This window comes from Morganella psychrotolerans (genome assembly GCF_001676055.1).
GTDB classification, from domain to species: Bacteria; Pseudomonadota; Gammaproteobacteria; order Enterobacterales; family Enterobacteriaceae; genus Morganella; species Morganella psychrotolerans_B.
Genome location: NZ_LZEX01000006.1, coordinates 1 through 57,671, shown reverse-complemented (window position 1 = coordinate 57,671; position 57,671 = coordinate 1). Strand labels below are relative to the sequence as shown.

The following is a 57,671-nucleotide window of genomic DNA, read 5'->3' as shown; positions in this document are numbered from 1 at the left end:
AGTCCGCAAAAAACGCACTTATGTCAACAGCGATACCGTAGAACAGGCGAAAGCCGCGGAAGAGCAGGCGCAGCGTGAAGCGGAAGAGCAGGCAAGACGCGAAGCTGAAGAACAGGCCCGTCGTGAAGCTGAAGAAAAAGCCAAACAGGACGCGAAAGCGAAACGTGACGCTGAAGAAAAGGCAAAACGCGAAGTGGCAGCAGCGCAGGCAACTGATAAAGCAGCAGATACGGCTAAGCGTGAAGTAGCGGAAAAGAATAACGTGAAAGAAAATAAAACGAAATCAGCACCGGCTGATACACGGGAACACAGCGAGAAAGTACGTCGCGAAGCTGAGGCCGCTGAGTTAAAGCGTAAAGCCGAAGAAGAAATGCAACGTAAACTGGAAGCTGAAGTAAAACGTACAGCAGAAGAAACCCGTCTTCTGGCAGAACAAAACGCAGAGAAATGGTCTGCAACTCCTGGTGACGAAACCGAGAGCGCTGACTATCACACCACCACTTCCGCTCACGCCCGTGAAGCTGAAGATGAAAGTGATGCGAAAGTTGAAGGTGAAAACCGCGCCCGTACCCGTCCGGCTAAAAATGTCCGCCAGAAGAAAAATAACCGTCATTCCGAGAAAGCCGATCGCGAAGAAGCCCGTGCGCAACAGCCACGCGGTAAGAAACAGCGTAAAGGCAGCTCACTGCAGCAGAGCTTTACCAAGCCGGTTGCAGCTGTTACCCGTGATGTGGTTATCGGCGAAACCATTTCTGTCGGCGAATTAGCCAACAAAATGGCAGTAAAAGGTTCCCAGGTTATTAAAACCATGATGAAGATGGGCGCCATGGCGACTATCAATCAGGTAATTGACCAGGAAACTGCACAGCTGGTTGCTGAGGAAATGGGTCACAAAGTTATCCTGCGTCGTGAAAACGAACTGGAAGAGGCGATTCTGAGCGACCGTGATATGGGCGGCGCATCTGCTGAGTCCCGTGCACCGGTTGTGACTATCATGGGTCACGTTGACCATGGTAAAACCTCATTACTGGACTATATCCGTTCAACGAAAGTAGCGTCCGGCGAAGCGGGTGGTATCACCCAGCATATCGGTGCTTATCACGTTAAAACGGATAAAGGCGCGATTACATTCCTGGATACTCCGGGACACGCCGCGTTTACCTCAATGCGTGCACGTGGTGCACAGGCAACGGATATCGTTGTTCTGGTTGTTGCGGCAGACGATGGCGTAATGCCGCAAACCGTCGAAGCTATCCAGCATGCGAAAGCCGCTGGTGTGCCGGTTGTGGTTGCCGTGAACAAAATTGATAAACCTGATTCAGACCCTGAACGCGTAAGAAGTGAGCTGTCTCAGTACGGCATCCTTTCTGAAGAATGGGGTGGTGAAAACCAGTTCATCAGTGTTTCTGCGAAGCAGGGACTGGGTATTGATGACCTGCTCGATGCGATTCTGCTCCAGGCTGAAGTTCTGGAACTGAAAGCGGTTCGTACAGGTATGGCCAGCGGTGTGGTTATCGAATCTTACCTCGACAAAGGTCGTGGTCCGGTTGCGACCATTCTGGTTCAGAGCGGCACCCTGAATAAGGGCGATATCGTACTGTGTGGCTTTGAATATGGCCGTATTCGTGCGATGCGCAACGAACTGGGTCAGGATGTGACTGAAGCAGGTCCTTCTATGCCGGTCGAGATTCTGGGTCTGTCCAGCGTACCGTCAGCCGGTGATGAAGCAACGGTTGTCCGTGATGAGAAGAAAGCCCGTGAAGTGGCGCTCTATCGTCAGGGTAAATTCCGTGACGTGAAACTGGCTCGCCAGCAGAAATCTAAACTGGAAAACATGTTTGCGAACATGGAAAGCGGTAAAGTTTCTGAACTGAACATCGTACTGAAAACTGACGTTCAGGGTACATGTGAAGCGATTACTGACTCACTGATGAAATTGTCTACTGACGAAGTCAAAGTGAAAATTATCGGTTCCGGCGTAGGTGGTATCACCGAAACTGACGCAACACTTGCTGCGGCATCTAACGCAATTATCCTTGGCTTCAACGTCCGTGCTGATGCATCTGCACGCCGCGTAATTGAAAGCGAAAGTGTTGATCTGCGTTATTACTCTGTAATCTATAGCCTGATTGATGAAATCAAACAGGCGATGAGCGGGATGCTGGAACCTGAGTACAGACAAGAAATTATGGGTCTGGCAGAAGTCCGTGATGTCTTCCGTTCACCTAAATTCGGCGCAATCGCCGGTTGTATGGTGACAGAGGGTAACATCAAGCGTAATAACCCAATCCGTGTTCTGCGTGACAACGTGGTTATCTATGAAGGCGAGCTGGAATCTCTGCGCCGCTTCAAAGATGACGTTGCCGAAGTCCGTAACGGGATGGAATGTGGTATCGGTGTGAAGAACTACAATGATGTTCGCCCGGGCGACATGATTGAAGTCTTCCAGGTGATTGAAGTCAAACGGACTATCTAATCGCCTGACGGTATTACAATACATGATATATCAGGGGGCTTATTGCCCCCTTACTTTTCAGGAGATGAAACTATGGCAAGAGAATTCAGCCGGTCTCAGCGCGTTTCACAGGAAATTCAGAAAGAAATTGCGATTATCCTGCAACGCGAAATTAAAGATCCCCGTGTGGGCATGGCAACAGTATCCGGTGTTGATTTATCCCGTGATATGGCTTATGCCACTGTATTTGTTACTTTTCTGAATTTTATAGGTGAAGATCATAATTCAGAACAGGTCAAATTGGGTATCAGAGTCTTAAATGATATTTCCGGTTATATCCGCTCTTTGCTCGGGAAAGAGATGCGTTTACGCATTATCCCGGAGCTTAAATTTGAATATGACAGTTCCCTTGTCGAAGGGATGCGTATGTCCAATCTCGTTTCTGATGTGATTAAACATGACGAAGACCGACGCAAATCTGCGGACGACAAAGAGGATAACTGATGGCGCGCCGTCGTCGTGGCCGTGAAATCAACGGCATCTTCCTGCTGGATAAACCGCAGGATATTTCATCAAATGATGCGCTGCAAAAAGTCCGCCGCCTTTTTAATGCCAGCAAAGCCGGGCATACCGGGGCGCTGGATCCGCTGGCGACCGGGATGTTACCGATCTGTCTGGGCGAAGCGACTAAATTTTCTCAGTTTCTGCTCGATTCGGATAAGCGTTACCGTGTGATCGCCCGTTTAGGGCAGCGTACAGACACCTCAGATGCGCATGGTGAAGTGATAAGCGAACGCCCGCTGACTTTCACACAGGAACAGCTTGATGTTGCTCTGGATACATTCAGAGGCGATACCTTACAGGTGCCGTCCATGTATTCGGCGCTCAAACATCAGGGACGCCCGCTGTATGAGTATGCCCGTAAGGGGATAACCATTGAGCGCGAAGCCCGCCCGATCACGGTATATGAATTGTTGTTCATCCGCCGGGAAGAGAATGAACTGGAGCTGGAAATCCATTGTTCGAAAGGCACATATATCCGCACGATCATTGATGATCTCGGTGAAATGCTCGGCTGTGGTGCGCATGTTATTTTCCTGCGCCGTTTACAGGTGGCAACGTATCCGGCAGAACGGATGGTTACCCTGGAGCAGTTACAGGCACTGCGCAGCAATGCTGATGAAACAGAAACCCCGCTTGAAATGGCGTTAGATCCGCTTTTGCTGCCGATGGATACCGCAGTGTCACATTTTCCGCAGGTTAATCTGACGGATGTGACGGCGGCTTATTTTAAGCAGGGACAGCCGGTACGGGCTCAGCATGAGCTTGCGGCACAGACATTAACGCGCGTAACGCAAGGTGATGATGCCTGCTTTATCGGTCTTGCTGTCATCAGTGATGAAGGATTGGTTGCACCGCGCCGTCTGGTGGTTGAACACACGCCGGAACAGGCAGAATAAGCACCGGACGCATCTTGCGTTCGGGTGCGTTGCGGCGTAGAATAGTGCGGCAATTTCCTTGAGATGCTGAATTAGAGATCGGCACTCATTTTGTTTATCAATCAATGTATATTGGAGTTTTTTATGTCTCTAAGCACTGAAGCAACAGCGAAAATTATCGCTGATTTTGGTCGTACTGAAAACGACACCGGTTCAAGCGAAGTTCAGATCGCGCTGCTGACTGCACAGATTAACCATCTGCAAGGTCACTTCACAGAGCACAAAAAAGATCACCACAGCCGTCGTGGTCTGCTGCGTATGGTTGCTCAGCGTCGTAAACTGCTGACCTACCTGAAGCGTAAAGATTTAGCCAGCTACACCTCGATTCTTCAGCGTCTTGGTCTGCGTCGCTAATTCGACAAGTTTCAGTGGAAAGGGGCCGAAGTTGGCCCCTTTTCTTCTGAAAGCGGTATATCCCGCTGTTATCCGCTTACAACGACTCTTTAAATACAGCGATTCGCGCGACTAATGACAGCGCTTTCCGGCAAACGGAAAAGGCTGTCATTAGTCGCGAGGATGTATCTGAAGAGACCATTTCATCGCTTGCCCCTGCCGGGGTGAGAGACCCAGAAGGATATTATTTTGTTAAATCCGACAATTCGTAAATTCCAGTATGGTCAGCACTCTGTCACTATCGAAACCGGTATGATGGCTCGCCAGGCGACAGCTGCTGTTATGGTTAACATGGACGACACCGCGGTATTTGTTACCGTTGTCGGCCAGAAAAAAATGAAACCGGGCCAGGACTTTTTCCCGCTGACGGTTAACTATCAGGAGCGTACTTACGCAGCCGGCCGTATTCCGGGAAGTTTCTTCCGTCGTGAAGGCCGTCCGGGCGAAGGCGAAACACTGATCGCACGTCTGATTGACCGTCCGTTACGTCCTCTGTTCCCGGAAGGTTTCCTGAACGAAGTTCAGATCATCGCAACCGTTGTTTCTGTTAACCCGCAGGTTAACCCTGATGTGGTGGCAATGATCGGTGCATCTGCGGTGCTGGCACTGTCCGGTATTCCGTTCAATGGCCCGATTGGTGCTGCGCGCGTTGGTTTTATCAATGACCAGTATGTGCTGAACCCGACAACTGATGAGCTGGCTGTAAGCCGCCTGAACTTAATGGTTGCCGGTACCAAAGGTGCTGTGCTGATGGTTGAGTCAGAAGCTGAGCTGCTGACTGAAGAACAAATGTTAGGCGCAGTTGTATTTGGTCATGAACAACAACAAGTTGTTATCGACAACATCAATGCATTAGCAGCTGAAGTCGGTAAAGACAAATGGGACTGGCAGGCAGAGCCTGTTAATCAGGCACTGCACGACCGTGTGGCTGAGCTGTCTGAAAAAGCCCTGGGTGATGCTTACCGTATCACTGAAAAACAAGAGCGTTATGCTCAGGTTGATATCATTAAAGATACAACCATCAGCGCACTGGAGCAGGATTATGCTGCGCGCGGCGAAGAGCTGACCAGCGAACTGAAACATGAAGTGTCTGATATCCTGGCAGCGGTTGAGAAATCAGTTGTCCGTACCCGTGTTCTGAACGGCGAACCACGTATCGATGGTCGTGAAAAAGACATGGTACGTGCACTGGATGTCCGTACCGGTCTGCTGCCGCGTACCCACGGTTCCGCACTGTTCACCCGTGGTGAAACACAGGCGCTGGTTACCGCAACACTGGGTACTGCGCGTGATGCACAGACTCTCGACCAGGTTATGGGCGAGTACACTGATACCTTCTTATTCCATTACAATTTCCCTCCGTACTGCGTAGGTGAAACGGGTATGGTCGGTTCGCCTAAGCGTCGTGAAATTGGTCACGGTCGTCTGGCAAAACGCGGCGTGCTGGCAGTTATGCCATCAGCCGAAGAATTCCCGTACACCATCCGTGTGGTATCTGAAATTACAGAATCCAACGGTTCTTCTTCTATGGCATCAGTCTGTGGTGCGTCTCTTGCACTGATGGACGCCGGTGTTCCGATTAAATCAGCTGTTGCGGGTATCGCAATGGGTCTGGTTAAAGAAGATGATAAATACGTTGTTCTGTCTGACATCCTCGGTGATGAAGATCACCTCGGCGACATGGATTTCAAAGTGGCAGGTAGCCGCGATGGGATCAGTGCTCTGCAGATGGATATCAAAATCGAAGGTATCACCAGCGAAATCATGCAGGCCGCTCTGAACCAGGCTAAAGGTGCACGTCTGCACATCCTGGGTGTCATGGAACAGGCTATCAATTCACCACGTGCTGATATTTCTCAGTTCGCTCCACGTATTCACACCATCAAGATCAGTCCGGACAAAATCAAGGATGTGATCGGTAAAGGTGGTTCTGTTATCCGTGCGCTGACTGAAGAAACCGGTACAACTATCGAAATCGAAGATGACGGTACGGTGAAAATTGCTGCAACTGACGGCGACAAAGCGAAAATGGCTATCCGCCGCATTGAAGAAATTACCGCAGAAGTTGAAGTCGGTCGTATCTACAGTGGTAAAGTTGTACGTATCGTTGATTTCGGTGCGTTCGTTGCTATCGGCGGCGGCAAAGAAGGTCTGGTGCATATCTCTCAGATCGCAGACAAGCGCGTTGAAAAAGTGTCAGATTATTTACAGATGGGCCAGGAAGTTCCGGTTAAAGTACTGGAAATCGACCGTCAGGGTCGTATTCGCCTGAGCATGAAAGAAGCGGTCAGCGAAGATGCTGCACCTGCCTCTGATGCAACCCCTGATATGAATAACGCTGAATAAAATTTGACGTAAGGCATGGCGTCCTGTAAAAAGGGCGCCATTCGGCAAAAAAGCAAAAATGCACTCGGTTATTGTCAGTCAGAGGATTTTCCTTTAAAAGGATCTGACTTCGGGAGTAGGAAATGAATTTTTTTCTGCGTTGGTGGAGCATTGCGGCTATACTTTTTATCGCAGGATGTAGCGGCGGTAAAAATTGGCACCTCAGGGAGCCTCTTGCAGTACCCTTGCAACCATCTTTGCAGCAGGAAGTGATCCTCGCCCGTATGGAGCAAATCCTGGCAAGCCGGTCATTGACTGAGGACGAATACGCCCAGCTGCTTTATCAGCGTGGTGTATTGTATGACAGCCTCGGATTGCAGGCATTGGCGCGTAATGATTTTACCGTTGCGTTATCAATGCGTCCGGATATTCCGGAGATATTTAATTACCTGGGCATTTATTTTACGCAGGCGGGCAACTTTGATGCGGCCTATGAAGCGTATGATTCTGTATTAGAGCTTGATCCAACTTATAACTACGCGCGTATGAATCGCGGTATCGCTCTGTATTACGGGGGCCGGTATCCGGTAGCGCGGGATGATCTGCAGGCGTTTTATCAAGATGATCCAAACGATCCGTTTCGCTCGCTGTGGCTCTATCTGGTCGACAAAGAGATAGATCCGAAGAAAGCACTGGTTGATTTACGCCAGCGCTATGAACAGGCGAAAGGCGGACAATGGGGCTGGAATATTGCTGAATTCTATCTGGGTGACATCAGTGAAAAAACACTGTTGGCACGTGTAAGAGAATTCTCAACGGATAACACTTCGCTCGCTGAACATCTCAGTGAAACCTACTTCTATTTAGGTAAATATTACCTAAGTCTGGGGGATACGGATAGCGCTGAAACGCTATTCAAGCTGACGGTTGCCAACAACGCACACAGTTTTGTTGAGCACCGCTACGCATTGTTGGAATTAGCTCTGTTAGGTGATGAAGAACAGGACCTGACGGATTCAGATCCACAATAGCTACGAACAAACTTCAACCCATTTTTTTCACCATCGCTGATGTGATGGGGGGATTATTTGTTCGTTTAATAATCTTATTTGAGCCAGTTCACACTTTTAAATGAAAACAACCGACATGCGTTCCAAAGGGTTGTGTAGACTGGCCGCCATTTTGTATGAGGCACCTTTACATGACTACTGAGACTGAACTCTCTTTTGCTGACATTGGTTTATCAGCTGATCTTTTGACTGCACTGGATGATCTGGGTTACGAGAAACCGTCCCCAATCCAGCAACAATGTATTCCACACTTACTCGCCGGCCGTGATGTTCTGGGTATGGCTCAGACGGGGAGTGGTAAAACGGCGGCATTTGGCCTGCCATTACTGCACAATATTGATGCATCACTGAAAGCGCCACAGATCCTGGTGCTGGCTCCGACCCGCGAATTAGCGGTTCAGGTTGCAGAAGCATTTACTGATTTTTCAAAACACATGCGTAACGTTAATGTGGTTGCCCTGTATGGCGGCCAGCGTTATGACGTGCAGTTACGTGCCCTGCGTCAGGGACCACAGATTGTTGTCGGTACACCGGGCCGTCTGTTGGATCACTTAAAACGCGGCACATTAGATTTATCCAAACTGAAAGGTCTGGTTCTGGACGAAGCAGATGAAATGCTGCGCATGGGCTTCATCGAAGATGTTGAAACCATCATGAGTCAGATCCCTGCTGATCACCAGACTGCACTGTTCTCTGCAACAATGCCGGAAGCGATTCGTCGTATTACCCGTCGTTTCATGAAAGATCCGCAGGAAGTACGCATTCAGAGCAGCGTAACAACCCGTCCGGACATCAGCCAGAGCTACTGGACTGCATTCGGTGCGCGTAAAAGTGAAGCACTGGTACGTTTCCTGGAAGCAGAAGATTTTGATGCGGCAATTATCTTCGTCCGTACTAAAAATGCGACCCTGGAAGTAGCTGAAAGCTTAGAGCGTAATGGTTACAACAGTGCAGCACTGAACGGTGATATGAATCAGTCACTGCGTGAGCAGACTCTGGAGCGCCTGAAAGATGGTCGTCTGGATATCCTGATCGCAACGGATGTTGCTGCCCGTGGTCTGGACGTTGAGCGTATCAGCCTGGTTGTTAACTATGACATCCCTATGGATGCAGAGTCTTATGTTCACCGTATCGGCCGTACCGGTCGTGCGGGCCGTGCGGGTCGTGCACTGCTGTTCGTGGAAAACCGCGAACGTCGTCTGCTGCGCAACATTGAACGCACCATGAAGCTGACTATTCCTGAGGTTGAGTTACCAAATGCAGACCTGATTGGTCAGCGCCGTCAGGCTAAATTTGCTGAAACTATCCGTACACAGCTGGAAAGCAGTGATCTGGATCAGTACCGTGGCCTGCTGAAGAAACTGGTTTCATCTGAAGGTGATGAGACTGAAGTTGATATCGATATGGAAACACTGGCAGCAGCGCTGCTGAAAATGGCTGAAGGTGAGCGCAAGCTGATTCTGCCACCAGATGCACCACGTCGTCCGCGTCGTGAATTCAATGACCGTAATGATCGCAATGACCGTGGCGATGATCGTCGTCGTGGCGATCGTAATGATCGTGGCGACCGTGGTGGTGATCGTTTCAGCGACCGTTCTGCGGCTGATCGTGGCGCATCTTCTGCACCACGTCGTGAACGTCGTGACGTTGGCGATATGGAACTGTATCGTATTGAAGTGGGCCGTACAGATGGTGTTGAAGTTCGTCATATCGTGGGCGCGATTGCTAACGAAGGTGATATTAACAGCCGTTATATCGGTAACATCAAACTGTTTGATACGCACTCAACGATTGAACTGCCGAAAGGCATGCCAACTGATATGTTGCAGCATTTCACCCGTACCCGTGTTATGAACAAACCAATGAACATGACATTAGTCGGTGATGCAAAACCATTTACCCGTGAGCGTCGCCCTGGCGGCAGCACTGGTGGTAATGGCGGAAATGGTGGTCGTAGCTTCGGTGGCGGTAAAGGTGGTTCTGATCGTCCTGCGGGTGACCGTGGTAACGGCGAGCGCCGCAGCTTCCGTCGCGATGAAGGCGGCAGCGCCGCTCCGCGTCGTCGCAGCAGCAACAACAGCGGTAACAATGCATAATTGATTCTCTGAATCATAAAAAGCCCGGCAGGAAATTCTCCGCCGGGCTTTTTTTATGTATACCCTTATTCATTCAAACTGCAGGTTCGTTGGCGGTACTACGCCCGCCGGGTCACATACTTGTGTATGCTCCTCGTCTATCTTCCCTTGCCGCCTGCCTGCATCTTGAATGACGTTGGGTATATATCAGGACAAGTCAATACTAAACCAGCCCCAGTGCTTCTTTCAGCGGCTTGAGATAGCGGCGGCTGACCGGGATAGTTTCACCGTTACTCAAAATCAGCTCTGCCAGACTGTTATCGCCCAGCAGAATTTCCCGCAGCCGGGTCAGATTAACCAGATACTGCCGGTGGCAGCGCAGCAGCGGTGTACGGGTTTCAAGGGTGCGCAGCGTCAGTTCGGTAAAGCCTTCCTGGCCTTGTGAGCTCATCACAAACACACCACTGATACGCGAATTAACATACACCACATCTTCAACCGGCATCAGCCAGATACGGTTGTGCCCGCTGCACGGAATATAGCGCAGTTGCTCCATCTGCCCCGGTAATTCTGCCGGACGGATTTGTCCCTGGCGCAGCCGGTTCAGGGTTTTATCCAGACGCTCTTTTTCCACCGGTTTGAGCAGATAATCAAATGCATCTTCCTCAAACGCCTGTAATGCATACTCTTCAAAGGCGGTCAGGAAGACAATCGCCGGGCGGTGGCCGGGATCAAGCATGCCCACCATTTCCAGCCCGGTAACGCGCGGCATCTGAATATCCAGAAATACCACATCCGGTTTCAGACGATGGATTTTACCTATCGCATCAATGGCATTGGTACATTCACCCAAAATATGGATGTCAGGGTGCGCATCAAGCAATAAGCGCAGGTTTTCACGGGCCAGCGGTTCATCATCAACAATTAAAACATTCATTGTGTCATTATCATTTTTTTAGTTATCAGGCGGCACAGTGGTACCTGCCGATGAATCGAGAGGTAAGGTCAGCGTAATCGTTGTTTGTACTTCGGGCACACAGTGAACACTAAGACCGTATTGCTTACCATAGCGGACTTTGATGCGTTTATCGACCAGACCCATTCCCAGTCCGTCGCTTATTCCGTCCGGACAATACAGCCCGGCGTTGTCAGTGATACTGACGATAAGAAGATTATCTTCTGTGTGTGCTGCCAGGGTAATTTTTCCCTGCTCAAATATCTGTGACGTGCCGTGTTTTATTGCATTTTCGACGATAGGCTGCAAAGAAAAGACCGGCAGTCTGGTGTGTTTCAATGTATCGGGGATGGCTATCTCCACACATAACTGCTCGCGGAAGCGGGCTTTCTCTATTTGTAAGTAAGCATTCACATGCTCAATCTCGGCAGCCAGTGTCGCAATTTCTCCCGGACGTTTTAAATTTTTACGGAAGAATGTCGAGAGATTCTGAACCAGGTTTCCGGCTTGTCCGGCATCTCTGCGGATCACCGCCTGAAGCGTATTCAGGGCATTGAACAGGAAATGCGGATTCACCTGCGCGTGCAGCAGTTTTACCTCTGTTTCCAGTAGAGATTGCTTACTCCGTTCAAACTGCCCGGCCAGAATTTGTGCTGATAACAGGCTGGCTATCCCTTCTCCCAGCGTCCGGTTAATGGAGCTGAACAGACGGTTTTTAACTTCATACAGCTTAATGGTGCCGACCACCTGATTGTTCTCCCCTGTAAGCGGGATAACCAAGGTGGATCCGAGTTTACAATGCGGATTAATCGAGCAGCAATAAGGTGTTTCATTACCATCGGCATAAACAACTTCATTGTTGATAATAGCCCGGCGGGAGTAGGGAGAAGCAATAGGCGTGCCCGGCAGATGGTGATCATCACCGACACCAATGAATGTCAGCAGTTTTTCTCTGTCTGTGATTGCCACGGCGGCAACATTCAGTTCGTCATACAGAACCTGTGCCACCTGGCGGCTGTTGGTTTCATTAAACCCCTGGCGCAGCACGCCATCAGTGCTGATCGCCAGTTTCAGTGCCTGGGCGGAAAACGCACTGGTGTATTTTTCAAAGATAGCACGCCTGTCCAGGAGAATACGGATAAACATGGCGGCACCAATGGTATTGGCGATAATCATCGGCGCGGCGATATCTTTTACCAGGTTCAGTGCCTCATTAAACGGGCGGGCGAGTAACAGAATAATGGCCATCTGCGCCAGCTCGGCGACAAAGGTGACACCCGCGGCAGTCCAGGGATTAAATAATTTATTAATTTGCCCGCGCTTCATATAGTAGCGGTGAACCAGCCCGCCAATCAGCCCCTCCACAATGGTGGAAATCATACAGCTGAACGCGGTCATTCCGCCGAGAGAATAACGGTGCAGTCCACCGGTAAACCCGACTAACAGCCCGACTGACGGGCCACCCAGAAGCCCGCCGAGCACAGATCCGATGGCCCGGGTATTGGCGATTGAGTCATTGATATTCAGCCCGAAATAGGTGCCCATGACACAGAAAACGGAAAAAATCAGATAGCACATCAGTTTATGCGGCAGGCGGACGGTTACCTGCAATACAGGCAGCACCAGGGGCGTTTTACTGAGTACCCAGGCAATGACCAGATACACACACATCTGCTGGAGTAGCAGGAAAATCAGATTAGGATCATACATTTCGCTGTCAGATTGCTCGTCCGGGAAAGATTATTTGTAACTAACTGAGATTTTATATCAAAAGTAGTTGTACAGCTGAGGGCTAAGGTTAATATTATTGCTTATATGTTGTGATCCGGCGCACAAATATCTTAACGGTTTATCGAAAAGTCAGTAATACTGATGCGTTCCCCGTCTTATAGTTTCCAGCGTGATAATTAAGGTCGAAATTAATAATGAAAAAAAGAACCATTTTCCTGATCCTTCTGATGCTGGTACTGATTGCGATGGCTGCACTTTTCCGTGCGCATAACCAGTATCTTTTATTGCAGGGAGAAGTTGATGCACCTGAAGTGATTGTTGCCTCTAAAGCCAAAGGGCGTGTAATTGACCGGCTGATTGAACGTGGTGATGATGTGAAACAAGGGCAGACACTGATCCGGCTGGTCAGCCCGGAGCTTGATGCTCAAATTGCATCGCTGGTCGCAGCGCGTGATCAGGCACAGGCACAGTTAACCGAATCGCTGAACGGCACCCGTGAAGAAAGTGTCCGTAACTATGCTGCACAACTGGCACAGGCTCAGGCTGAGCTGGCAAATGCACAGCGGGATTTTCAGCGCATGAGCAGTATGTCCGGCAAGGGATATGTCTCAAAAACCGAGCTGGACCAATCACGCCGTGTGCGTGATGTGGCACAGCAGCGTGTGCTGGCAGCGAAAGCGCAGCTTGATCAGGCAAAAAATGGTGACCGGAGCGAGCAGCGCCAGCGCTATGAAGCTGCACTGCGTCAGGCAGAACAAAAGCTGACTGAACTGAAAGTACAGCAGGATGAATTAACCGTGACAGCCCCGGTGACCGGAGAAATTGGCCCGATACCGGCAGAAATTGGTGAATTATTTAACGCCGGCAGCCCGCTGGTGACGATTATCCGTCTTCCGGAAGCCTATTTTGTTTATAACCTGCGCGAAGATATCCTGGCAAATGTGAAGAAAGGCGACAAAATCACGCTGACGGTTCCTGCCCTGAATAATCAGGAAATTGAAGCTGAAATCCGCTATATCGCGCCGATGGGGGATTACGCCACTAAGCGCGCCACCCGTGCCACCGGGGATTTTGACCTGAAAACCTTTGAGGTACGCCTGTATCCGGCGGAGCCGGTTGACGGGTTAAGACCGGGAATGAGCGCATTATGGCGTTGGGATAAATAAGGTTGCTGTGATGAGATTCCCGTCAATCTGGCGCGGCTTTCGCAGCGCCTTTTCACAAGAAACACGCCAGGCTGTCCGCAGCCCCGTTTTTCACTGGCTGAGCTGGCTGTTTCCGCTGATTCTGTTTACGCTTATCAGTGCCAACTTTTCGGAAGGTACATTGCTGAACCTGCCGGTTTCGTCTGTTGATTACGATCACAGTCCGTTGTCCCGCACGCTGGTGCGTAATCTGAATGCGGGCTCTCATGCCAGTGTCACATCGCACGATGATCCGTCTGTCGCACTGGAGCGGATAGGCAGCGCGGAAGATTACGCCATGCTGATGATCCCTTCACGCTTTGAAAGTGATGTGTTATCAGGAAAACAACCGACAGTCAGGATGTATTACAACGCGCTGTTTTATGCCTCCGGCAGCTATGCTATCCAGGATTTCAGCGGGCTGATTGCAGAACTGAATGCACAGTACCGCGCCACACTTGCCACTGAGATGGGAAAAACGGTACCAAGGCTGGCGCAGGTGACAATGACTTATGACAGTCTGTTTAATGCCAGCGGCAGTTACATTTATTATCAGCAGTTTGCGGCGACTATCCACATGCTGCAATTATTTGTGGTCACCCTCACTATCTACAGTATGTCACGCGGAACCATGCTGTTATCCATTAAACCGCTGTTCAGCGGCGTGCTCGGAAAACTGGCACCTTATACTTTTTTCTTCACCACCCTCCTGATGATTGAACTCGCCGCTCTGGTGACATTTTCCGGTGCGAAAATGGCAGGTAACCCACTGTATATGTTACTTATCGGTTTCTTTTATGTGATGGCGGCACAGAGTGTCGGGCTGCTGCTGTATACCTTCACCAGCAATGCGATTATGGCTTACAGTATGATCGGGATGCTGGTGAGTATCGCGATGGCGTTTTCCGGGATGGCGGTGCCTGAGCTGTCGATGATTTTACCGGCACGGATTATTTCTAATCTTGAGCCGCTGACCCATGCCCTTAATGCGATGTTTGATATCTTTCTGCGCGAAGTATCATTTGCGCATATTTTGTATGTCTGCTCGGTATTACTGATTTATCCGGTGGTGAATGCGTTTTTTGTCCGTAACCGGCTGCCGAAACGGCTGGCATTGCAGGGAGGTGCGGCGTGAAACTCTATTTTCAGACCTTCGTGAAAGTCCTGCTCGGAATGTTGGCAAAACCCATGTGGATGCTGCTGGTGGTATCACTCTGTGTGATGAGCCTGGTGTATGTCCGCCCGGTACTGTGGGATTTGCCGGTTGCTGTAATAGACCAGGATCACTCTGCTGCCAGCCGTTCGCTTATCCGTAATCTTGATGCAACCGCAAAAGTAGAATTACACAGTTACGATAATCTCAATACTGCGCGTCAGGATATGATAATGCGTGAGCTATTCGCCATTATTATCATTCCGGCTGATTTCGAAAAGAATGTCCTTCAGGGTAAAAATATTACAGTACCGGTTTTCGGGGATGCGACAAACCGCCTTGCCAGCGGGCAGATCCAACAGGAGTTGGGTAAGGCGTATCAGGAATTGCTGGCGGGTTACAATACGCGGATTTTACAGAATGCCGGATACAGCCCGGAGCAGGCAGCACTGATTATCTCGCCTATTCAGGCAGAGACAGTGGCGATGTATAACCCGGGCGTCAGTTTTGCAGCGATTGTTTTTCCGGGTTTGCTGGTGATGTTATTGCAGCACTCCCTGCTGATTGCCTGTGTGCGGGTCAGTATCGCGGTGCGCGGCACACCGAAAGGGAAACCTCCGCTGGCGGTCTATCTCGGCGCTCTGAGCGCGCTGCTGCCGATATGGCTGTTTCTCTCGACGGTCTTCTTTGCGCTCTGGCCGTGGGTGCTGGGCTACCGGCAGGAAGCGCCGATGTATGAATTGTGGCTGCTGACGTTCCCGTTCCTGCTGGCCGTTCTCGGGCTGGGAAAACTGGTGACAGAATGTCTGCGCAGCGTGGAGATGATTTACCTGACACTGGCGTTTGTCACCACGCCGGTGTTTTACATGTCCGGGACTATCTGGCCGTTACAGGCGATGCCGGAATGGGTACGTTTTATTGCCTCGGCGCTGCCGTCCACCTGGGCGACAAAAGCTATTGCGGGGATTAACCAGCTTGATCTGCCGTTCAGCAGTGTGCAGGGCGATATTATTATGATGCTGGTGCTGGGGATTATTTATACAGTGATCGGCGTGTTTATCGGCATGCTACGCGACGGCGAGCTGCGGCATATAACTCAGGTGTTGCGGCGGATGTTCCGGCGAAAGCATAAGAAATCAGTATGATATAAAGCAGGTAAAAGTAATAAACAAACGGGCGAAACGATAAGGGTTCGCCCTTTTTTATAAATAAATTTTAACTTTATGATTTATTTATAATAATAAACATTATCCATTGATGGTTTAATCAATGACAGGCAGATATTAATCGCCTTTCTTATGTTCATGTGGTTTAAGACCAGGGTGTTTTCCTTTATTTTCAGGGGTAACACGCTGTCTTTTATCTTCTTTTCCTGTTGTATCAGCAACAGGTTTTGGTCCTGGTTTGATTCCCATTATAAAGCTCCTGTATCTTGAATGATGCTGGGTATGTAACTTAAATATAATTTAAGTATTATTGGTACACAGAACACTTTAATACATTATTTTTTTTTATTAAAGTTAAATTTTCAGTTTCAGGTATTTCAGGGGCAGATTCATGGAATGGGTGATTGGTATTATTATCTTTCTCGCTGTTATTAATACGATTTTTAAACCAAGGCGCTGCGATGTATGCGGACAAGGTTTTAAAAAGAAATATCATACATGGACGATAGAGGGTAAAAAAGAACATCTTTGTCCCCATTGTAATTCAAGGATGACAAGAAGGGTCAGTTATCAGCGGTTTAATGACCGGTTCGGGAAATGAAAATGACAGTGAATAATGTGTTCTTCACTGTCATTACGGGATGAATGCGATATCACTCCACCAATTCAAGACCTGCAATATTGCGCCAGTAACCGTTACAGTCTTTTGCCTGTGTCAGATCCAGTGGCTGTGTACCGTCCCGGTTGCGGCGGAAAGCATCGATAACCGATAAATCTTCCGGAGCATCAGGGGAGATGCGTACAATATCCACCAATCCCTGCATTGAACGCAGATCGTTACCGAGGTTATAACAGTAGCCGCTCTGGGTTTGTGTGCCGTTGAGCACAAAGACCTGCTGATTTTCCTGTGAGAGTACTTTGCGCCCCTGCGGGTACTTAATACAGCAGGTTTCACATTCATCTTTGCCGCGGTTTTCTGAACGAGCTGTAAAGCAGCGGGCGGAATAGGCCAGCGGCAGATGCCCGTAGCTCATCACTTCCACTTCAAATTTGTCGCGGATCCCCAGCTCTTCGCATTGCTTCAGCAAATTAACCAGCCAGTCGCGGGATAGCTCAACCGGCATACACCAGCGCATCATGCCTTGTTTTTGCAGGATTTTCAGCGCGGGCGCGTTATAACAGTTCAGCCCGTGTCCTGCCACAAAAGGCAGTCCGCGCTCATGCAGCATATTAATCACACCAAAATCATGGGCTTCCAGCATAAATTCGCCGTTATCCACCAGTTTGGTTATCTCTTTCAGTTCGGAAGGCGCCTGTAACATGGCCAGGGTGGAGATAACCACTTGTTTGCCGCTTTTCGCTATTGTTTTGGCGAGATCTATCCAGTTATCCGGTTTCATTTCCCGGCGCTTGCTGCACACGGTTTCCCCGAGATAGATAATATCGGCACTGCTTTGCACCGCCTGCTGATAGAACTGTTCCAGTGTTGCGTTCGGCCAGTAATAGAGGACTGAACCTAATGAAAATTGCATTGTTTTTCTCCCCGTTACTGCCATTTGCGGTGATAAGCGCCGAGTGTGGTCTGACGCCCTTCAGACATACTGCCCAGTGTCTGCATCCAGGCGTCATCCGGAGCATAATTTTCCGGATCGGCTTTACAGCGATCTATCGCCTGGCGCCAGACTTTTGCCACATCAGTAACATACGCCGGGCTGCGCTGACGACCCTCAATTTTCACGGAAGCAATATTTGCCGCCATCAGCTCCGGCAGTAATTCCAGGGTATTCAGACTGGTTGGCTCCTCAAGGGCATGATAAGGCTTGCTGTCCACACAGTAGCGGCCTTTGCACAGCGTCGGATAACCGGCATTTTCATCAGCACCGTAGCGGTCAATCAACACATCATTGAGGCGGGATTCCAGCCCCTGCGGCGTTTCCTGCCAGCGGACAAATCGTGCCGGTGAACAGGCACCGACGGTATTCGGCGATTCGCCGGTCAGGTAGGAGGAGAGATAACAGCGGCCTTCCGCCATAATGCAGAGGCTGCCGAAAGCAAAGACTTCCAGCGGCACCGGACTGGTGCGGGCAAGTTGTTTGACCTGTTGAATGGAGAGCACACGCGGCAGCACAATGCGGTGTACGGCAAAGTTACGCTGATAGAAGCGGATAGCTTCGGTATTCGTGGCAGACGCCTGAACGGAGACATGACGCTCAATATGCGGATAGCGCTCTGCGGCATATTCGAGCATGGCAATATCTGCAAGGATCAGCGCATCGGCACCCAAATCGGCTGCCATATCCACGGCACGCTGCCAGCGGCTGAATCCATCCGGATGTGCAAAGGTATTAATCGCAATATGCAGATGGCGCTGATGACGGTGAACATACTCCACCGCCTGTTCGAGTTTTTTTTCAGTAAAATTCAGACCGGCGAAATGACGGGCATTGGTATCATCTTTTAAACCGATATAAACCGCATCTGCGCCGTTGTCGACGGCGGCTTTCAGTGCGGGTAAGTTACCGGCGGGACACAACAGTTCCATGGTGAGACTCTCAGACTGAATAATAAAATGATCGGAAATTGTAAATGGCAGGCTAAAAAAGGTATTGACCTGAGGCAGGTTAGTGAACAATTTGTCGCAAAAAATAATATCGTTTTTGTGTATAAAGGCAGAATGTTCTCTGCAGCTCCGCCCGCCTGCCTGTATGTATCCGAAATTATTTAGAGTATATAATGAGTGAATAATGCGAAAATTTGACCGGAAGCCTGAGTTATTACGCAATCTTCTGGCACAATGACGCAGGAATTCAGATTAAGGAGTCAGTACGGTGTTTGCCAAAATTCGTTCCTCGCTCGTGCAAAACGGGCCTGCGTTATTGCGGTTTCCGCTGAAATTAACGCCGTTTACCCTGCAAAAACAGGTTCTTCAGCAAGTTCTGGCGCGTCAGTTTGAAGAGGCGATGACAGAAGGTGATCTCGATTTTCTGGAAGACAAGTGGCTGAAAGTGGAAGTCCGCGATATGGCGCTGTGCTGGTTTATCAGTAATCAGAATGGCCGGCTGGTGGTCAGTGCGGATGAACAGGAAGATGTCAGCTTTAGTGGTAATGCCAATGATTTGGTCCTGATTGCCGCCCGTAAAGAAGACCCGGATACCTTGTTTTTCCAGCGCCGCCTGCGTATTGAAGGTGATACTGAGCTGGGGCTGTATGTTAAGAATCTGATGGACTCGATTGATCTTGATGCCATGCCTGCGTTGCTGCGCAGTGCATTAATGCAACTGGCTGAATTTATTCAGGCGGGTATGGAAGCGGAGGCCGCGCAATCACACACCGCGGTGCCGTCATGTTGATCCGCACAGAGATCCCGGTTGATGCCGCCGGTATTGATGCATTGCTGCGCACGGCGTTTGGTCGTGATAATGAAGCTGATCTGCTGCATACCCTGCGTGAGGATGCACTGCTGACTTTAGGCGTGGTGGCAACCGATGATAACGGGCAGGTAATCGGCTATGCCGGGTTTACCCCGGTTGATGTGGAAGGTGAGGATTGTCAGTGGGTGGGGCTTGCTCCGCTTGCCGTGGCAGAAGAGTACCGCGCTCAGGGCATTGCCCGCCAGCTCGTTTACGAAGGGCTGGACAGCCTCAATGAGTTTGGTTATGGCGCGGTTGTGGTGCTTGGTGACCCGGCAATGTACAGCAAATGGGGCTTTAAACCGGCAGCAGAATTTGATTTGCACTGTAAATGGCCGGACTGTGAGGCATACTTTCTCATTCATCCGCTGGATAACGATGCCACCGATAATTACCATGGCTTAGTCAATTACTCAGATCACTTTGACAGTTGTGAATAATCACCGCCGTTAAGATATGCGGTTAAATCAGAAGGCTGGTCAGTGACCAGCCTTTCTTTTTTCTTTTTAGTCAGTTGCTTAACTCTGTACTCTTCCTTTGACGCACAGGCGCGATCAGCCAGTGCTGCCTGATAAACCACCTCCAGACCCGTTTTTCCCCGCAGGTATTTAGCCCCTTTCCCGGACTGATGTGTGGCGAACCGTTTTGCGACATCCCGGGTGATCCCGGTATAAAGCGAGCCGGATTCTGTCCTGATTATGTAAAGAAACCACATTTTTATATCTGGATTACTGGTCATTTTTGTTTAATCGTGCGTTTTAATGTTTATATGAAAGGCGAATATTTTGTTGATTTTAGCCGGGTTATAGTCACGCAAGTAACTAATTAATCAATGATATTCTACAGAGTAATTCTTTCCGGTGATTAATTAATTTTATTATCATCAATTATTTTGAATAACTATGGCAAAAATAGCTAATTTTCTTTTCTGCAGGAAGCGCATAGTATGACTCACATCACAGAGAGAGACCAAAAACGTCTCACAATATTATTAAAAATCTAAGGAACTATATTATGAAAATGTCTGCAATCATCCCTGCTGTTTTAGCGTTAAGTGCTGTTTCATTTGGTTCAATGGCTGCGACTGAAGTACAAATCAGTACTCAGGCACCGGCTGGTGTGGTATCTGTCAGCAATATTGACACCCTGGCTGATGTGACTGCCGCCTTATCCAAAAAAGCTGATGAATCAGGTGCGGCATCCTTCCGTATTATCTCCGCTGGTGGTGAAAACCTGATGGGTGGTACTGCGGAAATTTATAAATAATTACTGAAATCTGCCATAAAACAGCCCGGATATCCGGGACTGTCTGAACCAGCACCGGATGATATACTATCACCCGGTGTGGTTTTATTTGGGGATCAATATGGACGGGCAGCACGATTTATCAGAGATCCGGCGCTATCTGAAGAAAAATCATGTTTTTACATTATGTACCACGGCGGATAGTGAGCTTTGGTGCGCGAGTTGCTTCTATGTGGCTGATACCGACGCCATGCTGCTGTATTTCCTCACTGAACCCCATACACAACACGGCACCATGATGCAGCAGAACCCGCAGGTCGCGGGCACCGTTTCTGCGCAGACAGTCACGGTCGCAAAAATTCGCGGGATACAATTTCGTGGTGAAGTGATTGCTCTGTCAGATGAGGCCGCAAAACAGGCGCGGGCACAATATTGCCGGCGGTTCCCGGTTGCCATTGCAGCAAAGACCCCGGTCTGGGGTCTGCGGCTCGATGAGATAAAAATGGTTAATAACACACTGGGTTTTGGTAAGAAACTGCACTGGTCGCGGATCAGCGCAGATAGTGAATAACCTGATTTGAACTGCCGCGCCAGATAATCATCGGGTCATGCAGCGCCTGCACAAATTTCCCGTCGACTAATACATTGATGTGCTCAATGACTTCCCTCTGAGCATCATTCAGCTCATCCAGCTTATAGCCGGTCCACATCCAGATATCTTTCTCCGGCGGGCATTCCCGGCGGATGCGCTGCACCAGTGCCAAAATCACCGGGATATTCTGCGGATGCAGCGGATCACCGCCTGACAGTGTAATTCCCTGACGCTTAATCCGTTCATCACAGAGGTCGGCGATAATCTGCGCTTCCAGTTCCGGTGTATAAAGCGCACCGGAATCGGTGCGCCAGGTGCTCTGGTTATAGCAGCCGCGGCACTGATGCACGCAGCCTGAAACAAACAATGTACAGCGTGTACCCGGCCCGTTGACGACATCAACGGGATAGTACTGATGATAATTCATATACTCAGCCTAGCTGCCCGTTTGACAGATGTTTCACGCGGCGTTTTACTTCTTCCTGCTTCCCGGCATTGAACGGACGTGCATCCGGGCTGCCCAGATAACCGCATACACGGCGGATCACAGACACGCGGGCGGCATCATGGTTGCCGCATTTCGGGCAGACAAATCCTTTGCTGGTACAGTTAAATTCCCCGTTAAAGCCGCATTCATAACACTCATCAATCGGTGTGTTGGTGCCATAATACGGAACGCGGTCATAACTGTAGTCCCAGACATCTTCCAGGGCTTTCAGGTTATGCTGAAGATTCGGGTATTCGCCGTAACAGATAAAACCACCGTTCGCCAGTGGCGGATACGGAGCTTCGAAATCCAGTTTGTCGTACGGATTCACTTTTTTCTCAACATCCAGATGGAAGCTGTTGGTGTAATAGCCTTTGTCTGTCACGCCCGGGATCACACCGAACTCGGCGGTATCCAGACGGCAGAAGCGGTCGCACAGATTCTCACTTGGTGTGCTGTACAGGCTGAAGGCGTAGCCGGTTTCCGCTTTCCATTCATCTGTTGCACGGCGTAAACGTTCAATAATCGCCACACCCAGCGCGCGCTGCTGTTCATCGTCATACATATGGGTATCGGTACCCGCCAGCGCATTAATGGTTTCGTTGATGCCGATATAACCCAGGGAAATGGATGCGCGACCGTTTTTAAAGATCTCCGTTACGGAGTCATCTGCTTTCAGCCGCACGCCGCAGGCGCCTTCCATATATAGGATCGGCGCGACACGGGCTTTGACATTTTCCAGCCGGGCAATGCGGGTCATCAGCGCTTTTTTGGCGATAGCCAGGCGTTCATCCAGCAGCGTCCAGAACTGCTCTTCGTCAGCGTGTGCTTCAATCGCAATACGCGGCAGGTTCAGGCTGATAACGCCGAGGTTATTACGCCCGTCATGAATTTGCTCGCCGTTCTCTTCGTATACGCCGAGGAAACTGCGGCAGCCCATCGGCGTTTTAAACGATCCGGTGACTTTTACGACCTGGTCGTAGTTCAGAATATCCGGATACATGCGTTTGCTGGCACACTCTAATGCGAGGCGTTTGATGTCATAATTCGGATCACCGTACTGATGATTCAGCCCTTTTTTAATGGCAAACACCAGTTTCGGGAAGACCGCTGTTTTATGATTTTTACCCAGCCCGGCAATGCGGTTACGCAAAATTGCCTGTTGGATCATCCGCGATTCTTCAGAGGTTCCCAGCCCGAAACCAAAGGTGACAAACGGGGTTTGTCCGTTGGCGGTGTGCAGGGTGTTGACTTCATATTCCAGTGACTGGAATGCGTCATAGCACTCTTTTTCGGTGCGGGCATCGGCATAACCTTTCGCATCCGGAATTTGCCATTCTTCAGCGGTTTTCAGATGCTTGTTGTAGCTGGCGGCGACAAACGGCGCCAGAATTTCATCTATCCGGTTAATGGTGGTGCCGCCGTAAATATGGCTGGCAACCTGCGCGATAATTTGTGCTGTTACCGCAGTCGCGGTAGAGATGGACTTAGGTTGCTCTATCTCGGCATTACCCATTTTAAAGCCATGAGTCAGCATGCCTTTCAAATCGATCAGCATACAGTTAAACATCGGAAAGAATGGCGCGTAATCCAGATCGTGATAGTGAATTTCACCACGTTCATGTGAAATAACAACATCACGCGGTAAAATATGCTGTTTTGCATAGTGTTTAGCCACAATGCCCGCCAGCAGGTCGCGCTGTGTCGGAATAACCTTGCTGTCTTTATTAGCATTCTCATTGAGAATGGACATATCACTTTGCTCGACCAGCCCGCGGATCTCATTATTCAGGCGGCCACGCAGCTCACGCTCGACATCACGATCATGACGGTATTCGATATAGGTTCGTGCTAACTCTTTGTAATCACCGGACATTAACTGGTTTTCAACCGCGTCCTGGATTTCACGGATATCAACATTTTCCCGGTTTTTCATTAATGAAGTGACATGAGAAGCAACCTGAGAGCAGTAGTCATTATCATTAATTTGCGCGGCTTCAGCTGCTTTTTTAATGGCATCCCGGATGCGTGATTCATCAAAATTGACCTGACATCCATCACGCTTAATCACGATAGTGTGCACTTTGCTTCTCTCCGGAAATTTGGTTATCCACAGGCAAAAGCCAGCAATAATGCCACTTTCGGGGGGTGTGGATAACACTGTGAATAAATACTATATCTTGTGTGCTTTGTATTATATAGCACTAGATATAGATTTCCTCCGGAATAAGGCGTTTAAAATTGACCTGTGTCAAAGAATTTCGGTGACATCAGAGAAACCGCACACTCCGGTGAAGTGTAAAAATGTGCGGTCTGGTGACAAAGATTATGCTAAAAGTTATTTTTGTTACTTATCGCTGGTATTTTTATCATTTTTGAAGACGAAAACATAACCGGCAACAGCAATGAGCAGGACACAGACACCGGCACCGATAGCAAGTAAGAAACCGGTATCGATACCATAGGTATCAATGATCATCCCGACACCGGCAGAGCCGAGAGCAACCCCGACAGCCAGCCCGGTGATAAGCCAGGTGAAGCCTTCTGTCAGCATGTTAGGCGGCGCTTCCCGTTCGACAAATCCGATAGCCAGGATCATGGTTGGCGAAAAGAAGAAACCGGCGACAAACATCGTCAGCCCCAACCCGGTAAGATCAGTGACCAGCAGCAGCGGCAGAGTGGTTAACAGTGTTGCCGCGGCGGTGAAAACAAATTGTTTTGTATAACTGAAGGGCAGGCGGACTGCGCCGAAGATAAACCCGGCAATACAGGAACCGGCGGCGTAAACCGATAATACATAACTGGCACCTTCCGGATATCCCTGCGCATTGGCGAATGCCACCGCCAGCACATCGACTGTTCCGACAATCACACCGAGCGCGAGCAGTGCCAGCATCAGCAACTGAATCGCCGGCAGGCGCAGTACGGTGCCTTTTGCCAGTCCGTCCCGCTTATGTACCGGCGGCTCGGTGCGTTTCTGGCTGACCACCAGGAGTGTGCCGACGACCAGAAAAATAATCGCAACCAGCGGACCTGCCTGCGGGAAGAGCGCAATACTCAGTGTGACGGAAAGCGGCGGGCCGATAATAAAGCTGATTTCATCCAGTACGGACTCAAAAGAATACGCGGTTTGCAGACGCGGATCGCCTTTATAGATGTGCGTCCAGCGGGCGCGGATCATGGCCGGCATGCTCGGGATAGCCCCGACAAATACAGCGGAAAGCCAGATAGCCCAGTCCGGCGCGTCATAAACCGTACATAACAATAGTGCGGTGGTACCGAGCACACTGATGATAATACTTTTTGGCAGAATGCGGCTTTGTCCGTAGCGATCTACCAGGCGGGCTATCATCGGTGCACAGAAAGCAGCAGAAAAGGTATAAACAGCGGCGGTGATCCCTGCCATAAAGAAAGAGTCACGCAGCTGCGCAATCATCGTAATGATCCCGATCCCCATCATGGCGACGGTCATCCGTGCGATGAAACCCGCACCGGAGAAAGCCCGGGAGCCGGGATGCTGAAAGATGACGCGATAGGAACTAAACATAACAACCTCACAGAATATCCGCCCTTTTTCGCCGTCAGGGGGATAAATATATTTTGTCACTGCCGCCGTCACCGGAGGTAACAGGATTCAATGGATAGGTAATTAACATACATTGCGTATGTGAATCTATTGATATACGCGATGTATGTCAATTAAAAAGTGATATAGTGAGCAGATGAAATGTGTTAACCCCCGGAGTGACAAGATGGTTCATAAACCACGCGCAGAGATGATAGAAGAGACCAGGACAAAACTGATTACTGCTGCCCGCCGGCAGTTTGGTACGGCAGGTTATGCTGCGACAGTGATGGATGACCTGACCGCACAGGCGGGTCTTACCCGCGGGGCGCTTTATCATCATTTCGGAGACAAACGGGGACTATTCCTGGCGGTATTGCAGAGTCTGGATCAGGAACTGGATGCGCGCCTGGATATGGCAGAAAAAGAAGCAACAGATGAATGGCAGGCATTCAAGGCGCGCTGTCAGGGTTATCTGGCAATGAGTCTGGAGCCGGAAGTGCAGCGTATTATGTTTCGTGATGCGGCATCTGTGCTGGATTATTCAATTCTTAAATCTAATGAACTGGCGTGTGTGCAGGGAATTACCCGGCGGCTTACTCATCTGATGGAAAAAGGTTTAATAAAGCAGGTTTCACCGCAGGTACTGGCGCTGTTTATTAATGGCGGGTTATATGAATGCGCAATGTGGATAGTCCACAGCGATGAACCGGATATCACGTATAAAAATGTGCGGGTTTCATTTGAGCAGTTACTGGAGAATCTGCGGGTGTGATACAAAAAAACCGGCTTCCGCCGGTTTTTATCAACTGAAGCGCAGTAATTATTTACGGACTGCGATTGCTTCGATTTCTAATTTCACATCTTTTGGCAGACGGGCAACTTCAACGCAAGAACGAGCAGGGAAGTGCGCTGCATTGTTCTCTTTGAAGAAGGCTTCGTATGCTGCGTTCACAGTAGTGAAGTCATTCAGATCTTTAACGAAAACAGTTGTTTTCACGATATCAGCAACTTTCAGGCCTGCTTTCTCGATGATTGCCTTGATGTTTTCCAGAGATTGGCGGGCCTGAGCAGTAACGTCATCTGCAACCAGACCTGTTTTAGGGTCAACCGGGATCTGACCTGAAGTCATAACCATGTTACCCAGGTCTACAGCCTGTACATATGGGCCGATTGCTGCTGGTGCGTTTTCTGTTGCGATTACTTTAGTCATTACGGACTCCTGTAGGATTATTATTGCTGTTAAGCTTTTAAAAACGCGATCATTATAATCGTCTGAAATCTCCGGGCAACTGACCTGGATCTATCTTATCCGTTATTAATGATGGCGTGGTGATCAAATTCTTTCTCACAATACTTACAGGTTAACACAATTTCCTGCGCAATGGACTTAACAGTAAAGCTACTTTCTACCGGCTCATTGTGACTGATGCAGTTCCCGTTCGGGCAGACAATCACCCCGGTTATCCGTTCAGGCAGATTAATTGGCAGTTTTTTAACCACCTGATAATCTTCAATAATATTAATTGTGGCTTTCGGTGCATAAAACCCGAGCTGGTTTGCCTGCTCCGGTGTCAGAAAGGTATCTTCCAGCTTAATCAAATCCTTACGGCCCATATTACCGGACGGCAGATTCAGCCCGATGGTAATGCGGCTGTCTGTTTCCGTCAGGCGGAAAAAGGAGAGCAGTTTAAACCCGACATGTGCCGGGATGTGGTCGATAACAGTACCGCATTTGATGGCTTCAACCAGTAATTTATGATCCTGAGTCATGATGTGCTCCTTAAGCCGGGAAGGTTTCGTTTAACACCAGAGATAACAGCGCCTGACGGGCAAAAATCCCGTTACCGGCCTGCGGGAAGTAGTACGCGTAAGGCGTTTTATCCACATCCGGAGAGATCTCATCGATGCGCGGCAGCGGGTGCAGCACTTTCAGGTTTGGCTTCACATTCACCAGATCCGCCGCGCGCAGTACAAACTGTGCTTTGACATTGGCGTATTCTGACGGGTCAAGACGCTCTTTCTGTACGCGGGTCATGTACAGAATATCCAACTGCGGCAGCACATCATCGATAGCATTATGTTCGCTGTACGCCACACCTTTTTCATCCAGCATGTGCAGGATATGATCCGGCATCGCCAGCGCCTTTGGTGCAATAAAATGCAGATGGTTGCCGCTGAATTTCGACAGCGCCTGTGCCAGTGAATGCACTGTGCGCCCGTATTTCAGATCCCCGACCATCGCGATGTGCAGGTTTTCCAGGCGTCCCTGGGTTTCCTGAATGGTAAAGAGATCAAGCAGTGTCTGTGTCGGGTGCTGGTTTGCCCCGTCCCCGGCATTGATAACCGGCACAGTACCTGAAAATTCAGACACCAGGCGCGCCGCACCTTCCTGCGGGTGGCGCATCACGATGGCATCAGCATACTGACTGATAACACTCATGGTATCTGCCAGCGTTTCCCCTTTTTTGCCCAGTGAGGTGTTGCTGCTGTCTGAGAAACCGACTACCGACGCGCCGAGGCGGTGGATAGCCGTTTCAAAAGAGAGCCGGGTACGCGTCGAGGCCTCGAAGAAGCAGCTGGCAATTACTTTATGCTTCAGTAATTCCGGCCGAGGGCGCTGTTTCAGCAGTGCGGCTGTGTTTAATACCAGTTCCAGTTCATCGCGGTTAAGGTCATTAATCGAGATAATATCGCGCAGGTATAACGGATTCGCCATTGGGGGTATCCTCATGTTCGTGTTCGGCCAGGCAAAAAAAAAACCCCTCAATGAGGGGTTTTCAAAAAAAATACGGGAGGAACGCAGACTGCGCCACGTTGTGGCTGTCTGTGATATGCCGCGTTGTGCGGCACCGACTGTGCGATGTAAGCGGTGTAAATAGTCACGCTGTACATTTTCCCCTTCCGACAAAATTGCGGGGGATTATACGCAACCTGTTATTCTGCGCAAGCGTTTGCATCACTTTTTTTTACGCAAAATACCTGCGATTATCCCGATATAATTAAAATTCTATTTCTTTTGAAAGAGATGCCACCATAATAGCTTTAATCGAATGCAGCCGGTTTTCGGCCTGATCAAATACCACACTGTGTTTTGACTCAAACACATCATTGGTGACTTCAATACCATTGGTAAAACCATATTCTTTTGCAAGCGCCAGTCCGATGGTGGTGTCGGTATCATGGAATGCAGGCAGGCAATGCAGGAAAATCACATCCGGATTCTGTGTTTTAGTAATCACATCCTGATTCACCTGATACGGTGTCAGCAGTTTGATGCGCTCCGCCCAGACCTCTTTCGCCTCGCCCATTGAAACCCAGACATCGGTATACAGTACATCGGCATCTTTTACGCCTTCGGCGACATCTTCCGTCAGCGTAATTTTACCGCCGGTTTGTTCTGCGGCTTTACGGCACTCTTCAATCAGTGATGCAGACGGCCAGCAACTTTGTGGTGCGACAAGCCGGACATCCATCCCGGTCAGTGCTGCCATCTCTGCAATGGTATTTCCCATGTTATTACGGGAATCGCCTAAATATGCAAATTTCACCTCGGACAGCGGTTTTTTCACATGCTCCTGAATAGTCAGCAGGTCGGCGAGCAGTTGTGTCGGATGAAACTCATCTGTCAGTCCGTTCCAGACCGGAACACCGGAATATTTTGCCAGCTCTTCAACCGCTTTCTGTGAATATCCGCGAAACTGAATACCGTCATACATCCGTCCCAGCACGCGGGCAGTGTCTTTAATGGATTCTTTATGGCCCATCTGACTGCCGGATGAACCGAGGTAAGTTACCCGCGCACCCTGATCGTAAGCGCCCACTTCAAAGGCACAGCGGGTGCGGGTGGAGTCCTTCTCGAAAATCAGCGCAATATTTTTACCTGTCATCAGCGGCTTTTCAGTACCGGATTTTTTCGCCTTTTTCAGATAAGCAGAAAGATTGAGCAGTTTTTCAATATCGGCGGGTTTATAGTCAAGTAACCGCAGAAAGGATTGTTGATAAAAAGGGTTCATAGTAATTCCTCCGATGAATTTATATTCAACATAAATCAATAAAAATTCAATTGCAACACCGGACTGAAATTCTTTTTTTTTTATGGGTGGCTCAATGACGCCTGCTGTGGGAAAATGCGCGGGTATCACTTATCAGAGGGCATGGCCATGTCAGAATTAGATGCGTTTTTAGAAGAACAGCGCGAAGAAACCCGTGCAATTATTACTGAGTTATTAGAGGACGGCAGCGATCCTGATGCGCAGTATACTGTTGAGCACCATTTTTCGAGCGAAGATTACGACAAATTAGAAAAAGCGGCAGTTGAAGCCTTTAAACTGGGCTATGAAGTGACTGATGCTGAAGAGCTGGAAGTGGAAGGCGGTCAGGTTGTATTATGCTGCGACATTATCAGTGAGTGCGGCCTGAAAGCAGAACATATTGATGCTCAGGTTGAGCAGCTCGCCCGTCTGGCTGAAAAGATGGACGTGGATTACGACGGCTGGGGCACGTATTTCGAAGATCCTGATGGTGAAGACGAAGACGGTGAAGAATATGACGAAGGTGATGATGAAGGCGATGACGAACGTCATGGCGAAACACCATTGCATTGATTATCCGTTCCCCTGAAAAACCTGCCGTGGCAGGTTTTTTTGTATCTGTTCATCAGGAACAGCAGAAAGCGCCGGTGGTGGCTGGTTTCGTTCACGACGTGAATTTGTGCTGTTATCCCGCGTTTATCGGGCAGAGGTACTGACCCGGTCTGGCTTACAATCTGTAAGCACTTTCAGCATGCGGACTTCACAGTCGCCGTGGCCGGTATTACCCAGCGGGGCATCGAGAAAGTTAAATCCGAGTTTTTCATACAATTTAATGGCCGCCTGAAGGTCGCCGGTCGTTTCCAGATAACACTGGCTGTAACCTTCTGCTTTGGCAAATTCCAGCGCCTGTAAGACAATTTTTTTCGCCAGCCCTTTTCCGCGCAGGCGGGCAGAAATATACATCTTTTGTAACTCAGCTGTTTTTCCGTCACCCCCGGTGAGCGCGGAAACACCGCCGCCGCCGAGAATTTCACCGTTTACGTCAATGACCCAGTAAGCGGCACGCGGCCGGTGGTATACCTCGTACAGGGTATCTAAAATCGGGTCTGCGACAGCAAAGCCTTTGTCGGCTGTCAGTCCGTGCTCTGCGGAAACTGCGCGGATCACTTGTGCGATACCGGGGTTATCTTCCGGGCGGATCAAACGGAGAGTGTAGTTTTCTGTTGTGCTGCTTGTCATGGATATCATTATCTCATTATTTTTATTGTGAAAAGTAAAGCCGGGGGACAAACCTGAGGGGCGATTACTGTGGATATCGTATGAAACGATAAATATGATAATAAATAATTATCACGCAAAGTAAACAGGCGAAATACGGGATAAAAAAAACCAGCCCGGAGGCTGGTTTTCAGGTCATTCAGACAGGATCACAGTGCGGCAATTGTGGCTTTCTGAGCAATCAGTTTTTCTTTGGCTTCATAGTTTGCTGCCAGGCGCTCGCGCTCCTTGGCAACCACCGCTTCCGGCGCACGGCTGACAAAGCCTTCGTTCGCCAGTTTGCCTTCGATAGCCGCGATTTCCTTCTCCGTTTTTTCCTGCTCTTTATCCAGACGCGCTAATTCGTCCTCTTTATTGATAAGATCAGCCATCGGGATCAGGATTTCAGCACCTTCCACCAGCTTGGTCACACAAACCGGAACCGTTTCACCGTCTTCAGTAATACGGATGGAATCCAGACGCGCCATTGCTTTAAGGAAGTTACTGTTTTCGGCCACACGGCGCTGTGCATCAGCACTTGCACCACGCAGCATTACTTCCAGCGGCTTGCCCGGGGCAATATTCATTTCTGCACGAATATTACGGACAGCAATGATAGTGTCTTTGATCCATTCCAGGTCACGCAGAGCAGCTTCATCAACCTGAGCCGCATCGAATTCAGGGAACGGTTGCAGCATGATGGTATCGCCTGCAATGCCTTTCACGACTTTCACACGCTGCCAGATAGTTTCAGTGATAAACGGAATAATCGGGTGCGCCAGGCGCAGCAGTGATTCCAGAACCGTGATCAGTGTATGGCGCGCTGCACGTTTCTGTGCGTCCGTTCCTTTGTGAACAGCCGGTTTGGACAGTTCCAGATACCAGTCACAGAACTGGTTCCAGGTGAATTCATACAGAATGTTGGATGCCAGGTCGAAACGGAAAGTATCCAGTGCTTCGCGGTAGGCTTTCACGGTATTGTTATATTCCGCGAGGATCCAGCGGTCGGCCAGGGAGAATTCCATCTCACCGCCGTTCTGACCACAATCCTGTTCTTCTGTATTCATCAGCACGAAACGGCTGGCGTTCCACAGCTTGTTACAGAAGTTACGGTAGCCGGACAGACGTTTCATGTCCCAGTTGATATCACGCCCGGTTGATGCCAGTGCCGCCAGGGTGAAGCGCAGGGCATCTGTACCGTGAGCTTCAATTCCGTCCGGGAACTGTTTTTCTGTGCGTTTGGCGATTTTCTCTGCCATCTGCGGCTGCATCATGTTACCGGTACGTTTTTCCAGCAGTTCCGGCAGTGAAATACCGTCGATCATATCGAGAGGATCAAGTACGTTTCCTTTCGATTTCGACATTTTCTGACCTTCATCATCACGGATCAGACCCGTCATGTAGATGGTATTGAACGGAATTTGCGGTTTGCCGTTTTCATCTTTGATGAAGTGCATGGTCATCATGATCATGCGGGCAATCCAGAAGAAAATGATGTCAAAGCCACTGACCAGCACATTGGTCGGATGGAATGTTTTCAGTTCCGGCGTGTTATCCGGCCAGCCCAGTGTGGAGAATGTCCACAGACCGGAGGAGAACCAGGTATCCAGCACATCTTCATCCTGGCGCAGTTCAACCATCGCCGGGATATTATTTTCGCGGCGGACTTCATCTTCATCACGCCCGACATACACATTGCCCTGGTTATCATACCAGGCAGGGATACGGTGACCCCACCACAACTGACGGGAGATACACCAGTCCTGAATATCGCGCATCCAGGAGAAGTACATGTTTTCGTACTGCTTAGGCACAAACTGAATATCGCCGTCTTCAACTGCTTTAATCGCTTCTTTTGCCAGCGGGGCAGTGCGCACATACCACTGGTCAGTCAGCATCGGCTCGATAACCACGCCGCCACGGTCGCCGTAAGGGACAGTCAGGTCGTGCGGTTTGATCTCTTCGAGCAGGCCGAGTGATTCAAATTCTTTTACGATAGCTTTACGGGCAGCAAAACGTTCCATGCCACGGTAAGCCTGCGGAATATCGCTGCTGCATGCGGTTGATACTTCACCATTGGTATCAAACACTTCGGCTTCAGTACGGATATTACCGTCGAAATCCATAATGTTGATCATGGTGAGCTGGTGGCGTTTACCGACTTCATAGTCGTTAAAGTCATGCGCCGGGGTGATTTTCACACAACCGGTGCCTTTTTCCATATCTGCGTGTTCGTCGCCGAGGATCGGAATGCGGCGGTTGACGATCGGCAGAATGATTTCTTTGCCGATCAGATCTTTATAACGCGGATCTTCCGGGTTCACAGCCACACCGGTATCACCGAGCATGGTTTCCGGACGGGTGGTGGCGACAACCAGGTAATCTTTACCATCAGCGGTTTTTGCACCATCAGCCAGCGGATAGCGGATATGCCACATGGAGCCTTTGACGTCGCGGTTTTCCACTTCGAGATCAGAAATCGCGGTGTGCAGTTTCGGATCCCAGTTGACCAGGCGCTTACCGCGATAGATCAGATTATCTTTATACAGGCGGACAAACGCTTCTTTTACCGCACGGGACAGACCTTCATCCATGGTGAAACGCTCGCGTTCCCAGTCCACAGAGTTACCCAGACGGCGCATCTGGTTTGAGATATTACCGCCGGATTCCGCTTTCCATTCCCAGATTTTATCAATAAAGCCTTCACGGCCGTAATCGTGGCGGGTTTTGCCCTCTTCTGCGGCGATCTTGCGCTCAACAACCATTTGTGTCGCGATACCCGCGTGGTCAGTCCCGGACTGCCAGAGGGTATTTTTACCCTGCATGCGCTGGTAGCGGATCATGGTGTCCATAATAGTTTGCTGGAACGCGTGACCCATGTGCAGATTACCGGTGACATTCGGCGGCGGAATAACAATACAGAAGCTTTCTTTGTCTGTATCACCATTCGGTTTGAAATAGCCGCTCTTTTCCCAGTGCGCGTAAAGTGGCCCTTCGATTTCCGTCGGATTATAGGTTTTATCCAGAGACGGTTCGTTGGTCTGTTGGTTGTCTGTTGTTTTTTCCATTTTTAATCTTTGTTTATCAGTAGGTTGGCGGCGTGGCCATTGTTAGGGTAAAGCCGACGCTGCGATAGATTTTATATCGCTCGCGCGCCAACTGTTTCAATTGTTCGTCGATAGGCACAAAGTCTATCACTTCCCGGAAGGTTGTCGCAAAATCTGTGAACTGCGGCAGTAATGTAATCAGTAAATCACGCGGCGAATTTCCGCGCTTCTGCGGCCAGCACAGTTCAACAGGCGCACCATAACGCGGCCCTTCACCTGCTAAATTATGGGGAACAAATGCATCCGGCTCGCGCGCCCAGAGGGCTTCGTCGAGTTTTTCAGCCTGTTGTTGCGATTCACAGGCGATAAGCACCCGTTTCCCGTTGCGCCATGCCTCTCCCGCCAACTGACACGTCAGCCACTCATGGGCTTCAAGGTCATCAAAGGGGGATGGCTGTTCCATCTGATAGAAGGTGGCGTTTTTCATAATATCTCTGATAGCAGAAAAGGGGATTGCACAATACTATCACAATCCCCGTTACCTTTATTTATCCGGATTTGTCCTGCAATACCGGTCAGTCGTCGGTGCTGATACCCGCACGATTTAACAGGAATTGTGCCAGCAGTGCAACCGGACGACCTGTTGCGCCTTTATTTTTTCCTGAACGCCATGCCGTACCGGCAATATCCAGGTGCGCCCAATTATAGCGCGTTGTAAAGCGTGACAGGAAGCAACCTGCGGTAATCGCGCCACCCAGACGCCCGCCGGTATTGGCAAGATCCGCAAAGTTCGACTCGATTTGCTCGTAGAACTCATCTGCCAGCGGCAGCCGCCATGCGCGGTCACCGGCTTGTTCAGACGCATTCAGCAACTCGTGCGCCAGCGGATTGTGATTTGCCATCAGACCACTGAAATGGTTACCCAGTGCGACCATACAGGCACCGGTCAGGGTCGCGATATCAATCACGGTTTCCGGCTCGAAACGCTCCACGTAAGTCAGCGCATCACACAGCACCAGGCGGCCTTCTGCATCCGTATTAAGCACTTCGACAGTCTGACCTGACATGGTGGTGAGGATATCCCCCGGACGATAGGCATTGCTGCCCGGCATGTTTTCACATCCCGCCAGGATCCCGACCACATTGAGCGGCAGACTCAGTTCAGCCACCATCCGCATTACGCCGTAGACAGTTGCCGCGCCGCACATGTCATATTTCATCTCATCCATGCCATCGGCTGGTTTGATAGAAATACCGCCGGAGTCGAACGTCAGCCCTTTTCCGACTAATACAATCGGTCGTGCTTCCGGATCCGGATTACCTTTATACTCAATCACCGACATCAGTGATTCATTGCGTGACCCCTGGCCGACCGCCAGATACGCCAGCATTCCCAGCTCTTTCATCTGCTCTTCACCGATAACCCGGGTGCTGAGGACAGATGAGTGATTGTCTGCCAGCTGGCGCGCCTGCGACGCGAGGTAAGCCGCGTTACAGATGTTCGGCGGCATATTCGCCAGATCTTTTGCCGCTTTGATACCGGCAGAAATGGCCAGACCATGGCTGATCGCTTTCTCACCGGCAGGCAGTTCGCGGCGGGTAGGGACATTGAAGACCAGTTTACGCAGCGGGCGGCGTAATTCGGTTTTATTGCTTTTCAGCTGATCAAAGACATAGAGAGATTCTTTTGCTGTTTCAACAGCTTGTCTTACTTTCCAGTAATTGTTGCGTCCTTTGACATGCAACTCAGTCAAAAAACAGACCGCTTCCATCGACCCGGTTTCGTTCAGGGTGCTGATGGTTTTCTGAATAATCTGTTTGTACTGGCGCTCATCCAGCTCGCGTTCTTTTCCGCAGCCGATTAACAGGATGCGCTCGGACAGGACATTCGGGACATGGTGCAGAAGCAGAGACTGCCCGACCTTGCCCTCCAGCTCGCCGCGGCGCAGCAGAGCACTGATGTAGCCGTCGCTGATTTTATCGAGCTGTTCCACAACCGGGGACAGACGACGCGGTTCGAAAATGCCGACCACAATACAAGCACTGCGTTGCTTTTCCGGACTGCCGCTTTTTACACTAAACTCCATGCGCTCTCCTGAATCTTAAAGACAAAGACATCTGCTGTCGCTAAAATGTAGCGTTCGCACTAATCTGCACCATCGATTATAAACAGTTTATGATAAGCTACGTGCGCACTTTATGAGTCCTGAACAGCACTAATATTCCCTTTCTTTCCTGACCGGAAGGAAAAAAAGAGTGGTTTGATACCAGAATTACCCTCAGGCCGGCAAATAATGCACAAAAATAGTCAACACAGAACGAAGTTAGCTATTTTCATGCAAAAACACAAGTTTTCACAGGCGTATTAAGCGTGATCATTATTAGATATCTAGTGAGAGAAACACTCAAGGCACAGATTGCGATTCTGTTTATCCTGTTGTTGATCTTCTTTTGTCAGAAACTGGTTGAAGTATTGGGTGCTGCTGTTGAAGGAAGCATTCCGCCCGGACTCGTGCTGTCATTACTGGGATTAGGTATCCCGGAGATGGCGCAGCTTATTTTGCCGCTGAGTCTTTTCCTCGGGCTGCTGATGACCTACAGCAAGCTGTATACCGAAAGTGAAATTACCGTGATGCATGCCTGCGGACTGGGTAATAACGTGCTGATAAAAGCTGCGATGATCCTGGCATTCTTTACCGCAGTTGTGGCGGCAGTCAATGTTGTCTGGCTTATTCCGTGGTCATCTCAGTATCAGGAACAGGTTCTGGCTGAAGTAAAAGCTAACCCCGGCGTGACCGCGATGGTAGGCGGACAATTTAAAACCTCCAATGACGGCAGTATGGTGCTCTATCTGGGGGATGTGAACGGCAGCGAATTCAAAGATGTCTTTATTGCCCAACTCTGGGCAAAAGATGAGCAACGCCCGTCAATTGTGATTGCCGAAAGCGGACACATGACTGAGAAAGCCAACGGTAATCAGGTGGTTACACTCGATAAAGGCACCCGCTATGAAGGTACGGCATTCCTGCGGGATTTCCGTATCACCGATTTTTCTGATTATCAGGCGATTGTTGACCACCGCAGTGCAAAAGTGGGTGACAGTAACTATCAGCAGATGACCTTATTTGAACTGTGGTCGGAAAATGATAATGCCGCCCGCGCAGAATTTCACTGGCGTCTGACACTTATCGTATCTGTCGTTGTGATGGCTCTGATGGTGGTTCCTCTGTCTGAGGTGAACCCGCGTCAGGGACGGGTACTGAGTATGTTGCCCGCAATGTTACTGTATCTTATTTTCTTTTTATTACAGAGTTCGCTGCGCTCAAGCGGTGAGAAAGGCAAGCTGGACCCGGCTCTCTGGCCGTGGATGGTGAATATCAGCTATCTGGCACTGGCGGTGGCACTGAACCTGTGGAACACCACACCGGTACGCCGTCTGCGTTTTAGCTTCACACGTTCTCAGGGAGTTGCCTGATGTTTAAAGTGCTTGTGCTTGACCGCTACATCGGGCGGACTATCCTGCAATCTATTATGATGACGCTGTTCATGCTGGTGTCGTTGTCCGGGATAATCAAGTTTGTCGATCAGCTGCGTAAAGTCGGACAGGGAGAGTATTCTACCCTGGATGCCGGGCTTTATACCATTATGAGTATCCCGAAGGATATTCAGATTTTCTTCCCGATGGCGGCGCTGCTGGGCGCGCTGATGGGGCTGGGCGCACTGGCATCACGCAGTGAGCTGGTCGTAATGCAGGCATCCGGCTACAGCCGTTTACAGGTAGCCAGCTCAGTGATGAAAACGGCTATTCCGCTCGTGATCCTCACGATGGTGGTCGGAGAATGGCTGGCTCCGTCCGGTGAGCAATGGGCGCGAAACTACCGTGCTCAGAAGACAAGCGGCGCGTCATTGCTGGCAACCAAAAAAGGAATGTGGGCAAAAGACGGTAATGATTTTATCTATATTCAGCGTGTGGACAGTGAAAACCAGCTTAATGGCATCACACTGTACCGGATGAATGATGAACACAAACTCAGCTCTGTTATGAATGCCGCGAGCGCAGGCTATGACAGTGCCACCAATACCTGGACACTGAACCAAATCCGGGAATCAGTACTGAAAGACACGTATGTCATTACCGGTGAGCAGCGGTTATCCATGGTCTGGCAGACAAAACTGACCCCGGAAAAACTCAATGTGGCGGCGCTGGACCCGGAAGCACTGTCAATCAGCGGGTTATATCAGTATGTGAGTTATTTGCAGCAGAGCGGGCAGGATGCCGGGCGTTATCAGCTTAGTCTGTGGAAAAAAGTCTTCGCGCCGCTCTCTGTGGCGGTGATGATGCTGATGGCACTGTCATTTATCTTCGGGCCGCTGCGTTCGGTGCCGATGGGGGTGCGGATTGTCACGGGGATCGCCTGCGGGTTTGTGTTCTATGTCTCCAACGAGATTTTCGGCTCCCTGAGCCTGACCTATAAATTCCCGCCGTTCCTCGGTGCATTGCTGCCGAGCCTGCTGTTCCTGGCGATCAGCCTGTATTTACTGATTAAACGTAAGTAACGGGATCTGTCATTGCGCAACAGCAATAAAACAACGCCGGTCAGGATTTACTGACCGGCGTTGTTGTTTCAGTTATTTGTTATCTGTTCCCAGTCGAGATTAAACCGGGCGAGGTATTTACGCAGCCGGTCAGCATCATTAGGTTGCTTCTTCTGCTGACGGGAGACAGCAAACAGAGCGCGTCCGGCATCTGACAATGTCCGGGAGCGGCGGCAGACCGCAATCACGGTTTCCAGCTGCCGGCGGTCGAACAGATCAATGTCGCCTATCCCGGCGGGCAGATTGCTGTTTTCCTGAAGACCTTCCCACTGACTTTCCAGTCTCTCAATCTCTTCCTGCACCAGCGCCGTTGTAATTCGTCCGCTTTCTGCAAAGGTCGCCATGCGGGTGACAGATGCTCCCAGTTCACGAAAATTACCGCGCCACAGAGCCTGCGGTGAACAGGAAAAAGCCAGATAAATTTGCCGGGCATCGCTATCAAAGCGGACGCTTGTTTGCTGATCACGGCTGTATTTTGCCAGCTCATAATCGACATTCGGCTCGATATCTTCCCGCCGATGTGCCAATCCGGGCAGGGTAAATGTCCACATATTGATACGGGCGTATAAATCTTCCCGGAAATGCCCTTCACTGACCCTTTGTGCCAGATTACGGTGAGTTCCTGCTATCAGGGCAAAATCACTTTCTGTCTCATAGTCAGATCCGTAAGGGAAAAAAACGTTTTTCTTCAATGGCTTTGAGCAGCATGGCCTGCTCATCGGCTCCCAGTTCAGCTATTTCATCGAGAAACAGTATCCCGCCGTCAGCCTCTTTCAGTAATCCACCGCGCGCCTGAATAGCCCCGGTAAATGCCCCTTTTACATGACCGAACAGTGCGGACATCGCGTTGTCGCCGCGCAGTGTGGCACAATTGACTTCCACAAAGCGACCTTTTACCTGATGACGGTTACGGCGCAGCTCATATATCCGTTTTGCGAGAAATGATTTCCCGGCACCTGTCGGTCCGGTCAGCAGAACCGGTGCGGCAGAGCGCAGGGCAACGCGTTCAATTTTATCGATTGTCTTGTTGAACGCGGCATTACGGGTGGCGATACCGGACTTCAGGAAAGCGACCTGAGCTTGTTGCTCTTTCTGAAAGCGCCCTGTTATCTGTGTATAGCGACGGAGGTCGAGGTCAATAATGGTATACACACCCCCGGGGCCGGTATCTCCCGATTCATGGCGGGGGGCGGTCTGAATAAGCCGGGCGGGCAGATAACTGGCTTCAGTCAGCAGGAACCAGCAAATCTGAACCACATGCGTCCCGGTGGTGATATGCACCAGATACTCTTCATTTTCTGTATCGAACGGATAGTGTGCGGCGAAATCCCGGAGCGCGGTATAAACCTGTTCAAAGTCCCACGGGTCGGCAATATTGACCTTATGCAGCATCACTTCTGTTTGTGATGATACCTGCCCGATATCCTCTTTTACCCGTTCCGCTGTCTGTAAATTATCGGCCTGATAAATAAGTTCAAAGCGATCAATATTCAGATCCGGCTGCTGGCACAATCCGACACTCGGCCGCCACTTATTCCAGCGGTTAGCTCTTTTTCCCCGCCGGTCTAAGACCGTACCCAGAACCCCTATCACAACTTTCTTTTTCATTATTGATTTTCACAATCACCGGAATTTATTTTTCAGGATAAAACACGATATTACAGGATAGTAATAAGCATAAGTCATTTTATATCCCAATGGCACGGATAAAATCACAAAAATAAATATATGTTAAATATCAATATGTTATAAAAATATTTTTGAAATTTATAAAACTGGCACGCTTATCGCAATATTACCTGTACCGCACTGACAGAAATTGTCTGGGCTTTACGCCCGACCGGTGCAGAGGTGGCGGCAATGCCGTTTCATTATCTGTATTCCGTTTTGTCCGCGCAGTTCCCGGTGATATGGCTTTATCAGGTTCGAATCCTGAATCACCTCCTTATGCAGTAAACATAAAGCAGTTTTCACGCGGCTGAACGCAGAGCCGCACACCACGGCCCGGCTGTCATACCGGGTGGCGGGCAGAACGACAGACAGCCTCCGGTCCTCTGTGGTTTCCCCCGCGATACTGTATTTGTGTCCGGTCGTGGCTCATAAAATGAAAAGGAAAAATAATGAAAAAAATAACAATTGCCCAGGGAACAATCGCATTAGTTGAAAAAAACGGGAATTTTCAGGCTATTTTACCGGCAGGAGAGCACCGTCTTAATGACTGGTTCAATAAACTGACAGTGACAACTTTTGAACCGGGGGCCGCGCCGATCGATACAAAACTGGCGGAGCACTTGCGCGAGTATCATCCGCAATGGGTAACTGAATATTGTGTTGATCTCTGTCCGGCAGATGATGAAACAGGCTTTTTGTATCTGCATGATACATTGACAGAAATTTTACCATCCGGCGGTCGTCGTCTGTACTGGAAGAAGGGTAACAGCTTGCGGGCGGAGACTCAGGTAACCGGAAATATTAGAGTGGATGACACATTATTATCCCGCCTGACCCGCGGAAAACAGAAAGTAAAGGGATCAGAACTTGTGCTGATCGTTCAGATCCCGGCATGGCATACGGGCGTACTGAAAATTGACGGCGAAGTGGATTCATTGCTGGCACCCGGCACTTACGGTTACTGGTGTACGGACCATAAGCCGGAAGCAGATGTGATCGACACCCGTTTGCAATCACTGGACGTCGGTGGTCAGGAAATTCTGACCCGCGATAAAGTGACATTGCGGATTAACTTATCCGCTAACTGGCGCTATACCGATATTTTACAGGCATTTTCACAGCTGAGTAAGCCGGCAGAGCATCTCTATCGTGAATTACAGTTTGCGCTGCGCGAAGTTGTCGGTACCCGGACTCTGGATGAATTGTTGGAAAACAAGCGGTTAATTGATGAGCTGGTGCTTGCACAGATAGCAGATTCAACCATTCCGTTCGGGCTGGAAGTTGCGTCTGCCGGGGTGAAAGATATTATTTTACCGGGCGAAATGCGCACTATTTTATCGCAGGTCGTTGAAGCTGAAAAATCAGCTCAGGCCAATGTTATCCGTCGTCGTGAAGAGACTGCTGCGACACGCTCGCTGCTCAATACGGCGAAAGTGATGGAAAATAACCCGGTGGCATTACGGCTGAAAGAGCTGGAAATGCTGGAAAGTATCGCACATCGTATCGATCAGATTTCTGTTTACGGCGGACTGGATCAGGTAATGAACGGATTGGTAAAAATTAAGGATGTTCAATAATGTTCAGTAATGGTTTCAATGAATTAATTCAGGAAAACAGTGCGCCGGTAAAATTGTGGACCAATGGTGTTCCGGTGGATCCGAAAGCGGTTATTCAGTTGCAGAACACCGCAAAAATGCCGTTTATTTTTAAGCATCTTGCCGTGATGCCGGATGTGCATGTCGGGAAAGGATCAACTATCGGCAGCGTGATCCCGACCAAAGGTGCGATTATCCCGGCAGCTGTCGGGGTGGATATCGGTTGCGGAATGATTGCAGTGAAAACATCACTGACGGCAACCGATCTGCCGGACAATCTGCAAAATATCCGTTTTGCCATTGAAGCGGCGGTTCCTCACGGACGAACCACTCAGCGTCACGGACGGGATAAAGGAAGCTGGCGTGATACACCGGACATTGTGGACAGCCACTGGATGCATCTGGATGCCGGGTTTAAACGTATCTGCGATAAATATCCTGCGTTACGTAATACCAATAACTATAAGCATCTGGGAACACTCGGCACAGGGAATCATTTTATTGAACTGTGCCTGGATGAAAGCAGTTTCGTGTGGGTGATGTTACACAGCGGTTCGCGCGGGGTCGGTAATGCTATCGGAAACTTGTTTATCTCGCTGGCACAGAAAGATATGCAGACACATATTGCCAATCTGCCGGATCGTGATCTTGCGTATTTTGAAGAGGGAAGTGTGTATTTTAATGATTATATGGAAGCAGTCGGCTGGGCACAGGATTTTGCCCGCCATAACCGGGAAGTGATGATGCACCGGGTGCTGGAAGCCTTGTCCCGTGAAATCACCAGGCCTTTTACCACACAGCAGGAAGCGGTGAATTGCCATCATAACTATGTGCAGAAAGAACAGCATTTCGGTGAGGAAATCCTGGTTACACGTAAAGGGGCGGTATCCGCCCGTAAAGGGCAGATGGGAATTATCCCGGGCTCTATGGGTGCCAAAAGCTATATTGTGCGCGGGTTGGGAAATGAAGAGAGTTTCTGCTCATGCAGCCACGGAGCGGGTCGTGTAATGAGCCGTACCGAGGCAAAAAAACGCTTCTCAGTCGCAGACCAGAAACAGGCCACCGCCCATGTGGAATGCCGTAAAGACAGTGATGTGATCGATGAGATCCCGATGGCTTACAAAGATATTGATGCTGTGATGGCCGCACAGTCATCCCTGGTTGAAATTGTTCATACACTGCGTCAGGTAGTGTGTGTGAAAGGATAGAAAAATGACGGATAAAGATGATGAAGCCGTTTGCGCCGTAATGCGGGAGCGGATAAAAAAAACATTGGCAGAGATAGAGAAAACACATCATGTGAAAGTGTTGTACGCCTGTGAATCAGGTAGTCGCGGATGGGGATTTGCCTCACCGGACAGTGATTATGATGTGCGTTTTATCTATGTGCATCAGCCGGATTGGTATCTCGCACTTGATCGCAAGCGGGATGTCATAGAAAAACCGATAGATGATGAACTGGATGTGGCGGGCTGGGAGTTATCCAAAGCACTGAAACTGCTGAGAAACTCTAACCCCGCACTGATTGAGTGGCTCAGCTCTCCGGTAATATATTATCAGGATGAAACATTCACCAGGGAAATAACGGAGCTGGCAGCACAGTTTTATTCCTCACATAAAGCGCGCTGGCACTATCTTTCGATGGCAAAACGCAACACGCAAGAGCATTTACTGGCAGAGCAGGTCCGGCTGAAAAAGTATTTTTATGTATTGCGACCGGTAATGGCACTACGCTGGATAGCCGCCGGCAAAGGGCTGCCGCCGATGGCATTTGAAACGCTGGTGGATGGCACAGTAACTGACGATACAGTCCGTGATGAAATTAACGCGCTTGTGACTCTGAAGAAATCAGCCGGTGAAAGTTTGTATGGTGCACGGCGTCCGGCTATCGATAAACTGATACAGGATGTGCTGGCAGAAACCGCGGAACACTCTCCGGGTAAATCATCGCATCGTGACAGCGTGCCGCTTGATGCTTTTTTAATGAAAACGGTACTGGAACATGCCCGCTGCTGAAGCGGGCATTTTTACTCAGGTATTACAGAAAATCACGGGTATGTAAATCCGCCAGAGAGCGTACCAAATCATTGACACCATTCGGTAACGGGCTGAATTTACTGCCGTCTTTACGGGTCATTACCACAAAGATACCGACATTTTTCTCCGGGATCATAGCCATATAGGTATTAAAGCCACCACCGCCACCGGTTTTCTGGTAAATAGCCGGGATATCCCCGACAGGTGCCAGATACACCCAACCAAGCCCCAGACCATCTGCACTACCTGCAACATCCATCCCTTTTATTTCATTAAGATGGCCGCGTTTGAAATAGATAGTCTGTTCTTTGGAAGCCGTTGCTTTGCGTGCTGAACGTCCGGATGAGAGAAATCCCTGCATCCATTTCTGCATATCAGCCGGTGTAGAGTAAACCCCGCCACTGCCGACTGCTGCCAGTGTGCTGTAACAATCACTTGGTTTGAAACCGACCATCAGGCGCTTACACTGAGCGGAAGACGGATTGTAAGTCGTATCTTTCATACCCGCAGGCTGTGTCACATATTGTCTGAACAGCTCAGGATAAGGGCGTTTTCCGGCTTTTTCGAGTGCATCTGCCAGTAAGTCATACGCAATATTGGAATAAGCAGCTTCTGTTCCCGGCTGGGCAGTCAGTTTTGTTGTTTTCAGCCATGTCCAGCGCTGATCGCGGCTTGGCCAGGTAAACACCGGACGTCCCCATTTCCCGCCGGGCTGCTCGCGCGGCAGAATACTGGTGTGACTCGCCAGATGAAACAGGCGGATTGGCTTGCCGTTATAAGCCGGCACTTTTGTCTGCCCGTAAGTGTATTTTTGCAGCGGATCGTTCAGATTCACCAGCCCGTCATCCGCCATTTTTACCAGCACTTCGCTGGTCATCAGTTTACTGACGGATGCAATACGGATCAGCGAATCTGTCCGTGGTTTGACACCATTTCCCGGACGGGTCTCACCATAGCTGCGGTGAAAAATTTCGTTGTTATCAATCACCACCATAAACATACCGCGGGCATCTGTTTCTGAGAAAATTTTCTCTCCGGCTTCATCTACAAGTTGCGGTGCCAGCTTCAGGGGTGTTGTACTGTTATCAATAATGGACCAGTCCAGAGGCGGGCGTTCTGCGGGCGAAACGGCTTGCTTCGCAGGCTGTGAGGAACAGGCGGAGAGCGCAATGGCCAGTAATGAAAAAGGCAGCAGACGCACAATATGACGGTGTAATTTACTCATGATGATTTAACAAGCCTTCCGTGCAAGCATAAAAACATAAGAATATGAGAATCAATGTAAGTCAGTTATTTTTTGAAGACACGTAACAAAATACCAATAGCGATACCAATAAAGATACCCATTGCAATCCAGCCGGCAAAGCCCATACCTACCTCACATTTATCAGGAGCCGGGGGTGATTATATAAGCAATTGTATTGATGTCTATTCATCCGGGGACGAATCTCCATAAATAAAACGACAATAACTCACAGAGCTAAAAACGGGCAGAAATTTGGCAGATGTAAAATAAAGTATCATCCTACTGAAATGATGGATTTTTAATCACTCAACAGACCGGTGAGATGATAATTCTTGCACCTCCCGGCACCACACGTATAATAACGCCGTTATCGAGAACACACTTCAGTGCCGGAGTGGCGGAATTGGTAGACGCAGTTGATTCAAAATCAACCGCTTTAGGGCGTGCCGGTTCGATTCCGGCCTTCGGCATTCTTAAGTGAAATCAAGCTACCGCGAGGTGGCTTTTTTTGTGCCTGAAATTCGCTATCCGGCTGTTTTTAGCCGCCTTTCTTGTTTGTAAGTTTATGTAAAATAACATTTTAATTTCCAATTACCGGTTCGTGTAACGCGCTTCGGTAGGTCTGTTGCTGTCCGGGCGTCATCCGGGCAAAAAAACGGTTTTGACGGGGTCAACTTTGCGACGCGGTTTTTTGACCCGGTGTTGGTGTTATAAATATTCAGGTAAAAAGAACCATCTACTTTTAGATATTTTCGTCCATACGGATTAAAAACTTTGGGGATATATAGTCATGCTAGCCAAGTAACATCCGGAACCAGTGGCATGAAGCGTTGGTGACATTGAACTCAGAGTAGAAAACAGGTTACATGGATGCATAAAGATATACAGCTAGATTATTAGCTCTGATGAGCTTTTAATTTATTGTTCCGATATCCTTAATAGATTATATTCACTAAAAATGAGTTACCAGATTGACTACTAATAAAGGTAGTTAATGAGTGATTTTTTAGTGTTCTAATCATTTTATTATTTTTAACTCATTGATTGTTTTGTAAAAATAGGCATGCTTTGTGTTTATTTAATATCGAAGGTAACATCACAGGTATGTGTTTCGTATAATTAGTACGGCATAAATGTATTTCATTATTGTCATCCACTTAGATGGAATAGAAAAATATGGGAAGATTTGCAGATATAAACATCAAGAATAACACAGATAATATTAACGTTGTTCAGAGTAACAGTGGTGGCTACAATATTCAAAACACCCAAGTAATTAACAAAACCATCAATAATAATCACAAAAAATCAACAGATAGTGATGGCAATCCTATCGTTGTAGGCAGTGCCGTTGCAGTAATATTCATAGTCAGTCTCTTAGCATGGCTTTTTTTTTAGTTATTATGAACAAGTATATTCTGTATTAACATGGGGAGCTGTAACGTCACCCGTATTAGCATTTATTGGATTATTAATTTTATTTACTAACAAGGAAGCCGAACGTGTTGATGTTATAAGATGGTTATTAATGGGTGTATTGGCAGTGATAATTTTTTCATTAAATGGAAAAGTCAATGGGCTAATTCCTCAGGATATTCTTAATGTTGCCAGGGAGGTTGATTCTGCCAGTAAATTCTGGGCGAAATTAAATGGACATGGGAAGAATCTTTCTCTTTCTATAATATCATCTGCAATATTGATAAGTATTTCCATTATTTTAATACACATATCTTCTTTTATTGAGTTAGCCTATGCATTAGCGAATAAAAACCAAACTGGTTTCTTCTTTTTTATATTTAAGTGTGGGCAGAAATGTAGATTTAAGACATTCGGAGTTGGCGGAATGGTTGTATTATTTATTGTAATTATTACCCTTGTGCTGGAAGGATACATCTTTAATATAAATTGGTAATATTAGCTGGCCACCTGTGTATCAGGTGGTTCCGGTGATGTTCATAAAAGAAATATTTTAAATAAACTTCATATTTTCATTACTCTTATCGTAGTTCACTCGTTATACCCTCATGGCAGAGTAATGCAGTGAGGGGTAAGTCAGTACCAATAAATCACATGTATATCTCACCTAGATATATACCGCCACCTGTATACCCCGATAAAAAATATCACTATTTATCTTTTCAAATAAAAACAACGAATTAAATTTTCCCCTCAAATTATACCAACCGGCAATTCAGCCTGTTTCGTTATTCTGCACTGTTTTTGGTTGTCCACACAGTGATGAACCCCTATGTCACCTGCTTATTAAAATGTTCAACTTTGTGAATATATTTCTTTGTTGTTCCCGGAGTACGTAAAAGTCACGATGCGATAAACCAATTCGACAAAGGAGTGACCCGGACTTATGGCATTAAGTGACATGGCAGCAAGGAACGCAAAACCTGGTAAAAAGATGTACAAACTGGCCGACGAGTACGGCCTTTATCTTCAGGTAAATCCGGTTGGTACAAAGCGCTGGTATTTTAAGTTTGCATACAACGGCAAAGAGAGCCGGATAGCATTCGGCGCATATCCGCTGGTTTCACTGTCACGCGCCCGTGATAAACGCGATGAAGCCCGTCTGATGATACTGGATGGTATTCACCCGAAGCAGAAGCGTATCGCGGAGAAGGAAGCCGAAGAGGATGCGCTGAATACCTTTGAGAAAATGGCGCGAGAATGGTCGCAGCAGATGCTCAGACGGCGGCGCTGGTCAGAGACGCACGCTAACCGTATCTGGCGCGATATGGAAAAGCATATTCTCCCGGCGATAGGTCAGCGGCATGTTGCGGAACTGAAAACCAAAGATTTACTGGTACCGCTGCGGATTGTAGAGGCGAATGATCGTCTGGAGCTGGCCTCGCGGCTGAAGCAGCGGATCACGGATATCATGGGATATGCGGTTCAGTGCGGCGTGATTGATCGCAATCCTGCGAAGGACATGGCCGGAGCACTGATGCCGCCGCGTGTGACCCACCGCCCGGCGCTGCGGCTGGAACGGCTGCCGGAGCTGCTGACAAAGCTGGATTATTACAACGGCCGCCGGTTAACCAAACTGGCGATACAGTTTACGCTGCTGACGTTTTCGCGCTCCAGTGAAATCCGTCTTGCCCGCTGGTCTGAATTCGACACAGAACGCGCCATCTGGATAATTCCGGCAGAGCGTACGCCGATTCCCGGTGTGAAATTCTCCTATCGTGGTGCAAAAATGCAGTCAGAGCATATTGTGCCGCTGTCGCGCCAGACACTGGCCGTTCTGGCAGAAATCAGGACAATAAGCGGAGAGGGCGAGCTGCTCTTCCCGGGCGACCATAGCCTGATAAAACCGATGAGTGAGAACACGGTGAACAATGCCCTGCGGACGATGGGATACGACACTGCTAAGGAGCTGTGCGGTCATGGTTTTCGCACCATGGCGTGCAGCGCACTGATTGAATCAGGAAAATGGTCACGGGATGCGATAGAGCGGCAGATGAGCCACCAGGAGCGCAATGCCGTCCGCGCCGCCTATATTCACAAAGCCGAACACATTGTGGAACGAAAACTGATAATGCAATGGTGGGGTGATTACCTGGATGCAGTCAGCCGGGAGTTTGTGGTGCCGTATGAGTTTGAGATCGGATAATATTTAACACAGTACCGGCTGTTTTTAGATGGCCGGTACTGTATATCATCTTTTAGTTTTGACTCTGTTCAGACTATTTTTCATATCCAATTCAAAGAATAACAATAAAAACCTTAACCTGATTTAACAAATGTGCAACGATTGCCGCTCCTGCTTATGGGCAGGATCGGCAGTTCACATACAGAAATATGAACTGAACTTTCAGGAAGGGTGAAGCATATCGCTATCATTCGTTATTTAGTAAGGATATTAAATATATAGGAATTATTTGTGATGGAAGATATCTCGTCGTTTTGGAACAACTGACCCAGCTTTGCCATAATGGGAAATTACCTGTTTTAGGTTTTGATCTGGATGTGAAGCGCTTTCAGGGAAAACACTATCCGTCAGCGGAACATTACGGGAAACCAACAAAACCGGATGATATGGGGCGCTATAACGATCTGTCCGGTAATACCGGGGTATGCTATTTCGCAGAGAACAGCCTGACAGCACTGGCAGAAAGTTATGGCAGGATGTATCACCATGGTCGCGGGCATTTTGCGATATCCGGCAGCAGTCTGGAGATTGCTCAGATGTACACGTTGCATCCGGTATTCCCGCTGCGATTGGTTGATATGGCGACTCTTGCGTCTATGTTGCATTTGACAGCGGATCAACTGACCGGTGTTGACTACACACTGACGCAGGCTATCACGGGTTGTCTGGCAAATGATCCGGAGCGGGATTTCCATGGTATCCGTTATGCAAGCCGCCACTATCTTGCGGGGATGTGCCTCGCAGTGTTTGAACCGGAAGAGGGAAAGTTGTTTAAAACCCTGGCGTGTGAATCACTCAGTAAGTATACAGAGCATCAGTTTCTGCCTGTCGGCTGGCCTTATAAGGACATCACGGCAGAGGAGATGCTGGTGAAAATACTGCACTTCGATGTGACGCTTTAATGCTGTTATGGTTCACCGGTCTGTCTGGGCCGGTGAACCCTTTTATGATGCCATCTGATTGGCGAAAAGTGTAGCCTCGCGGCGTAACAGTGCTATTTTTTCATCGGAAGGATTGTCACTGAGGATCTCAAGCGGTGTTTTTACAGGATTTTTATTATCAACTCGAACCGGGTTGGTCAGGAATGAAACCCGTGCCGTTGCATCCGTTTCCGGCGGCAGACACAGCAGAATATCGTCCAGATGAGGGAGCATTTCTGACCCCTTAAACTGAAAGACAGGGAACAGATAATCACCGCCACGACGTACTGCAATCAGCTTGCCTTTGTTAACATGATTATTAACGGTTTGCCGTGTCACTCCCAGCAACTCACTGACCTCTTTCGCTTTTACAGTACCGCCCAGCTTATCCAGCTTCTGATAAAATCTGACTGTAGCCTGAATTCTGGCTTTGAACATCTCCATTTCGCGATCATTCATCCGCGTTTTCTTTTGCAGATAAGCATTTACAACGTAAACCAGCAACTCAAGGTCTTCCAGTACCATGATTTCAGATACCAGAGATTTATCGTCAAAATCAGCAAAAAGGGATGAAACAAGATGACTGACGCGGCTTGCCAGCACCTCATTTGCATGAAATGAAACAGCCGGTTTTTTTCTTTCTCTTTCAGCACTGTGCGTATGCATACGATCCTCCCATTTTTCCGCATGTGACAAAGCGGGGTGATTTACGTTTATAGTAAATCATGATTTATAAATCGTCAAATGCATGCATAAAAAACAACCTTCGGATGTGATCGTTTTTGTCAGGTACCTGACTGAGCGCAAATTTGTTAGTGTGGGTAGATAGATTGGATACAGCACGACTAAGTAGCTATGTGGTTACGGGATGCGGTAGAGCGGCAGATAAACTATCAGAAGCGCAATATTGATGTGTGTATATTTTTAGTTATATGCAAACATCAGGCTTACGGACATTATAAGTAATACATAAGCAGCGGCAAAAATATAAGGGGTAATAATTAGTATCGCTAACAAAAATAATGCAAGCCTTAAAATTCGTCCTGATGAAATGGATGAAAGCCAAAGTGCAAGCAGAGAAAAAACAATAATTGCCAGAAAATCAATGCGCTTATAAATAAAAAAAAATGGTATCGATCAATATTATCTCATCCATGGTGATTAGTACGGCTACGTTACGAATCTAATATAAAATACCCAGGCACTGAAAAATTTCAATCAAAAATATCTGGCTCAACTATAAATTTGAGATGACCGGCACTGACGCGTTGTCTGTAAATCAGCGAGGTTTTAACTGCGCCTGCCAGGGAAAAAACGTGAGAACGTCCCCCACTTCGCCCCCCACATAGCTGGGTGCCACTTCTTCCCCCACCTCATTTTTGGAATTTAACGTAACTGCATGTTTATTATGAAATTACAGCATCGCCCCCACTTAGGTTCTATATATAACTGCGAAGTGGGGAAAACACCGGTTTTTATGGTGCTCCGGATGGCTTCCCCCACCATTCCCCCGTTTAGTCCCCCACTTTGGTCTGATACGGCAGCGGGATAATTTCCTCGCCACGCAATGTGATCAGATTGTCTTTTTCCAGCTTATCCAGCCAGCGGGAAAACTTTTTGGAGACATCAAATCCCATTGCTTTCATATCGTCACGCAGTACCGCACGGGTGCAGCTTTCGCCTTTGGCTGTCCGTGAGCGGATATCCCCACGGGCTGAGCAGCCCGTTCCCGGTATCGGTTCAGTGTGGTTGTGGTCTCCTTTCCGGTGATTTATCAGACGCTGACTGTGGTGTCAGAGGCATGACGGATTGTGTAAGCGGTGTATCTCAGGGGCTGAGAGTAGTCTGTGCGGCGGCGTAAAAGTGACGCCTTAAACACTGCGCAGCAGGACAGGCGCTTGCAGATGCCCTTGAGGCATAGCAAAGCGCAGTCAACTGCACATATCAGACACTGAGATTCGGTTTTAACGGTGTTTCTTCCGGATTACGGAAGAGTATTGCGGCCACCCGAAGGCGTTTCTTGCAGGTCACTTATACCCTTATTCATTCAAACAGCAGGTTCGTTGGCGGAACGATACCCGCCGGGTCACATACCAGTATGCTCCCCGGCGGTCGGAGCTTGCCGCCTGCCTGCAACTTGAATGACGTTGGGTATATATCTTATTGATATTGAAACATTGGCGGCTGTCACTGACAGCAGGTTTTACGCGTATAAACGTAGGGGTAACGGATGACGGGTTCAAGCGGGTTTACGTTTCATGAAAATGGCTAAAAAAGGCAACGTTGCCGCAAAGCCAGGAAATACCCGGAATTAGGTGGCTAATGATTTGTATCAGCAACTGTATTTGGGGTTTTGAAGGTTTCCGGAGTAGATCGGGTGATTGAGTTTTTTGGGATGGGGATTTGTATTAAGAATTCAGAATTAGCGTATTCAGATGGAATCTGTATCTATACCGAGAAATTATTTAAAGGGTAGTATCTTCGGATATAGCATCAATAACGATATGAACAATCTGCCTGTTTTCATTATATTCATTCTTCATCAGTATATTTTATGCACTATATTCATAGTGGATATAATAGCCGGACTATCCGGAGGTGATATTGCTTTACTGCCAAGTGGTTAATAATTAAACCATGTACTCTTTATTTACACATATTTTTTGATAGGACATATTTATTAGGAGCGAATATGGATTTTTTGTCACAAGTCAGATAACCTTTTGATGTCAGGTTAACGTTGACGTAGGCTAAAAAAAACAAACTAAAAATCATGCCGAATATTGCTATTCCTGCCAGATATTTTGCAGTGCTTACTGTTCTTTTTGTTGGTTTTATATCGCGTGATAAAATAAATCCAAAATATACAAAGTAGATAATCAGGGGAGAACCAAAACCAAACAGGCCGGTTAAGAATGAAAATTCGATTTTATCCTTCATCAAAAAATAGTCCAGATAATGAGTTATTGAAACATATATCCCATAGCCCGCCAAAAGAAATAAAAATGCAGACGAAAGGAGTAATTTGATAGGGGCTATTTTAACCATGGCTATTTCTCCTCAGAAATATACGAAATGTTTCTGAATAATGGTGGTCTTATCCCAATCAATTATATTCGTTTCATCGATGTAGCCCATTTCAATACCCTCCGAGATTAATTTTGCACCCATTTAACGATTTTAGCAGCCTGCCCGGATAACCCTTTGAAAATGGCGCCACTGATGTGTTGCGGAAAATCAGCCGGTAACTCTGTGGCTACAGTGGAGATCACCGTGCCTGTGTAAGAGGCCATTTCCAGCATAAGTTTACGGGCAATATCCTGAGGAAATCCGACTTGTGCGGCGGTACTGATAAAATGCCGGGGCTGTATCATCGCAAAATTATACTGCTTATTTTTCCCGTATAACGCCATTGCCATTTTGGCTTTTTTAAGCGGAATACTCCTGCTGCCAAAAATAGGAAATGCAGACATCACATCATAAAGCGGTGTCATCCGGAACGATGTTTCGGGCTCGATAAACAGGCTGAAATTCTTCCCGTGACCATCAATTGCAGCCAGCATCCAGAACAGAATCTGTGATTTAAAAAATAATTCACGGTCTTGTGTGGCAAGGCGGGAGCCCAACAACAGATTCATTGCATCCGCTATTCCCGGACCGCCATGTGACTCATATTTCAGTGCCGGAGATACTCCCAGAGCCTGGCAAAAATCCTCTTGAGGCAACCGCATCAGCCAGCCATTCTCTGACCACTTCCGATCAAAGCGCCTGACGATCAGTACCTTTTTCTGACCAAATACGGCTAATTCAGCATCAGCCGCCGGGAATCCAAATGCTTTGGCTATACGCAAACACAGCCATTCATTTTCGCAGCTTTCCCGCAGGTCGATATTATTCTGTTCTATCCGCCCAATCGGGAGCTTAAAAATATGACTGGTAGGTGTACTGCCTTGTGGTCGCTGCCAGCAGTTCTGATACCAGAGCAGTGCTGTTTTTTCCTGAGCTCCGGCTAAAGAAATCCGGAAATCAGCGCCTTCTTCCATCCCTAAAGGTGCCGTCTGATAGCCATCAAGCAGTGTTTCAATCTGATGATCATCCAGCGGCTCAGCCCGTGTTTCCATGACAGACGGAATGTCACTGCCCGACGGATACAACTGAATTGCGCCCACGCAGTCACGCCCGACACTTGCCAGCAGATCAAACGGGTGAGTTGTATCAACATGGAACCGTGCCTGCATCCTGGCAATAATCACCTCTGAATCCGGCAGCAGGTTACTGAAGAAATTAAATACTTCCTTACCCCTGATTCTGTTGTGCTGAAGGGGCAATGATAATGAAATAGCTCGGGAACCGGGCTCAGACAGCCATTCCGGCGTGTATTCGAATGACATAGCACCCGTACCATCCCGATACAGTGTGCCTACCACATCGCCGTTCATGGCGACTGTCAGTGCCTGTGTTTTCATCCCTTACCACTCCTTATTCCATGTTTTTTTCTCATCCGGAGTTGAGCCTCGTTTCGTAACATGAAGCTCTAGGTCCAGAGCAGCAAGGATTTTGAACAACGTTTCCAGCTTAGTGGATTCCGGTTTGTTCTCGAAATCAGAAACGGTTGTCTGTTTGATACCAATCAGCTCAGCAGTCTGAGTCTGACTCATCTTACTGATTTTTCGCTGATCTCTGACTGCATTAGCCAGTGCGGCCGGTGATGTGACTTTCATTTTTATCCCCTATGGCGGATATTGCAATGATATCCCCTGTGGGGGATAACATTAGAATAGCCGCTATGGGGGGTAAAGGCAATATGGTTTACTGTAATGATACTTTAGTGAAAGACATGTTATTATTTATTCTATCAATAAAGCTATGAGAACGGTGTTTAAATATAGATATATTTTATGTAGTACGGTTTAATGTGTTCTTTTAATAATAAATTAAATTATTTTGGTAAGCAATTTGTCTATTTCTCTCTGTAGTTGATTTATTTCATAAATAACTTTATTAAAATGATTGTGCTGAGCTTTTATAAATCGTTCGTTATTTATTTTTGAAAATGTAGACATTACATAATTAGCTAGTTTTTTACTGATTTTTAAGTCATATGTATTTGTATAATAAATGGCATTCAAAATACATAGTTCTGGAAGTGGGTTTTCTTCTAGAACGATATCTAATATTTTACTTTCAATGAAAGACTGGAAGTAATTATTATTATCCTCTATAAATGTTTTATTTTGAAAGTCAAACAAAATAGATGAGCAATTAAAAAAAAACCGTTTCTGGTAGAGTGTTGATTATATTAGAATCCATTTTATTCGCCTTTATAGGATTCAATCCCCATGTTGAGTTTGTTTGCCAAACATCGATAGTAATTTCATTGAAATATAATTTCAAACCACCAAATGAATTTTTTTTTATGTTCTATTTTATTTCCAATGGTTTTTTGGAACTTGTTAATATCAAGCACTACAATATCGAGATCTCTTACATCGAAGTCTAGTTTCGTATCTCTATGTAAAAAGTAATCTCTAATGATTCCACTAAAAAGAAAAACATCATTTTTTTCCTCTAATAATACATCAATAATTTCGCTGGTGAAGTCAGGGAATCGATCCACCAAATATTTATGGAATGCATTTTCATGAGCTTTTATAATGTTTTTCTTCATGATATTTAAATTTTCTGCCCACTTAATTTTTGATAATGATTAATTGCAAATAAATCAGTCATTCCAGAAACATAGTCTACAATTAACTTTATCTTAAAATATGTAGATAATTCAACGATATGAATATTTTCGTTGCAATCATATTCCTCTGCATGTTCTTTTTTTTACAACACGTACAAGGCTTGATGATATCATGGATTCGGCCTTGCTTGCATACTTCCTTTTCATTTTTTCAATTTCGGTATCTTCTTCTTCGAACCCTTTAGGTTCATAAAATAACAAACCAATATAATAATTGAATATTCCTTTTAATATAGAATCTCCAGCGAGTTCCAAAGAAACAATTTCTCTATATGGGAAGATTATAGAGCAAGTTATATTTTGTAGTGCTTTTGTTAAGGGTGCTAATCTACCATCCTCAAGTAGTTCTTTATTATAATTACCAGCTTCGATTTGATCTAAGTTATTAGCGAAGTTATTGAGTGCGTCGTCAACTAGAATAGCAATTAAATAAGTTCTAATGTCAACAATTTTTTTTATTTTCACCATCTGTGTTTTTAATTGTATTATCTATATAGTTAATAGCTTCGTTTATTAATTCCAATGAGTTGTTTGATAAATCAAAGTTTTCTTTTTCAAATTTACACTTGGTTTTATTAAACTCTTCTAGAATGTCATTTAAAGTTATTATTCCTTTTTTGAAAGCATCTTCAATATCAATTACAGAATAGCAAATTGAATCGGCTGCTTCCATTAAATAACTTAATGGATGACGCAAAAATAAGTCTGCTTCATTTATCAGGCCGCATTCCTTACATACTTTCTCTAAGTATTTTTTTTCTGAATAAAAAACACCTGTTTTCTTTGTCTCAATTCTTTTTTTATCTGGAGGATTTGTATTTGGATACTTTAAATATGAGGCTAAACTTGCTGAGGTTAAATTTAGTCCATGTAAATCATTTAAGGCTTGGAGCTTAGTTATGACTCGGAAGCCTTGTGCATTACCGTCAAAATTTATAAAATCATTTCTTTCTTCCGAAGTCATATCGCTAGATATTGTTTTATTTTTTTCAAATAGTTCTCGAAAGTAATTTTGTATTATAGTTTCGCCAAAGTGACCAAAAGGGGGATTCCCAATATCGTGTAATAAACAGCTGCTTTTTAATATTACAGGAATGGTTCTATAGATATTCTTATTAAAAGACCCTTTTAGAGAGCTGATTCTTTTTAAGAAATCAGCATGATTGCAGATCCCAATTCCTAGTGAATATCCAACAGACATAACTTCCATTGAATGAGTCAGCCTTGTATGAATATTATCATTTGTATTTAATGGAAAAACTTGTGTTTTATCATGCATTCTGCGTAATGCAGGACTAAAGATTACTCGACCAAAATCACTTTCATATTGATTTCTATTGCAATCTAAATCGAATTTAGCGCTTGTAGTTGGATTACGTAACCTTTTTGGTGATAATAATTGTTCCCAGTTCATATTAGCTACCTTTAATATAATAATCTTATACTATTATAGTATATCTTGATTTTTTTTGTAAGTAGTCTAATGAATTAGGTCCCTATTTTGGTATAAACAACTAATTTAAAGACTTTTTACAAAAAATAACTGTAGTGTCGATAGATAGTTATCATAGAGAAAGTAGAGTTATCTTGTATAGAAAAGGGATACATAAATATTTTATCTGAAAGGTCAATATCTTGGTCGTTTTTACGTGACTTATAGTTATATTCTATTAAATCAATTAGATATCAGCACTTGCGAGTCCGGCCTTCGGCACCATAAGAACATCAAGAGACGTCAATCGACGTCTTTTTTTGTATCTAAAATCCAGTATCTGCAAGGCTTACCTCGCTTTTTCACTCAACCTAAGTCAACCTGATTCAATCTATATCAACTTACTGATGTGGGTACATCTGCGGGTATATCCCGGTTCGATAATGTTTGTACCCACACAGAACCCTTGAAAGGATACTCATCATGGCTCTGAGTGATGTGAAAGTTCGTTCGGCTAAGCCGGAAGCAAAAGCCTATAAGCTCACTGATAGTGACGGTATGGTATTGCTGGTTCACCCTAACGGTTCTAAATACTGGCGACTTCGTTATCGCTTCGGCGGCAAAGAGAAGATGCTGGCGCTGGGGAAATACCCTGAAGTCTCGCTGGCAGATGCCCGGGCACGCCGAGATGAAGCCCGTAAGCTGTTAGCTAATGGTGTCGATCTGTCCACTTCCCCTAAAATGAAACAACTATAATTAGATTTTCTGCCCTGAAAACAGCAGAGGTCATAATGAAAAAAGCACGTTTTACCGAAACGCAGATCGTCAGTATTTTAAAGCTGGCTGACTCTGGTATGAAGGTCGACGAAATTTGCCGTCAGAACGGGATCAGTAACGCCACATATTATAACTGGAAATCAAAATATGGCGGTATGGAAGCGGCTGATATTAAAAGGCTTAAAGAACTTGAGGATGAAAATACCAGGCTTAAGCGGTTGTTTGCGGAAGTTAGTCTGGAAAATCATGCTATGAAGGAGCTTTTCGCAAAAAAGGGCTGGTGATGACCGAGAAAAAGACCTGCGCTCAGGAATTAACTCAGGCAGGCTTATCGGTCATAACCG

At 47.8% G+C, this 57,671-nt stretch carries 51 protein-coding genes, 1 tRNA gene and 4 pseudogenes (1 of these 56 running past the window's edge); 28 read left to right on the top strand and 28 right to left on the bottom strand.

Annotation, left to right across the window (positions count from 1 at the left end; all coding sequences use genetic code 11):
• The 7 genes from infB to AYY17_RS06495 form a co-directional block, all read left to right on the top strand.
• Positions 1-2,476, top strand: the 3' portion of a protein-coding gene (gene infB / locus AYY17_RS06525; protein ID WP_067422358.1) for a translation initiation factor IF-2. Its footprint begins 257 nt before the window's first position; 2,476 of the gene's 2,733 nt are visible here — the last part of the coding sequence; its start codon lies off the left edge, out of view; the stop codon is at positions 2,474-2,476.
• Positions 2,477-2,548: 72 nt separating this feature from the next.
• On the top strand, positions 2,549-2,959 hold the full coding sequence (gene rbfA, locus AYY17_RS06520; RefSeq protein WP_067406932.1) for a 30S ribosome-binding factor RbfA: 411 nt from the start codon (positions 2,549-2,551) through the stop codon (positions 2,957-2,959).
• Positions 2,959-3,915, top strand: a complete 957-nt coding sequence (gene truB, locus AYY17_RS06515) for a tRNA pseudouridine(55) synthase TruB (protein WP_067422356.1) — start codon at positions 2,959-2,961, stop codon at positions 3,913-3,915. The genes rbfA and truB overlap by 1 nt, the downstream gene beginning before the upstream one ends.
• A gap of 123 nt (positions 3,916-4,038) precedes the next feature.
• Positions 4,039-4,308: a 30S ribosomal protein S15 gene (rpsO, locus tag AYY17_RS06510; RefSeq protein WP_067422354.1), complete on the top strand. Its 270-nt coding sequence runs from the start codon at positions 4,039-4,041 to the stop codon at positions 4,306-4,308.
• 228 nt (positions 4,309-4,536) lie between these two features.
• On the top strand, positions 4,537-6,693 hold the full coding sequence (pnp, locus tag AYY17_RS06505; protein WP_067422352.1) for a polyribonucleotide nucleotidyltransferase: 2,157 nt from the start codon (positions 4,537-4,539) through the stop codon (positions 6,691-6,693).
• A 122-nt stretch (positions 6,694-6,815) separates the two neighbouring features.
• Positions 6,816-7,703, top strand: a complete 888-nt coding sequence (gene nlpI, locus AYY17_RS06500; RefSeq protein WP_067406914.1) for a lipoprotein NlpI — start codon at positions 6,816-6,818, stop codon at positions 7,701-7,703.
• A gap of 170 nt (positions 7,704-7,873) precedes the next feature.
• Complete coding sequence (locus tag AYY17_RS06495) at positions 7,874-9,838, top strand: DEAD/DEAH family ATP-dependent RNA helicase (RefSeq protein WP_067422350.1); 1,965 nt, start codon at positions 7,874-7,876, stop codon at positions 9,836-9,838.
• Between the two features lie 202 nt (positions 9,839-10,040).
• Here the strand turns inward: AYY17_RS06495 and btsR are convergent, their stop codons facing one another.
• Both btsR and AYY17_RS06485 read right to left on the bottom strand, forming a co-directional pair.
• Positions 10,041-10,754: a two-component system response regulator BtsR gene (gene btsR, locus AYY17_RS06490; RefSeq protein ID WP_067422348.1), complete on the bottom strand. Its 714-nt coding sequence runs from the start codon at positions 10,752-10,754 to the stop codon at positions 10,041-10,043.
• 18 nt (positions 10,755-10,772) lie between these two features.
• On the bottom strand, positions 10,773-12,482 hold the full coding sequence (locus AYY17_RS06485; RefSeq protein ID WP_067422346.1) for a sensor histidine kinase: 1,710 nt from the start codon (positions 12,480-12,482) through the stop codon (positions 10,773-10,775).
• 215 nt (positions 12,483-12,697) lie between these two features.
• On the opposite strand from AYY17_RS06485, the gene AYY17_RS06480 reads away from it, so the two are divergent.
• From AYY17_RS06480 to AYY17_RS06470, 3 genes are read left to right on the top strand one after another with little or no spacing between them, the layout of a single operon-like run.
• Positions 12,698-13,669 carry an HlyD family secretion protein gene (locus tag AYY17_RS06480; protein ID WP_067422344.1) on the top strand — a complete coding sequence of 324 codons (972 nt, stop codon included), beginning with the start codon at positions 12,698-12,700 and terminating at the stop codon, positions 13,667-13,669.
• A 10-nt stretch (positions 13,670-13,679) separates the two neighbouring features.
• Positions 13,680-14,822 carry an ABC transporter permease gene (locus AYY17_RS06475; RefSeq protein ID WP_067422342.1) on the top strand — a complete coding sequence of 381 codons (1,143 nt, stop codon included), beginning with the start codon at positions 13,680-13,682 and terminating at the stop codon, positions 14,820-14,822.
• On the top strand, positions 14,819-15,985 hold the full coding sequence (locus AYY17_RS06470) for an ABC transporter permease (RefSeq protein WP_067422340.1): 1,167 nt from the start codon (positions 14,819-14,821) through the stop codon (positions 15,983-15,985). The genes AYY17_RS06475 and AYY17_RS06470 overlap by 4 nt, the downstream gene beginning before the upstream one ends.
• A 138-nt stretch (positions 15,986-16,123) precedes the next feature.
• Here the strand turns inward: AYY17_RS06470 and AYY17_RS22525 are convergent, their stop codons facing one another.
• From AYY17_RS22525 to ubiU, 3 genes are all read right to left on the bottom strand, one after another.
• Positions 16,124-16,255: a hypothetical protein gene (locus tag AYY17_RS22525; RefSeq protein ID WP_268873004.1), complete on the bottom strand. Its 132-nt coding sequence runs from the start codon at positions 16,253-16,255 to the stop codon at positions 16,124-16,126.
• Positions 16,256-16,659: 404 nt separating this feature from the next.
• The gene (locus tag AYY17_RS06460; protein WP_067422336.1) at positions 16,660-17,538 is read right to left on the bottom strand and encodes a U32 family peptidase; all 879 of its coding nucleotides are present in this window, start codon (positions 17,536-17,538) and stop codon (positions 16,660-16,662) included.
• Positions 17,539-17,552: 14 nt separating this feature from the next.
• Positions 17,553-18,548 carry a ubiquinone anaerobic biosynthesis protein UbiU gene (ubiU, locus tag AYY17_RS06455; protein WP_067422334.1) on the bottom strand — a complete coding sequence of 332 codons (996 nt, stop codon included), beginning with the start codon at positions 18,546-18,548 and terminating at the stop codon, positions 17,553-17,555.
• A 286-nt stretch (positions 18,549-18,834) separates the two neighbouring features.
• On the opposite strand from ubiU, the gene ubiT reads away from it, so the two are divergent.
• Together ubiT and AYY17_RS06445 are read left to right on the top strand one after the other, a co-directional pair.
• Positions 18,835-19,356, top strand: a complete 522-nt coding sequence (ubiT, locus tag AYY17_RS06450; protein ID WP_067406892.1) for a ubiquinone anaerobic biosynthesis accessory factor UbiT — start codon at positions 18,835-18,837, stop codon at positions 19,354-19,356.
• On the top strand, positions 19,350-19,856 hold the full coding sequence (locus AYY17_RS06445; RefSeq protein WP_067406889.1) for a GNAT family N-acetyltransferase: 507 nt from the start codon (positions 19,350-19,352) through the stop codon (positions 19,854-19,856). Before ubiT ends, AYY17_RS06445 begins: the two co-directional genes overlap by 7 nt.
• Here the strand turns inward: AYY17_RS06445 and AYY17_RS06440 are convergent.
• Positions 19,835-20,131: a GIY-YIG nuclease family protein gene (locus AYY17_RS06440; protein ID WP_328585526.1), complete on the bottom strand. Its 297-nt coding sequence runs from the start codon at positions 20,129-20,131 to the stop codon at positions 19,835-19,837. The genes AYY17_RS06445 and AYY17_RS06440 overlap by 22 nt on opposite strands.
• Before the next feature lie 299 nt (positions 20,132-20,430).
• Between AYY17_RS06440 and AYY17_RS06435 the strand changes: the two genes are divergently transcribed.
• Together AYY17_RS06435 and AYY17_RS06430 are read left to right on the top strand one after the other, a co-directional pair.
• Positions 20,431-20,682, top strand: coding sequence for a YdgH/BhsA/McbA-like domain containing protein (locus tag AYY17_RS06435; RefSeq protein ID WP_067422330.1), 252 nt, complete (start codon positions 20,431-20,433; stop codon positions 20,680-20,682).
• 100 nt (positions 20,683-20,782) lie between these two features.
• Positions 20,783-21,232, top strand: coding sequence for a YhbP family protein (locus tag AYY17_RS06430; RefSeq protein ID WP_067422414.1), 450 nt, complete (start codon positions 20,783-20,785; stop codon positions 21,230-21,232).
• On the opposite strand, the gene nrdG is transcribed toward AYY17_RS06430, so the two are convergent.
• From nrdG to AYY17_RS06415, 3 genes are all read right to left on the bottom strand, one after another.
• Positions 21,213-21,680, bottom strand: coding sequence for an anaerobic ribonucleoside-triphosphate reductase-activating protein (gene nrdG / locus AYY17_RS06425; protein ID WP_067422329.1), 468 nt, complete (start codon positions 21,678-21,680; stop codon positions 21,213-21,215). The two genes, AYY17_RS06430 and nrdG, sit on opposite strands and share 20 nt — an antisense overlap.
• A gap of 4 nt (positions 21,681-21,684) precedes the next feature.
• The gene (gene nrdD / locus AYY17_RS06420; protein ID WP_067422328.1) at positions 21,685-23,823 is read right to left on the bottom strand and encodes an anaerobic ribonucleoside-triphosphate reductase; all 2,139 of its coding nucleotides are present in this window, start codon (positions 23,821-23,823) and stop codon (positions 21,685-21,687) included.
• A gap of 264 nt (positions 23,824-24,087) precedes the next feature.
• Positions 24,088-25,287, bottom strand: coding sequence for an MFS transporter (locus AYY17_RS06415; protein ID WP_067422412.1), 1,200 nt, complete (start codon positions 25,285-25,287; stop codon positions 24,088-24,090).
• Between the two features lie 205 nt (positions 25,288-25,492).
• On the opposite strand from AYY17_RS06415, the gene AYY17_RS06410 reads away from it, so the two are divergent.
• Positions 25,493-26,080 (top strand): TetR/AcrR family transcriptional regulator, encoded by a 588-nt coding sequence (locus AYY17_RS06410; protein ID WP_067422327.1) that lies wholly within the window; start codon positions 25,493-25,495, stop codon positions 26,078-26,080.
• A 48-nt stretch (positions 26,081-26,128) separates the two neighbouring features.
• On the opposite strand, the gene ridA is transcribed toward AYY17_RS06410, so the two are convergent.
• The 4 genes from ridA to argF all read right to left on the bottom strand — a co-directional run bounded on the left by ridA (position 26,129) and on the right by argF (position 29,321).
• Complete coding sequence (gene ridA, locus AYY17_RS06405; RefSeq protein WP_067366111.1) at positions 26,129-26,518, bottom strand: 2-iminobutanoate/2-iminopropanoate deaminase; 390 nt, start codon at positions 26,516-26,518, stop codon at positions 26,129-26,131.
• Between the two features lie 95 nt (positions 26,519-26,613).
• Positions 26,614-27,078, bottom strand: a complete 465-nt coding sequence (gene pyrI / locus AYY17_RS06400; protein WP_067406865.1) for an aspartate carbamoyltransferase regulatory subunit — start codon at positions 27,076-27,078, stop codon at positions 26,614-26,616.
• 10 nt (positions 27,079-27,088) lie between these two features.
• Positions 27,089-28,024: an aspartate carbamoyltransferase gene (gene pyrB / locus AYY17_RS06395; protein WP_067422326.1), complete on the bottom strand. Its 936-nt coding sequence runs from the start codon at positions 28,022-28,024 to the stop codon at positions 27,089-27,091.
• Between the two features lie 283 nt (positions 28,025-28,307).
• Entirely contained in the window at positions 28,308-29,321 is a 1,014-nt protein-coding gene (gene argF, locus AYY17_RS06390) for an ornithine carbamoyltransferase (RefSeq protein WP_067422410.1), read from the bottom strand.
• Positions 29,322-29,462: 141 nt separating this feature from the next.
• Here argF and rraB point away from each other — a divergent pair, with 141 nt between their 5' ends.
• Complete coding sequence (gene rraB, locus AYY17_RS06385) at positions 29,463-29,912, top strand: ribonuclease E inhibitor RraB (protein ID WP_067407047.1); 450 nt, start codon at positions 29,463-29,465, stop codon at positions 29,910-29,912.
• A 123-nt stretch (positions 29,913-30,035) separates the two neighbouring features.
• Here the strand turns inward: rraB and AYY17_RS06380 are convergent, their stop codons facing one another.
• From AYY17_RS06380 to pepA, 4 genes are all read right to left on the bottom strand, one after another.
• Entirely contained in the window at positions 30,036-30,578 is a 543-nt protein-coding gene (locus tag AYY17_RS06380) for a GNAT family N-acetyltransferase (protein ID WP_067422325.1), read from the bottom strand.
• A 188-nt stretch (positions 30,579-30,766) separates the two neighbouring features.
• Complete coding sequence (locus tag AYY17_RS06375; RefSeq protein ID WP_156656658.1) at positions 30,767-33,622, bottom strand: valine--tRNA ligase; 2,856 nt, start codon at positions 33,620-33,622, stop codon at positions 30,767-30,769.
• A 58-nt stretch (positions 33,623-33,680) separates the two neighbouring features.
• Complete coding sequence (locus AYY17_RS06370; RefSeq protein ID WP_067366125.1) at positions 33,681-34,130, bottom strand: DNA polymerase III subunit chi; 450 nt, start codon at positions 34,128-34,130, stop codon at positions 33,681-33,683.
• A gap of 88 nt (positions 34,131-34,218) precedes the next feature.
• Positions 34,219-35,730, bottom strand: coding sequence for a leucyl aminopeptidase (pepA, locus tag AYY17_RS06365; RefSeq protein WP_067422319.1), 1,512 nt, complete (start codon positions 35,728-35,730; stop codon positions 34,219-34,221).
• Positions 35,731-36,014: 284 nt separating this feature from the next.
• Here pepA and lptF point away from each other — a divergent pair, with 284 nt between their 5' ends.
• Both lptF and lptG read left to right on the top strand, forming a co-directional pair.
• Complete coding sequence (gene lptF, locus AYY17_RS06360; protein WP_067422317.1) at positions 36,015-37,118, top strand: LPS export ABC transporter permease LptF; 1,104 nt, start codon at positions 36,015-36,017, stop codon at positions 37,116-37,118.
• Positions 37,118-38,200 (top strand): LPS export ABC transporter permease LptG, encoded by a 1,083-nt coding sequence (gene lptG, locus AYY17_RS06355; protein ID WP_067422314.1) that lies wholly within the window; start codon positions 37,118-37,120, stop codon positions 38,198-38,200. Before lptF ends, lptG begins: the two co-directional genes overlap by 1 nt.
• Before the next feature lie 68 nt (positions 38,201-38,268).
• On the opposite strand, the pseudogene rtcR reads toward lptG, so the two are convergent.
• Positions 38,269-39,847: pseudogene (gene rtcR, locus AYY17_RS06350) on the bottom strand (RNA repair transcriptional activator RtcR).
• A gap of 509 nt (positions 39,848-40,356) precedes the next feature.
• Here rtcR and AYY17_RS06345 point away from each other — a divergent pair.
• From AYY17_RS06345 to AYY17_RS06335, 3 genes are read left to right on the top strand one after another with little or no spacing between them, the layout of a single operon-like run.
• Positions 40,357-41,487, top strand: a complete 1,131-nt coding sequence (locus AYY17_RS06345; protein WP_202906385.1) for a slipin family protein — start codon at positions 40,357-40,359, stop codon at positions 41,485-41,487.
• Positions 41,487-42,713 (top strand): RtcB family protein, encoded by a 1,227-nt coding sequence (locus AYY17_RS06340; RefSeq protein WP_067422310.1) that lies wholly within the window; start codon positions 41,487-41,489, stop codon positions 42,711-42,713. The genes AYY17_RS06345 and AYY17_RS06340 overlap by 1 nt, the downstream gene beginning before the upstream one ends.
• 4 nt (positions 42,714-42,717) lie before the next feature.
• Positions 42,718-43,521 carry a nucleotidyltransferase domain-containing protein gene (locus AYY17_RS06335; protein WP_067422308.1) on the top strand — a complete coding sequence of 268 codons (804 nt, stop codon included), beginning with the start codon at positions 42,718-42,720 and terminating at the stop codon, positions 43,519-43,521.
• 22 nt (positions 43,522-43,543) lie between these two features.
• On the opposite strand, the gene ampH is transcribed toward AYY17_RS06335, so the two are convergent.
• Positions 43,544-44,767: a D-alanyl-D-alanine-carboxypeptidase/endopeptidase AmpH gene (gene ampH / locus AYY17_RS06330; RefSeq protein ID WP_067422306.1), complete on the bottom strand. Its 1,224-nt coding sequence runs from the start codon at positions 44,765-44,767 to the stop codon at positions 43,544-43,546.
• A 409-nt stretch (positions 44,768-45,176) separates the two neighbouring features.
• Here ampH and AYY17_RS06325 point away from each other — a divergent pair.
• The 5 genes from AYY17_RS06325 to AYY17_RS06305 all read left to right on the top strand — a co-directional run bounded on the left by AYY17_RS06325 (position 45,177) and on the right by AYY17_RS06305 (position 49,351).
• A tRNA-Leu gene (locus tag AYY17_RS06325) sits at positions 45,177-45,258 on the top strand.
• A gap of 706 nt (positions 45,259-45,964) precedes the next feature.
• Positions 45,965-46,186 (top strand): hypothetical protein, encoded by a 222-nt coding sequence (locus tag AYY17_RS06320; protein ID WP_067422305.1) that lies wholly within the window; start codon positions 45,965-45,967, stop codon positions 46,184-46,186.
• Between the two features lie 130 nt (positions 46,187-46,316).
• The gene (locus AYY17_RS06315) at positions 46,317-46,700 is read left to right on the top strand and encodes a hypothetical protein (protein WP_067422303.1); all 384 of its coding nucleotides are present in this window, start codon (positions 46,317-46,319) and stop codon (positions 46,698-46,700) included.
• A 450-nt stretch (positions 46,701-47,150) separates the two neighbouring features.
• Entirely contained in the window at positions 47,151-48,410 is a 1,260-nt protein-coding gene (locus tag AYY17_RS06310; protein WP_067422301.1) for a tyrosine-type recombinase/integrase, read from the top strand.
• 293 nt (positions 48,411-48,703) lie between these two features.
• A complete protein-coding gene (locus AYY17_RS06305) occupies positions 48,704-49,351 on the top strand; it encodes an RES family NAD+ phosphorylase (RefSeq protein ID WP_162271103.1) in 648 nt (215 codons plus the stop codon).
• A 42-nt stretch (positions 49,352-49,393) separates the two neighbouring features.
• Here the strand turns inward: AYY17_RS06305 and AYY17_RS06300 are convergent, their stop codons facing one another.
• The 9 genes and pseudogenes from AYY17_RS06300 to dgt form a co-directional block, all read right to left on the bottom strand.
• Positions 49,394-50,035, bottom strand: a complete 642-nt coding sequence (locus tag AYY17_RS06300) for a helix-turn-helix domain-containing protein (RefSeq protein ID WP_067422297.1) — start codon at positions 50,033-50,035, stop codon at positions 49,394-49,396.
• 848 nt (positions 50,036-50,883) lie between these two features.
• A pseudogene (locus AYY17_RS22520) lies at positions 50,884-51,072 on the bottom strand (helicase RepA family protein); the annotation flags it as partial.
• A gap of 943 nt (positions 51,073-52,015) precedes the next feature.
• Positions 52,016-52,417, bottom strand: a complete 402-nt coding sequence (locus AYY17_RS06295; RefSeq protein ID WP_202906384.1) for a DUF1240 domain-containing protein — start codon at positions 52,415-52,417, stop codon at positions 52,016-52,018.
• 107 nt (positions 52,418-52,524) lie between these two features.
• The gene (locus tag AYY17_RS06290; RefSeq protein ID WP_067422295.1) at positions 52,525-53,835 is read right to left on the bottom strand and encodes a type II toxin-antitoxin system HipA family toxin; all 1,311 of its coding nucleotides are present in this window, start codon (positions 53,833-53,835) and stop codon (positions 52,525-52,527) included.
• Between the two features lie 3 nt (positions 53,836-53,838).
• Positions 53,839-54,090: a helix-turn-helix domain-containing protein gene (locus AYY17_RS06285; protein WP_067366163.1), complete on the bottom strand. Its 252-nt coding sequence runs from the start codon at positions 54,088-54,090 to the stop codon at positions 53,839-53,841.
• Between the two features lie 653 nt (positions 54,091-54,743).
• A complete protein-coding gene (locus tag AYY17_RS06275; RefSeq protein ID WP_067422291.1) occupies positions 54,744-55,037 on the bottom strand; it encodes a hypothetical protein in 294 nt (97 codons plus the stop codon).
• A gap of 5 nt (positions 55,038-55,042) precedes the next feature.
• Complete coding sequence (locus AYY17_RS22695; RefSeq protein ID WP_412779011.1) at positions 55,043-55,129, bottom strand: hypothetical protein; 87 nt, start codon at positions 55,127-55,129, stop codon at positions 55,043-55,045.
• 46 nt (positions 55,130-55,175) lie between these two features.
• Complete coding sequence (locus tag AYY17_RS06270; RefSeq protein ID WP_067422288.1) at positions 55,176-55,586, bottom strand: hypothetical protein; 411 nt, start codon at positions 55,584-55,586, stop codon at positions 55,176-55,178.
• Positions 55,561-56,532 (bottom strand): dGTP triphosphohydrolase, encoded by a 972-nt coding sequence (gene dgt, locus AYY17_RS06265; RefSeq protein WP_067422286.1) that lies wholly within the window; start codon positions 56,530-56,532, stop codon positions 55,561-55,563. The genes AYY17_RS06270 and dgt overlap by 26 nt, the downstream gene beginning before the upstream one ends.
• 501 nt (positions 56,533-57,033) lie before the next feature.
• On the opposite strand from dgt, the pseudogene AYY17_RS06260 reads away from it, so the two are divergent.
• Positions 57,034-57,291: pseudogene (locus AYY17_RS06260) on the top strand (Arm DNA-binding domain-containing protein); the annotation flags it as partial.
• Between the two features lie 50 nt (positions 57,292-57,341).
• A pseudogene (locus tag AYY17_RS06255) lies at positions 57,342-57,602 on the top strand (transposase); the annotation flags it as partial.
• Positions 57,603-57,671 lie beyond the last annotated feature (69 nt).

What these genes read in the sequence shown, in the direction of transcription:
- rbfA (WP_067406932.1), top strand. Translation starts at nt 2,549, where the DNA reads ATGGCAAGAGAATTCAGCCGGTCTCAGCGCGTTTCACAGGAAATTCAG.
- truB (WP_067422356.1), top strand. Translation starts at nt 2,959, where the DNA reads ATGGCGCGCCGTCGTCGTGGCCGTGAAATCAACGGCATCTTCCTGCTG.
- rpsO (WP_067422354.1), top strand. Translation starts at nt 4,039, where the DNA reads ATGTCTCTAAGCACTGAAGCAACAGCGAAAATTATCGCTGATTTTGGT.
- nlpI (WP_067406914.1), top strand. Translation starts at nt 6,816, where the DNA reads ATGAATTTTTTTCTGCGTTGGTGGAGCATTGCGGCTATACTTTTTATC.
- AYY17_RS06495 (WP_067422350.1), top strand. Translation starts at nt 7,874, where the DNA reads ATGACTACTGAGACTGAACTCTCTTTTGCTGACATTGGTTTATCAGCT.
- btsR (WP_067422348.1), bottom strand. Translation starts at nt 10,754, where the DNA reads ATGAATGTTTTAATTGTTGATGATGAACCGCTGGCCCGTGAAAACCTG.
- AYY17_RS06485 (WP_067422346.1), bottom strand. Translation starts at nt 12,482, where the DNA reads ATGTATGATCCTAATCTGATTTTCCTGCTACTCCAGCAGATGTGTGTG.
- AYY17_RS06480 (WP_067422344.1), top strand. Translation starts at nt 12,698, where the DNA reads ATGAAAAAAAGAACCATTTTCCTGATCCTTCTGATGCTGGTACTGATT.
- AYY17_RS06475 (WP_067422342.1), top strand. Translation starts at nt 13,680, where the DNA reads ATGAGATTCCCGTCAATCTGGCGCGGCTTTCGCAGCGCCTTTTCACAA.
- AYY17_RS22525 (WP_268873004.1), bottom strand. Translation starts at nt 16,255, where the DNA reads ATGGGAATCAAACCAGGACCAAAACCTGTTGCTGATACAACAGGAAAA.
- AYY17_RS06460 (WP_067422336.1), bottom strand. Translation starts at nt 17,538, where the DNA reads ATGCAATTTTCATTAGGTTCAGTCCTCTATTACTGGCCGAACGCAACA.
- ubiU (WP_067422334.1), bottom strand. Translation starts at nt 18,548, where the DNA reads ATGGAACTGTTGTGTCCCGCCGGTAACTTACCCGCACTGAAAGCCGCC.
- AYY17_RS06445 (WP_067406889.1), top strand. Translation starts at nt 19,350, where the DNA reads ATGTTGATCCGCACAGAGATCCCGGTTGATGCCGCCGGTATTGATGCA.
- AYY17_RS06440 (WP_328585526.1), bottom strand. Translation starts at nt 20,131, where the DNA reads ATGTGGTTTCTTTACATAATCAGGACAGAATCCGGCTCGCTTTATACC.
- AYY17_RS06435 (WP_067422330.1), top strand. Translation starts at nt 20,431, where the DNA reads ATGAAAATGTCTGCAATCATCCCTGCTGTTTTAGCGTTAAGTGCTGTT.
- AYY17_RS06430 (WP_067422414.1), top strand. Translation starts at nt 20,783, where the DNA reads ATGGACGGGCAGCACGATTTATCAGAGATCCGGCGCTATCTGAAGAAA.
- nrdG (WP_067422329.1), bottom strand. Translation starts at nt 21,680, where the DNA reads ATGAATTATCATCAGTACTATCCCGTTGATGTCGTCAACGGGCCGGGT.
- AYY17_RS06415 (WP_067422412.1), bottom strand. Translation starts at nt 25,287, where the DNA reads ATGTTTAGTTCCTATCGCGTCATCTTTCAGCATCCCGGCTCCCGGGCT.
- AYY17_RS06410 (WP_067422327.1), top strand. Translation starts at nt 25,493, where the DNA reads ATGGTTCATAAACCACGCGCAGAGATGATAGAAGAGACCAGGACAAAA.
- ridA (WP_067366111.1), bottom strand. Translation starts at nt 26,518, where the DNA reads ATGACTAAAGTAATCGCAACAGAAAACGCACCAGCAGCAATCGGCCCA.
- pyrI (WP_067406865.1), bottom strand. Translation starts at nt 27,078, where the DNA reads ATGACTCAGGATCATAAATTACTGGTTGAAGCCATCAAATGCGGTACT.
- pyrB (WP_067422326.1), bottom strand. Translation starts at nt 28,024, where the DNA reads ATGGCGAATCCGTTATACCTGCGCGATATTATCTCGATTAATGACCTT.
- argF (WP_067422410.1), bottom strand. Translation starts at nt 29,321, where the DNA reads ATGAACCCTTTTTATCAACAATCCTTTCTGCGGTTACTTGACTATAAA.
- rraB (WP_067407047.1), top strand. Translation starts at nt 29,463, where the DNA reads ATGGCCATGTCAGAATTAGATGCGTTTTTAGAAGAACAGCGCGAAGAA.
- AYY17_RS06380 (WP_067422325.1), bottom strand. Translation starts at nt 30,578, where the DNA reads ATGACAAGCAGCACAACAGAAAACTACACTCTCCGTTTGATCCGCCCG.
- AYY17_RS06370 (WP_067366125.1), bottom strand. Translation starts at nt 34,130, where the DNA reads ATGAAAAACGCCACCTTCTATCAGATGGAACAGCCATCCCCCTTTGAT.
- pepA (WP_067422319.1), bottom strand. Translation starts at nt 35,730, where the DNA reads ATGGAGTTTAGTGTAAAAAGCGGCAGTCCGGAAAAGCAACGCAGTGCT.
- lptG (WP_067422314.1), top strand. Translation starts at nt 37,118, where the DNA reads ATGTTTAAAGTGCTTGTGCTTGACCGCTACATCGGGCGGACTATCCTG.
- AYY17_RS06340 (WP_067422310.1), top strand. Translation starts at nt 41,487, where the DNA reads ATGTTCAGTAATGGTTTCAATGAATTAATTCAGGAAAACAGTGCGCCG.
- AYY17_RS06335 (WP_067422308.1), top strand. Translation starts at nt 42,718, where the DNA reads ATGACGGATAAAGATGATGAAGCCGTTTGCGCCGTAATGCGGGAGCGG.
- ampH (WP_067422306.1), bottom strand. Translation starts at nt 44,767, where the DNA reads ATGAGTAAATTACACCGTCATATTGTGCGTCTGCTGCCTTTTTCATTA.
- AYY17_RS06320 (WP_067422305.1), top strand. Translation starts at nt 45,965, where the DNA reads ATGGGAAGATTTGCAGATATAAACATCAAGAATAACACAGATAATATT.
- AYY17_RS06315 (WP_067422303.1), top strand. Translation starts at nt 46,317, where the DNA reads ATGGGTGTATTGGCAGTGATAATTTTTTCATTAAATGGAAAAGTCAAT.
- AYY17_RS06310 (WP_067422301.1), top strand. Translation starts at nt 47,151, where the DNA reads ATGGCATTAAGTGACATGGCAGCAAGGAACGCAAAACCTGGTAAAAAG.
- AYY17_RS06300 (WP_067422297.1), bottom strand. Translation starts at nt 50,035, where the DNA reads ATGCATACGCACAGTGCTGAAAGAGAAAGAAAAAAACCGGCTGTTTCA.
- AYY17_RS06295 (WP_202906384.1), bottom strand. Translation starts at nt 52,417, where the DNA reads ATGGTTAAAATAGCCCCTATCAAATTACTCCTTTCGTCTGCATTTTTA.
- AYY17_RS06290 (WP_067422295.1), bottom strand. Translation starts at nt 53,835, where the DNA reads ATGAAAACACAGGCACTGACAGTCGCCATGAACGGCGATGTGGTAGGC.
- AYY17_RS06285 (WP_067366163.1), bottom strand. Translation starts at nt 54,090, where the DNA reads ATGAAAGTCACATCACCGGCCGCACTGGCTAATGCAGTCAGAGATCAG.
- AYY17_RS06275 (WP_067422291.1), bottom strand. Translation starts at nt 55,037, where the DNA reads ATGAAGAAAAACATTATAAAAGCTCATGAAAATGCATTCCATAAATAT.
- AYY17_RS06270 (WP_067422288.1), bottom strand. Translation starts at nt 55,586, where the DNA reads ATGGTGAAAATAAAAAAAATTGTTGACATTAGAACTTATTTAATTGCT.
- dgt (WP_067422286.1), bottom strand. Translation starts at nt 56,532, where the DNA reads ATGAACTGGGAACAATTATTATCACCAAAAAGGTTACGTAATCCAACT.